The following is a 55,873-nucleotide window of genomic DNA, read 5'->3' as shown; positions in this document are numbered from 1 at the left end:
CGGCTCGTCGGCGAGCCCGAGCGCCATCACCGTCTGGTTGATGACGCCGCGCTCGCCGAGCAGCAGCCGCCAGGCGGCCACCCGCATGACGATGCTGACCCAGAAGGGCGCGATCACCGCCACCAGCAGCAGCCCGCGCCAGCGCCCGGCCTTCTTGGCGATGAAGTAGGCGACGGGATAGGCCAGCACGGCGCAGGCGACGGTGACGAACGCCGCCGTCTCCACCGAGAGCAGCAGTGCCCGCCAGATCGCCGGCCGCGCGAAGATCGCGGCGTAATTGTCGAAGGTGAAGTCGGGGATCAGCCGGTAGCTCTTGCTGCGCCAGAAGCTCAGCCCGACCATCAGCACCACCGGGACGACGAAGAAGACGATCTGCCACAGCACCAGCGGCAGCAATCCGGCGGTCGGCAGCAGCGTCGCGAGGGATATACGCCGCCGTTCGGCGCCGGGCATGGCCATCACGCGAAGGCATATTCGGCGCGGGCGAAGGCCGGCGTCGGATAAGCGAGCTTGGAGGGCTTCAACCCCGTCGCCACCATGGCGCGGGCGAAATGCAGCGCCACCTTGCCGGGGTCGATCACCGGGATCGACACGCCGAAATGGCGGTGCAGCGCCTCTTCGACCGCCTGCGCCATGTCGAAGCCGGTACCGGTGCAGCCCATGACGAAGGCCTCCGCGCCATCGCGCTCCACCGCCTCGATGCTCTCGGCGATGATATGGGGAAGGCGGCCCTCGTCCAGCGCCAGCACGCCGGCGCCCGCCGCCCGCACCGAGGCGAGGTTGCGCTCCAGCCCGTAGCGCGCCACGACGCGGCGGATCAGAGGGAACAGCGGCTTCTCGGTGATGAACACCGTGAAGCGGTTCGACAGCATCGCCGCCATGTGGAGCGCAGCCTCCCCCTCGCCGACGACGGGGATCGACACCAGCTCGCGCGCACCCGCCAGGCCGGGATCGGTGAAGCAGGCGATGGTGCAGGCATCCACCCCGTCCGCCTCGGCCTCGCGGGCGAGCCGCATGACCTCGGGCGCGGCCAGAGCCGAGTCGAACTCCGCCTCGATCGAGTGCGTGCCGCGCAGGAGCGGCACGGCGGAAATCTCGACGCCTTCGCCGGCGAAGGAGCGGTACTCGGCCTCGGCCTTGCCCACCAGCTCCTTGGAATCCAGCACCGGCACGATCACGCGTATATGCATGGCGATGCGCTCAGCCCATCTTGAAGGTCTGCCAGGCGTCCGCCCAGGCGTTCTCGTCCACCGGCGCCAAGCTCATCTGGCAATTGGCGACCCACTCCTCCATCTTGTCGAGGCCGAGCGCCTTCACCTGCTCGGCGGTGAGCAGGTCCTTCACCTTGGAATTGGTGACCGCGAACTTATCGGCGCCCCAGGCCATCTGCTTCATCGCCTTGGCGCTGGTCATGTAGTCGAGATAGGCCATGGCCGAGGCGAGATGCTCGGTGCCGCGCACGATCTGCAAGGTCTCCATCCACATGGCGCCGCCCTGCTTGGGGATGGACAATTCGACATCGGCGCCGGCGAGGCGGGCGGTGGTGCGGACATTGTCGCTGGAGGAGCCCCACACCATCCAAGCCTCGCGGTTGACGAGGTCGGATTTCACCGTGCCCATGTCGGCCTGCAGCGCGCGCATGTTCGGGCGGAAGGCGATCATCCGGTCGAGGATCTTCTGCAGCGCCTCGCCGGTGGCGTCTTCCGGCTTGTCCTGGCCGAGCCACCTGCCGGTCATCCAGAGATAGAGCTCGGGCCAGTCGATGATCTCGACCCGCCCCTTCAGCGCGGGGTCCCAGGCCAGCGAGGCGTCGGCGGCGGCCGCCGCCGAAATCCTGTCCGGCCAGTAGACGAAGCCGTTCACGCCGAAGCGGGTCGGGATGCTGTAGACCTTGCCGTCATAGATCGTCTCCGGCCGGTTGCGGAAGGCCGGTAACGTCTCGGCGAGCGAGGGCAGCTTGGCGGTATCGATCGGCAAGGTGAGGCCCGCGGCGGCGAATTTCGAGGTCCACACCGCGTCGGGATTGATGACGTCGAACTTGGTGGTTCCGGCCTGCACGAGGCTCAGCTGCGCGCCGTTGCTCTCGGCCTCCTTGATGTTGAGCTCGACGCCGGTCAGCTCGGTGAAGCCGCGCATCAACTCCGGGTCGTTGTAGCCGGCCCAGGCGAGCACGTTGAGCGGTCCGGTCAGCTTGGCCTCGCCGGCATAGGCGGGGCGGGTCAGGTCCACCTGGCTCGCAATGGTCGCGAACATCGCCGCCTGCGCCCCGAAGCGCAGGACGTCGCGGCGGGTGGGCGAAGGCGGAGTGAGCAGGCGAGACCCGGACATGCGACCATTCCTCTTCCAGCGGCGTGACTACCATCGCGGCTCATGGGCGATGTATAAGGCGTCGGGTCGCGGCCCCTCCATAGTGACCGCAGTCACCGCCCGCCGCCCCGCCCGGCGTTGGCATGGTTTCTGCCTTCGGACCAGGGGTGCGACAATGCGGAGTTGACCCTTATGGCACGCCATGAACGCGTCTACGATCTGCCGACCGGCTATGGTCGGGATCTCGCGCGCGTGCTCGCCCGCGTTGGCCGCGACGACTTCTATGAGAGCGTGATCGACGCCGTGGCCCCGCTGATCCCCTGCGATTTCTGGATCATGGCGCACTACGAGACGGCGGCGCAGCCCCGCATCCTCTCCGAATCGGGCATGGCCCCCCGCGCCAAGTCAGCCTACACCGACAAGCTCTGGCGGCTCGATCCACTCGCACGCGCGCCCTTCGCCGGCGAGGGCCACCGCGCCATTAGCCTCAGGACGCTGTGCGCGGACGGCCCGCTGGACCGCACCTATGCGCGCTATCTCGACGTCGATCTCGGCATTGTCGACGAGCTCGCTTTGCTGCTGCCGCTGGACGAGCGCAGCTTCCTCGCTTTGTGCCTCGACCGGCACAGGGAGGCCTTTGACGAAAGCGAACTCCGCCTCGCCTCCGAAATGCTCGACGTTCTCCTGGAAATGCACCGCCAGCACATCACCCGCATGGTGGAGCGGCAGGTGGCGCACAGTGCGGTGCTTTCCGGCGGAGCGCCGACGGAAATGCTCATCCTCACGGCGGGCGGCACCCGTCTCTTCCAGTCCGAGGGCTGGACGGAGGCAGCGCGACAGGCCTTCGACCTTGCCCTGCTGCCGGCGCATTTCGCTGCGACCGACCGGCACGTCGTCCCTGCCAATGGCGGATGGTGCCTGTTCCGGCCCACCTGCGAGGGCACGGATGCCCTGCTGCATGACGCGCGCATCTTCGTGCTGCGGAGAGAGGCTCAGGATTTCGGCAGCCGCCTCGACCGGCTGGCGCGGCTCTATGGACTTACCGAACGGCAGAAGCAGATCGTGCGGCTCTCCTTCGAGGGCCACCACAATGCGTCCATCGCCCGGGTGCTCAACATTTCCGTCGGCGGCGTGAAGAACCACAAGCTGCGCATCTACGACAAGCTCGACATCACCAGCGAACGCGAGTTGCTGCCAGCCTTCCTGATGAACCTGTGACGGGCGCGCAGGAGCCTCCTCGCGCGGGATCCGAACCGGGGCGCCGAAGGGGCCGCGCGACGCGCCCCGTCACCGTATCGCCGTTCCAGGAGTGTCCGGCACCGGTCCGTCATTTTCCGACGGCGAGATAGGTCAGGATGACCTTGCGCATCGCGCGAATACCCTGCGCATAGTTGTAATTCGGGAACATGGCGTTCCGGAACAGGGCGCCGTCCAGAAAGGTCGAGATCATCGCCGCCGTCTCCGTCGGATTCACCGGACGGAACATGCCCTCGACGATGCCGCGTTGGATCGTCGCCCCGAGCAGCTTGGCCTCCTTGTCGTAGAGGGCCTTGATCGCGCGGTCGGTCGCCGGCGTGTGGTTCTGCGTGTTGGCATAGTCGAGGCTCATCTTCGCAACCTTCTGCAGGGTCACGAACTGGCGGACATGCAGCTCCATCCACAGGCCGATCAGCTTGTCCGGCGCATCGGCGTTGCGACTGATGTCCTCATAATGCGCGAAGGCCTCTTCGACAGTGCGCTCGATGGCCTTCATGAAAAGGCCTTCCTTGTTGCCGAAGTAGTAATAAATTAGGGAGGCGTTCAGGCCGGAGGCGTCGGCGATGTCCTTGATGGTGACCGTGGAGAAATTCTGGCTCGCAAACAGGTCCAGCGCCACCTTGCAAAGGATGTCCGGGGCAGAGCCCGCCTCGTAGCTTTCCTTTCCACCCGATACGATGGAGTCTGCATCCACCAGAATCGACGATCTGCGCGGTCGGCCGGCGGGGTTCTTCTTTTTCTCGGCACCGACTGCGGTGTTCAGACGTCTCTCAATGCCCATCACGCCCTCTTTCGCGCACCGACTCGATTGAGTCGATGCCCTCCCCTCAACCGTTAATATACCACGTCGTCGTGCTCCCTCCGTCGACTACGAGGTTCTGTCCCGTGACATATCGCGCCGAAGCAAGATAGGCGACGGCCTGTGCCACTTCGAGCGGCGTGCCGGCGCGCTTCAACGGGATTCTGCCGACTTCCTCGGCCAAGGCCGGTTCCTTCGCCTGCCAGTCCACCTCGGCGGGGCGGATCGGCCCCGGCAGGACCGCATTGACCCGGATGTCGTGCGGCGCCCATTCGACGGCCATCTGCTGCACGCTCGACAGCACCGCGGCCTTCGACGGGCCATAGGCACCGTTGCCGGGATAGCAGCGCAGGGCGGAGGCGCCGGCGATCGCAATGATCACCCCGCCGCCGCCCTGCCGGATCATTTGCCGGGCGCCGGCTACGGCGAGATGGAAGAAGCCGAGCGTCTGCACCGCGAAGACGAAAGCCCAGTCCTCACTTGATAGATCGAGCAGCCGGCCGCGTCGCGACGCGCCGGCGTTGTTGACGACGATGTCCATGCGGCCGAGCGCAACGACGGCGCGCTCCATGGCCGCGTCGACGGACTGCCGGTCCGCCAGCTCCATCGGCAGGGCGAGGGCTTGGCCGCCGCCGGCCCGGATGTCGGCGGCGGTCGCCTCGGCCGCGGCCATGTCGCGCGCCCCTGTCAGGGCCACCGAAGCACCGAGCGCCGCCAGATTGAGGCAGATGGCGCGGCCGATACCCTTTCCGCCCCCGGACACGAAGGCGGCTTGCCCCGACAGCGGCAGGGCGATTGTGTCCTGGGATGTCTCACGCATCGGATGGTTCTCCTTCCAGCTCGGTGGTCTCGGCGAGTTCGCCGGTCAGGGCGCGGCCGCAGATCCAGCCCCAGGTCATGTTCGGGCCGATCGTGGTGCCCTGCCCGACCGCGCGGCTTCCGAACGGGTTCGCCATGGCGACGCCGGCGCAATGGAGCCCGCCGATCGCGGAGCCGTCCGGGCGGAGCACCTGCCCGCGGCTGTCGGTGCGCGGCCCGCCCTTGGTGGACAGAAAGCTCAGGTTGAACGGCATGGCGACGAAGGGCGGCTCCCGCAGCAGGGCGAGCCGCTCCGGCACGCGCCCGTTCGGCGCGAGCGGATCGAGATGCCGGCCGAAGTCGGGATCGGCTCCCGTGGCGGCGAAGCCGTTGAAGCGCTGCACGGTCGCCTTCAACGCATCGCCCGGCACGCCGATCTGTGTGGCAAGCCCGTCGAGGTCGCCGGCGCGGCGCATGAAGGCGGGGTCGGCGCGCAGGAAGTGGTTCATCACCGGCGAGGCCCGCAGCAGGGCGGCATCGGCCACCAGCCAGGCGGGAAGATGCGCGAAGGCTCCGGTTTCCGGATCCTTCTGCAACAACACCTCTCCAAGATTGAACAGGTATTCGTTCACGAAGCGCTTGCCGTCGCGATCGACCAGCAGTGCGGACGGCTCTCGGTGGTGGAAGGTACCGAGCGGCAGATCGAGGCCTCGCGCGCGTGCCGGAATGGCTGGAGCGATATTTGCCTGGTCCATCCGCGCCAGCACCGCTCCGACCGCCTCAGCCATGCGGTGGCCGTCGCCGAGATTGGACGGCGCGCTGGCGATGAAATCCACGGGTCCGGGGAAATGTGTCTTACGCCGTTCCTCGTCGCGCTCGAAGCCTCCGCAGGCGAGGACGACGCCGCGCCGGGCCTGCAGGCGGATCGTTTCGCCGCGCCGTTCCGCGCGCAGACCGTTCACCGCTCCTTCGCCGTCGGTGATCAGCTCGACGGCACGGGTGTCCGTCAGGATACGGCCGCCGGCCCGGATGAGACCGCCCACCAGACCGCGCACCAGTGCCGTGCCCTGCGCTCGCCGGCCGGTGGCCATGCGGGCGGCCACCGCCGGAAATGCGCCGAGTACGGCCCGCAGCGGGTAGTGCCAGGCGTCGTACCGCCGCATCTCCGCATAGGTGAGCATGTGCGGTACATGCGGCGCGCGGATGCGCCGCGGCCACCCGTATGCGGCAGCAGGCGGGAGTGGGCGCGGCGACAGCATCCGCCCGCGGCGGCAGGCCCCGGCATGGAGCGGATAGGGATCCGCCTCCTCCAGCAACTCGAAGACGAGCGGCGTCATGGCCTCGACGAAGGCCAGCATGGCGGGAGCCTCGACGACGAAGCGGCGCCAGAGCGCATCCTCGACCTCCTGCCAGCCCGGCGGCGCGCAGGCGCGAATATAGGCGAGCGCCTCCTGCGGCGAATCCGCGATGCCGGCGGCCCGTGCCCGATGATTGGCCGGAATCCACGTCCCCCCGCCGGACATCGCGGTCGTACCCCCGACGAGGCCGGAGCTTTCCAGCACCACGACATCAAGGCCCGCCGCGGCGGCGACCAGCCCGGCCGTCAGCCCGGCTCCACCCGAACCGACGACGAGGACGTCGTGGCTGCGGTCGAAGCCTGCCGATCCGACGCGGGCCGCTGCATGGGCGGTCATGGCGGGATCAGGTGAAGCCGGTGACGGCATGGGGCTCGTACAGCTCCTCCAGCGCCGCACGGGTCGCCGGATCGAGCGTCAGCTCGACCGCCTGGCTCAGATCCTCCAGATGCTCCAACCGCGTCGCGCCGATCACCGGGGCGACGACGGGCCCCTTGCCGAGCAGCCAGGCCAGCGCGACCTGGGCAGGCGAGCGCCCGAGCCCGGCGGCCACCGTGATGAGGCGCTCGACGACGAGCCGGTCGGATTCATAGGCCCGGCTGTAGAGCACCGGCGTGTAGCCGTCGCTCTTCTCGCGCGCGCTGCCGGCCTGCCAGGGTCGGGTGAGCCTTCCGCGCGCCAGCGGGCTCCACGGAATGACGCCGACGCCTTCCTCGGCGCAGAGCGGCAGCATCTCCCGCTCCTCCTCGCGGTAGAGCAGGTTGATGTGGTTCTGCATGGCGACGAAGCGGGACCAGCCATTGGCGCGCTGGATCTGGATCGCCTTGGAAAGTTGCCAGGCATGCATGGACGAGGCGCCGAGATAGCGGGCCTTGCCCGCCTTGACCACGTCGTTGAGCGCCTCCAGCGTCTCCTCGATCGGCGTCGCATAGTCCCAGCGATGGATCATATAGACATCGACATAGTCCATCTGCAGCCGCTTCAGGCTGGCGTCGATCTCCGCCATGATCGCCTTGCGCGAGAGGCCGGCGCCGTTCGGGCCGGGCCGCACCCGGTTGAACACCTTGGTCAGCACCACGACGTCCTCGCGGGGGGCGAAGCCCTTGAGCGTCGCGCCCAGCACCTCCTCGCTGGCGCCGCCGGCATAGGCATTCGCCGTGTCGAAGAAATTGATCCCGAGGTCGAGCGCCTTCCTCAGGAAGGGCCGGCTCTCCTCCTCGGTGAAGAGCCAGCCATGCGAGCCCGTCGGCCCTTTCGCATAGGGCATGCAGCCGAGGCACAGGCGCGACACGTCGAGTCCGGTTTTTCCGAGTTTGGCATAGATCATCGTCGCTACGCTTCCCTATCGATCCCGAGGCGCTCAGGCCGGCCGCGCCATTCGCTCGCGCACATAGTCGGCGAGCTGCCAGACCGGCTTTTCCAGATGGCTGAGACGCCCGGCCTTCGCATAGGAGGAATAGGCGCCGATCTGCTGGAGCGTGTTGACCTCGACATCCTCTTCCGCGATGACCGCGCCATTGGTCTTCATGGTCTGCATCAGCTCGTCGAAATTCGGCATGTCGCGGGCGTCCTTGCGCACCAGGAAATGCCGGATCCACCAGGTCCGGTTGGCCGAGAGCGGCAGGATCGTCGTCCACCGCACCGCATCGGCGCTGGTGCCGATCAGGTTGAGCGGGAAGACGTGATACAGGCTGCCGATGCGCTCCTGCTCCTCGGTCATCCCCTCGAAGGAGGGCAGCCCCGACTTGTGGACGAACTCGGTCGGCACGTCCTCGCGCAGCGGATGGCGCAGGCACACCCAGCCCTGATCGGGCTCGTGCATGTCCTCGCCCCAGCTCAGCTCACCGGGGCTGTGCGGCTGCAGCGTCTTCGCGTGCGCGCCGATGTGGTGGTAACACTCCATGAAGGTCTCGACGGCGATCTTCCAGTTGAACGGGCAGTTGAACTCCATCGAGAAGCCGACGATCAGGTCGTCAATGTCGATATGGGCGAACTCCTCGATCATGCCTTTGAGCCGGGGCGCCAGCGGGGGCGCGTCGCCGGAGAAGTTGATGTAGATCGTGCCGAGAACGATCTCGGAGCGGATCTCCGGCAGGCTGCACGCCTTGGGGTCGAAGCCCTCGGCCTTGTCCATGAAGGGGGCGACCTTCAGCTGGCCGTCGAGCCCATAGCCCCAGCGATGGAACGGGCAGGAGAACAGTTTGGTATTGCCGGAGCCGCTGGCGACCGGAGCCCAGCGATGCAGGCAGGTGCGCGACATGACGCGGATACGGTCCGGCCCGCGCACCGCCATCAGCGGCTCGCCGAGAATGTCGATGGTGAAGTAGTCGCCGGCCTTCTGGAGCTGCGCGATATGCCCGATGGCCAGCCACTCCCTGCGGAAGATGCGCTGTTTCTCCAGCTCGAAAAAGGCTTCCGACGTATAGGCAGCGGCCGGCAGCGTCTCGGCGACGGACAGGTCCTGCCCCGCGCCGGCCTGGACTTCGGCGAGCAGGCGATCGAGATCGCCGTCGAGCGCATTGCGAAGGGTGACGTTCGCGTTCATGGGATTCTCGCCTCCGTGTCCCTGTCCATCGTGATCAATGCAGTGCCGCGCCGGAGACGCCGCGCGGGGCAGGCTCCCCGGCAGCGTGTGCGGCGATCTCCCGCTTGACGATCGGGAGGACCTCCGCGCCGAAGCGCTCCAGCGACCGCCGCGCCATGGCGAACGGCATGTCGCCGAACTGGAAGAAGGTGCTGTAATGGGTGCAGCCGGTGGCGCGGATTTCGCCGATCATCCGTTCGGCCACCTCGTCCGGCGGGCCGATCAGCAGGTTGCTGCGGAAGGTGTCGAGCGGCGGCTCGTCCGGCAGCGGCGGCACGTCGATCATCGCGCCGGTGCTGGTGATGTCCGGGCTGCGCAGGCCGGTCGCCATGCGGCCGACGAAGCGGGCGCAGTCGGCGGCCGCCATCGCCTCGTCCCGGCTGTCGGTGACGTGGATATATTGCTGGAGGCCGATCGGCATCGGCCGGGGATCGAGCCCGGCCTCCGACCAGCTCCGGCGCATCTGCCGGGCGAGCCCGACCAGCGCGTCGGAGCCGCGCCAGCCGGCGGTGACGAAGGGCGTCGCGCCCAGCGGAGCGAAGCGCCGCAGCACGGTCGGGTTGGCCGAGGTGATGAACAGCGGCGGCAGCGGCTTCTGCACGGGGCGCAGCAGCACGGGGGTGTCGGGCAGGCCGAGCGCCTGCGCCGCCTGCGTCACTGTGCCGGTGGTGAGCGCCTCTTCGAGCACGTCCCAGTATTTCAGGAAGACATCGCCGCGCGTCTCGACATCGACCCCGTAGCGGGCGAATTCGAAGGGCTGATAGCCGGAACCGACCCCGAGCACCACGCGGCCGCCGCTCAGTTGGTCGACCAGGGCGATCTCCTGGGCGACGCGCATCGGCTGATAGAGCGGCAGCACGATCACCGCGCTGCCGAGCCGGATCCGCGTGGTGGCGCTGGCCATGTGGGCCATCATCAGCAGCGGCGAGACGCTGATCGAGTAGTTGGTGAAATGATGTTCGGCAAACCAGGCAATGTCGAGCCCGACCTCTTCCGCCAGCCGCACCATGTTGCGGGTGTCGTCGAGGATGCCGGCGACGCCGCCCGGATGGCTGCGGTAGGACATGAGATTGAAGAGGCCGAACTCCACTGGGAAGGCGCCATGGCTGGCGGAACGGCCGGCCGGCCGATGGTCGCTGATATCCATCATCGTGCTCCGTAGCCTTTCGAGTAATATTGCTCGATGCGGCGCTGGACCAGCGACAGCAGGGTCGTCGCGACGAGGTACCAGAAGCAGGCCACCAGCAGCAGGGGTATGGTCTGGAAGGTGCGCGAATAGATGATCTGCACCGAGTAAAGCAGGTCGTGCAGCGCCACCATCGACACGATCGAGGTGCCCTTGAGCATGCCGATGGTCTGGTTGCCGGTGGGCGGCACGATGAACCGCATCGCCTGCGGCAGCACGACGAGGCGCATGGTCTGCCAGCGGTTGAGCCCCAGCGCCTTGGTGGCGTCGCGCTGGCCGGCGGGAACCGATTCCAGGCCGGCCCGCACGATCTCCGCCATGTAGGCGCCCTCGTTGAGCCCCAGGCCGAGCAACGCCGCGGTATAGGGGGTGATCAGGTCGTTGAACGAGCCCTGGAGGAAGACCGTGTCGGTGAAGGGAATGCCGATGGAATAGCTCGGATAGAGCGCGGCGAGATTGTACCAGAAGATCAGTTGCACCAGCACCGGCGTGCCGCGGAAGAACCAGATATAGGTGGCGCTGAAGCTGCGCAGCGAGGTGTTTGCCGACAGGCCCATGAGAGCGAGCAGGATTCCGAGCAGGACGCCGACGGCCATGACGGCGGCGGTCAGCCAGAGTGTCGTCGCGAAACCCTGCAGCACGACCGGATCGAACAGATATTCGCCGACCACCGGCCACTGGAAGCGCGGATTGGTGGCGACGCTGTTGAGGGCCAGCAGGCCCAGGCCGAGGCCGGCTATGAGGAACAGCCGGTTGCGGATCGCTGCGGGCGAATAGTCCCGAGGGCCAAAGAATGCTCTGCCGGAAGGTCGGGCGCGGACATTTTCGGCTCCGGCTTTGGACATCGGGCAGGCTCCGGTCTTCCGAGGGGACGGGTGAAGGCGCACTGGCACCCGCCAGTGCGCCGGCGCGGGCTCGTCGTCAGTTGAGCGGCTTGGTCGTGGTCATGTTGATGCCGAACTCCTTGAGCGCGGCATGGTTGAGGTTCCATTTGGCGAAGATCTTGTCATAGGTGCCGCTGGCCTTGATGGCCTGAAGCGCGGCCTTGAGCGCCTCCGCCAGCTGGGTGTTCTCCCTGGCGACGATGATGCCGAGGTAGTTCTGCTTCTCGAGCGGGTTGGCGATGGTGACGATCTCCACCGGATTGTTGGCCTTCAGCTCCTCTACGGCGCTCGCCTCGCTGAGCGCGAAGTCGATGCGGCCGGCGAACAGCGCCAGAAGTACCGCCGACTGCTGCGGGAACTCGCTGATGGTCAGCGGCTTCAGCCCCTTGTCGGCACACCATTTGCTGAAGGTCTGAAGGTTGGTGATGAAGTCGGTGCCGGACTGGCCAGCGGTGCGCAACCCGCACAGGGTTTCCGGCTGGCCGGCCTTGATCGCGGGATTGGTGGCCACATAGTAGAAAGCATTGCCATAGGTCAGGGAGTGATTGACGAAGGTCACCTGTTTCTCGCGCTCGACGCGATCGGTGATGCACTCCATCGCCATGTCATAGCGCCCGCCCGCCACGCCGGGGATCAGGCCGGCAAAGTCGATCGACACCACGTTGAGCTTGACGCCGAGTACCTGAGCCAGCGCATCCCAGATGTCCACCTCGTAGCCGACCATCGTCTTGCCGTCCTTGAGGTACCACTGGCACGGCGGATAGTTGGCATCCGTCGCCAGGTTGATGACGCCCGCTGTCCTGATCTTCTCGGGCAGCATCGCGTTTAGTTCCGGCTTGGCGGTCTCCGGCGGGATCTTCACGGCACTCTGGGCAAAGGCGAGGCTCGGCGCCATCGCGAGGACGGCCAGGAGGACGGCGGCAACATGTCGGATCGGGAAGCGGCTCGACGGCATCGGGAATGTCCTTCTCTCACGGACGGTGGAACTGGCGCGACAAATGCGCAGCAACGCTCCTTGAGCGAGCCGGGGACTGCCCGGCCGGCTCAGTTTCGAGCTTGGACGCGTAGAAAATTGAATGTTTGATTAAACAAGCATGAGAATGATTTTCCTGTCAATCGGAACTGGACAGTAATTTTCCAACAAATATCAAGGCATTTGACAGCAAAATAAGCAACATATGCCGTAATAGCGGTCATATTGCGCAAATTGTGGGCTTCCAGTTATTTTTGGAGATTTCATTTGAACATTTGATTGAAATGAGGCTAGCGTCTGGACCTGCGATGCCGCCCGGCCCCGCGAGCGGCGTGCCTGAGATGATCCCGGGGAACTCGTCAAGCAGATGTGGAAGCGACCGCAGGCACCGCCGCGTCGCGAACCGAGGAGCCGACATGCAGGTGGATGAGGCGATCGCGCGCCTGGAGGCCGAGCGCGAGAGGATTTGGCTGACCGCCCCCGAGGAGGTCACCGCCCTGGGCAAGGGCATCGTGCCGCGCGGCACCGGAGCCCGAGGACAGTATCTGAGCACGATCATCTTCGCCGAGGGCGAGGCGCGCACCTTCGCCGACGAGATGCTGTGGGGCATCATCCGCGTCTGCGAGGACACCGATGCCGACCTCGCCACACTGAAGGCGGTGATCGAGCAGATCATCGGCTACAAGGCGTCGTTCTTCGATTTCGTCAGTCTCCCGGAGGCCGCGGGCTTCACGCGCGTCTATGTCGAGGCAGCCCTTGCCTGCGAAAGCACGGCCGATCTCGCGCGCCTCACCCATGCGGCGCTCGGCTACGCCAACCGGCTCCACATGTGGGTCGACTACATCCTCCCCTGGGGCCTCGGCGACGGCTTCCGCCGCCCGAAGTCCTGACCTTCCGGCCCCCGCAAGGACATGACGATGAAACTCATCCTGAGCATCGACAAGAAAGACGTCTGCACGATCGAGGTCTGGGAAGACAAGGTCCCCATGCTCGCCAAGCAGTTCCGCGAGAAGCTGCCGCTGGTCTCCATGCTCCAGCACGGCAAGCTGCTCGGCGACCTGATCTTCTTCACGCTTCCCATCGTCGCGCCGTGGGAGAACCGCTACCTCACCGAGGATGTCGGCCGCGAGCGCAAGGCGAAATACGGCTCGCCGGCCGGCGCCGTGTGCTTCTACAGCCCGCGCCAGCAGTTCTGCGTCGTCTATGGCGACGACGCGTCCGACGAGCCGTTGCCAATCTCCTATATCGGCGAGGTCGTCGAGGGCCAGCTCGAGCTCAAGGTCGCCGGGCTCGAAACCTGGTTCGACCAGAGCCGCCTCGTCGAACTGAAGCTCGCCGACGCCTGACAACAGCCGCCGCCAGACGACCGGGCCGCCGGCCGCGCGGCCGGCCCGGTCCGCCTCTTCCCACAAGGATCCCGCCATGAGCACTGACCAGAAGATCGGCCTGCTTCAGAAGGAACTCGCCGCGAAGGGCGTGGAATACTGCATCGGCGCTTATGTCGACATCCACGGCGTCCAGAAAGGCAAGGTCGTGCCCCTGCCCCATCTGGAGCATATGGCGCATGGCTCCGAACGCTATACCGGCTATGCGCTCGATGGCCTCGGCCAGGAGCCGAACGAGGACGAGCTCACCTCCATCCCCGATCTCGGCCACATCATCCAGTTGCCCTGGGAACCCAAGGTGGCCTGGATGCCGGCCGACAACCATTTCCGCGGCGAGCCCTATCCGCTCAGCACCCGCGTGGCGCTCAAGAACGTGCTGGCCGAGGCGGAACAGATGGGTTTCGGCTTCAATCTCGGCATCGAATGCGAGATCTTCCTGCTGCGGAAGGAGGACGACGGACGCCTGTCGGTGCCGACGCCGAACGACACGCTCGGCAAGCCCTGCTACGACATCACCAGCTTCATGGACAATTTCTCCTGGCTCGACCGAATGGCTGCCACCATCAACGGCCTGGGCTGGGACCTGTATTCCTTCGACCATGAGGACGCCAACGGCCAGTTCGAATTCGACTTCCAATATGCCGATGCCTTGACGATGTGTGACCGCCTGATCTTCTTCCGGATGATGGCCAAGCACTATGCGGCGCAGGAGGGATTGCTGGCGACGATGATGCCGAAGCCCTTCGCCGACCGCACCGGCAACGGCGCGCACTTCAACATGTCGCTGTTCGACCGCGAGACGGGGGCGAACATTTTTGCCCGCGCGCCGGAGAACGATCCGCGCGGGCTCGGCCTCACTGAAACCGGCTATCACTTCATCGGCGGCATACTGAAACACGGCCGCGCCCTGTGCGCCGCGCTCGCTCCCACCGTGAACAGCTACAAGCGGCTGGTGCGGCGCGGCGCCATGTCCACCTTCAGCTGGGCGCCGGTGTTCAATTCCTACGGCTCGAACAACCGCACCAATTCGGTGCGCGTGCCCGCCGGCGGCGGCCGCTGCGAATCCCGCAACGCCGACGGCTCGGTCAATCCCTATCTGGCGGCCGCGCTGGTGCTGGCGGCCGGGCTCGAGGGCGTTCGCGAAAAGATCGATCCCGGCACGCCCAATGACGACAACCTGTACAACATCTCGGAAGGCGACCGGCTCGCGCGCGGCATCGAGTTCCTGCCGCAGAACCTTCTGGAGGCGGTGGAGGCCTTCGCGGCCGATCCGCTGGTCGAGAAAACACTGGGAACCGCGCTCAGGAACGAGTTCATCACCTATAAGCGCGCCGAATGGGACGAGTACCACCTGGGCATCAGCCCCTGGGAGACCGCGCGCTACGCGCAGATGTTCTGAGGCACGCAACCGCCGGGACGCGCCGCGTCGAACCGGGATGGACGCATGATAGCTCCCCCCTTGCAGACATTTCCGCTCGGCGATCTCCGGCTGGTATCGGGCGGCGTGCTGGCCGATGCGCGCCTTACCTACCGGTGCTGGGGAGCCCTCAACGCGGCCGCCGACAATGTGGTGCTGCTGCCTTCCTACTATACCGGGACAAGCGCCTCCCATCTCCCGATGATCGGCGTCGGCCGGGCGTTCGATCCCACCCGCTATTTCATCGTCGCCATCGATCTGTTCGGAAACGGCAACGCCACCTCGCCCAGCCAGCTGGACACGCCCGGTAGGCGTGCCGCATTTCCGCGTATCGACGTCGTCGACAATGTGGCGGCGCAGCACCGGCTGGTCGCCGCGCTCGGTATCCGCCGGATAAGGCTGGTCTATGGATGGTCGCTGGCGGCGATCCAGGCCTATTTCTGGGCGGCGATGTACCCGGACGCGGTTGATGCGATCCTGCCGGTGTGCGGCGCCTCGCGCTGCTGGCCGCAGAACCGCGTCTTTCTCGAGGGCCTGAGATCGATTCTGGCAGCGGATCCGGCCTTCGCCGGCGGCGCATGCGAGAGCGTGCCGGAGATGGGGCTGCGGGCCTTCGGACGAAGCTATGCCGGCTGGGCGTTTTCCCCGGCCTTCTATAGGGACGAGCTCTACAAGGTGGCAGGTTTCGCCACGCTGGAGGATTTCCTCGCCTTCTGGGAAGAGGATCACCTGAGCTGGCACGCCGCCGATCTAAACGCGACGCTCGTCACCTGGATGACCGCTGACATCGCGACCTTGCCCGGCCATGGCGGCGACCTTGCAGGCGCGCTTGGCGCCGTGCGGGCCCGCTGCATCGCGATGCCCTGCGACGAGGATCGCTACTTCACGCTGGAGGAGAACCGCATCGAAGCGGGTCTTCTCGCCAGAGCCGAGCTCCGGCCGATCCGCTCGCCCTATGGCCATTGCGCCGGCGGGCCGGGGCGTTTCCCAAAGGAAATGGAACAGATAGCGGACGCGGTAAGAGACCTGCTCGAGGATTCCTAGCTGTCCAATCCCGAGGGCGAGTGGTCGGGATTGAGCCCGAAGCGTTCGGGTTCGGCTGCCCATGCCTTGCAGATGGCCTCGTCGGGCGTGAGGCCGTGTAGGGTGTTCGGATGTTATAGGCATCAAGGAAAGCGGCGAGACGATCCGTAAATTGCCGGTGGCTGCCGGGATGGTAGCGCCGGACGAAATGATGAAAGGCCCTTCGAGCCTCGCCACAGAACTGGTTCGGCGTTTCAGAGACGGATCCGATGCGATAGAATCGACCCGATCGGTGAAAACGTCTCTGACTTTCTAAAGAACCAGGCGAGTCATGCCGACCATGGAAATCGCCGCAGCGACGATCGCCTCGCGAGGCTCGCGCGGCGTCCAGCCGAGCACTCGCCGCGCCTTGTCGTTCGAGGTCTTCTTGGCGTAGCCGAGGTCGGGAACGAAGGGACGCATCTCGGCATTGAAACGCGCGGCGATGCGTACCACGAAGTCGGGGAGTGCGCGCATCGGGACCCGCTTGGCCGCATCCCCAAGCGCGGCCCTGATGATGGCGCCGATCTCCTTAAGGCTGAGCGCTCGGCCGTTGGAGAGTAGGAATCGCTCACCGGCCGCATGCGGGTTGGTCATCGCCATGACATGCGCGCTGGCCACGTCGCGGACATCGACCACAGGGATGAACAGGTTCGGCACCACCGGCATCGCGCCGTCGAGCATGCGCTGGACGATGTGGTTTGCGCCGGATACGTCCTTGCCCATCACCGGCCCCATGACCGCGACCGGCAACATCGTGGTCAGTTCCAGGCCACCGCCCTCAGCGGCGATGAAATCCCAGGCCGCACGTTCGGCCAGGGTCTTGCTCTTGCCGTAGGCATCGACGCCGGGTCCATCGAGAATCGTCCAGTCGGCTTCGGTGAACACATGATCGCTATGCGGATGCCCCCAGCTCACGGCGTGGAAGGCGGAGGTGAGAACGACACGCTTTACCCCCGCGTTGCGTGCCGCGCGCAAGACGCGCAGCGTGCCTTCGCGCGCGGGGACGATCACCTCGTCCTCGTTCGCGACCCTCCCGGGCTGGACCGGCGAGGCGACATGAAGGACGAAATCCACGCCGGCGACGGCCTCCGCCCAGCCGTCGTCACGCAGCAGATCGGCCGCGACGAAACTCAGCCCGTTGGAGTGAACCATACCCGCGTCCTGGAGGACGCCGCGCGCCGCCGCTTCCTTGCCCAGCGACCTGATGGTGGAGCGCACGAGATGGCCTTGCTCCAGAAGCTGGAGGATACAATGCCCGGCAATGAAACCGGAACCGCCGGTTACGAGAACGCGCTGCGGAATCATGACGGGTTGCCTTTGTGAACGCGATGATCGTCTGCCAGCCGGTTGCGCCAGCGCGCCGGGGTTGTCCGCTCCCAGCGGCGGAAGGCCCGAACAAATGAATTGGGTTCGACGAAGCCGACCAGCATGGAAATCGCGACCGCATCGAGGTCGGTGGCGACCAGCAAACGACTGGCGGTGGTCCGCCTCACCTCCGCGAGCTGTTCTTGAAAGCTGGTCCCGAGTTCGTGGAGCCGGCGTTGAAGCGTGCGCGAGCTTAAATTGAGGCGCCCCGCCACCGCTGTGACGCTCAGCCGGCGCCCGTCGCTCAATTGCCGCGCGATGGCGACGCGTACCTCGCCCACAAAAGCGTGAAAGCCCTCTCCTTGGCGGATGCGCCGCTCCAGGCCGTCCAGGACCTGAGCAAAGGCGGTACCGTCCGCGGTGAGAAACGGAACGTCGAGCGCCGCGCGATCGAACACCATCGCGTCACTCGCGGCGCCGAAGACGATCGGGCATCCGAAGTGGCTTCTCAGAAGCTCCTCGTCGATCGGGCGCCGCGTCAGTTCGAGCCGTATCGGCGTGACCTTTCCGCCGCTGCCTCGCCTGGCGAGCTGATGCAGCGAGGCCATCGTCATGTCGACGAGCAGGCGTGGGACCGGTCCGGTCGCCTGGAGCCAGCGGTAACGAACGGCGGCTTCGCCGCCCTTGACCTCTACCTCCACAAATTCGGGGCAGGTCAGGCTCTTGTACCGGGAGAGCGCAGCGAGCGCGCTGCGAAAGTCGGGCGCGTGCAAGGCGACGATCGCCGCCACTCCGTAGCCACGCGCTATCCCTTCGTCACCAAAGCGAAGGCCTGCGCCGGGGTCATGAAATTCCTCCTCGGCCGCCGCCCAGATGCGGAAGAAATCGCTCGTCACCCACGCCTTCGACGTCGCCACGCCCGCCCGCAAGCACAAGCGTTCGATGGGCATGGCGAGCTTCGACAGGACACCGGTCGACAGCGAAAAGGTAGATGGGCTTCGCATCGTCGAAACATAAGCAGGTCGGACATTCGCAACAAATCCGATCGCGCCAATCGATCACGCGCCCGGCGCCTTCCGCATTTGCAGTCCGCCAGCCTATGGCTCCAAATTGCCGGCTTCGTCGCAGGAGCTTTCAAGCCGGCGTTGCGGGCTGGGCAACGCCACGGGCCTGCGTCAGGGCGGCGCTTAGCGCCGATCGCCTTGCCTCCTCACCTCGCCCGATCCCTTCGGCAATGATGAACTCGGGTTTCGCACCGAGGAAGGTGAAAATTGAGCGCATCAAGGTCTCGGCATGCTCAAACGACTGGAACGGCGAGGCCTCGCCGTAGACGTTGCCGCGCGCCAAACCGATGATGACCCGCTTATTGGCGGCCAATCCTACGACGCCGTTCTCGTCATAGCTAAAGGTCTTTCCACGGACGGCGACCCTGTCGATCCACGCCTTCAACTGGGTTGGGATTGTGAAGTTGTAGAAGCCGGCGCCGATCACCACGACGTCCGAATCCAGAAACTGGCGCACGTCGGGGCCTTGATCGAGTGTCGACCAAGTGTCCAAGGTAAGGTGGGCGGGCGGCTCTGCAGCGAGATCACGATAGGTAATCTCAGCGTGCGGCTCCCTGGCGAGGAACTGATCGACGATCGCCGCCGATATCGCCCGGCTGACAGAGTTGTCGCCCAGGATGCTGGAATCGAGATGTAGGATTTTCAACTGCGGTCTCCGGTCTGGATTTGTGACCACATCCAGTTATGTGACTATCAGGCCTTCGCCAAGAACGCAGATTTGTAGGACCAGGTCACATGCATATGCCCGCCACCGCCGGAATGAGTTCGCACTGCCGCAAGCTGAGTGAAGTTCTGACAATCGTTGGCGACAAGTGGACTGTGATGATCGTCATGGTGCTTATCGACCACCCGCGCCGATTCAACGACATCAAACGCACCATCGGGGGCATCTCGCAGCAGATGCTCACCCGGACGCTCAAGGCTCTTGAGCGCGACGGCACGGTCAGCCGGACTGTCCACCCCACTGTCCCGCCTCAGGTCGAGTATGCTCTTACCGATCTCGGCCAATCTCTGGCTAAACCGCTCCGCGCGCTGGGCATCTGGGCGAGCGAGCATTTGGAGGAGATCGAGGGCAATCGGCAACGATATGATCGTCATCGAACATCATGAGCTTGCGGGGACTGAAACCTGAAGTTCGCCCTGCGGCATCATAGAGCCCTTCGCCTTCGCGGGGTCATCGGTTACCGTCCCACTGCTTCAACACGCCGATGAAGGCACGGAGCGGCGACGGTACATGCCGGCTGCGCGGGTAGTAGAGCGCCAGGCCGGGCGTCGGTGGACACCAGTCGTCGAGAACGGTCACAAGTCGGCCCGATCCTAGAAAAGTTCGGGCGAAGGGCTCGGGGACATAGGCGATGCCGCGCCCGTCCGCCGCCGCCTGCACGAGAAGATCATTGTCGTCGAGGGTGAGATTGCCCGGGACGTCGACCGCGATCTCGGCGCCGCGCCTGGCAAACTCCCAGCGATAGCGCTTTCCGCTGGGCAAACGTTGACGGATACAGCGATGCGCCTGCAGGTCGTCGGGCGTCTTCGGAGACACGATGCCCTCAAGATAGGACGGCGCGGCCACGGCGATGAAACGCACGTCGCCCCCGAACTTCACCGCGACCATGTCGCGCGGGACGGCCTCCAGCAGGCGCACGCCGGCATCGAAACCCTGTTCCACGATGTCGACGAGCTTCCCCTCAGACACCAGATCGAGTTCGACATCGGGATAGAGATCGAGAAATCGCGGCACGACGCCTGCGAGCAGGATGCGAGCACCGCTCTTATTCGCATTGATACGTAGCGTGCCGCTGGGATTTCCGCGCTCTTCCGACAGGATGTCGAGCGCCCGATCAAGATCCTGAAGAACCGGGTCGAGGCGCGCGAGCAGGCTTGCACCGGCCTGGGTGAGTGACACACTGCGCGTCGTTCGGTTGAACAGCCGGACGCCAAGCTTGCCCTCCAGAGCGATGATTGCGTGGCTGAGCGCGGATCGCGAGACGCCCATGACATCGGCCGCCCGGCGGAAACTCCTGTGGTTGGCCACCGCTGCGAAAGCGCCCAGATCGTTCAGGCTCGGACGGATCATTCGTGATTGATCTTCACCATACGATCCCGACTTGAGGACCTTACATCACCAATATCCGCGACATACACGCTCCGCATCGTGAAAGCAGCCAAAACGGACGATGGAAACGGACACATCGCAGCTGTTGGGCTGGATCAGGTTCATTGAGAAGCTGAACTAATCAAGCCGATCATAATTGCGCATCTTATCGATTGAATAGCCCTATGTCATGGTTGCCGCAAGGGTAACTGCCGCGCACCGCTTGCTTCACTCGCCGGCTCTCCTACGGCGCCGACGCCGGAACGAGCGGCGTGCCCCAAGCAAAAGGGAAGATCGATGAATGCCTTCACCCTCAACCGCCGCGCCATCATGCTGTCCGCCGTCGCAGGCGCATCAAGCCTGGTCGTCCCGGCCATTAGCGGGTCCGGTGGCGCGAAGGCCCAGGCCCCATCGTCGCCGAGCGGCAATTCCGGCTGCTACCGCTTCCGTGTCGGCGACATCCGGGCGACGGTCCTGAGCGACGGCGTCATTGGCGGCCCCCCGCGCGTCTATGCGAGCGATGCGCCCGAGGCGGAGCTCCAGGCCGTGCTGCGGCGCGCCTTTCTTCCCACCGGCCACATGACGCTCAACCTCAACACGCTGCTGATCGAAACCGGCGGGCGACGGATCCTGATCGAGGCCGGTGCGGGCAAGACGATGGGACCGAATGGCGGCCGTCTCTTTGAAAACCTGGCGGCGATCGGGCTTGGTCCTGCCGATATTGACGCGATCGTCATCTCGCACACTCATCCCGATCACGTGGGCAATCTCCGAACCGCCGACGGCGGCAAAGCCTTCCCACGCGCCACGGTCTTCGTGCCGAAGGCGGACTGGGATTTCTTTGTCCGCACCGACCCGGATCTCTCCTACATGCCGGTCCCGCAGGATTTCCGCGTGCGCTTCGCGGCTGCCATCAAGGACAGCCTTGAGCCGGTGCAGAAGGATCTCACCCTCTACCAAGCCGGCGGAGAGATCGTGCCCGGCCTCACGACGATTGCCGCGTCCGGCCACACGCCGGGCATGGCGACGTTTCTCGTCCATTCCGGCAACGATCAGCTGCTGTTGACGGCAGACCTCGCCTATCATCCGGTCGTCAACGTGGACAGGCCCTGGGTTCCGGGCCCAGACCGCGACAAGGAGTCGGCCCTCGCCTCCCGGCGGCGGATCTTCGACAGGGCCGCCGCCGACCGCATTCCGGTGCTCGGCTTCCATTTTCCTTTCCCTGGCCTCGGCCGACTGCTCGAGACCGATGGCGCCTACGCCTGGGTGCCCGCCAATTGGCAGTTCTGACGCTCAGGATGAAGGAGGATCTCATGGACCGGACGAAGATCAACCGACGCGGCTTCCTCGGCACGCTGGGCGCCGCAGCGACGGGGTTCGGCCTCGCCACCCAAACGGCGGCTCAGGCCCAGGGGACAGGAACGGCCTCGCCCACCTCCGCATCCAGCCCGGATGTGCTGACCCGCGCCTTGCCGCGTACCGGCGAGCGGCTCACGGCTCTCGGACTCGGCACCTTTCTGACCTTCGATCTAAAGCCCGGCGCGCGCCGCGACGGTCTCCGGCAGGTCTTCGAGCGATATGTCGCCGCGGGCGGCCGTGTCGTCGACACCTCGCCGCTCTACGGCTCGGCCGAGGTCAGCGTCGGTCAGTTCATGGGCGAATATGCGGGATCGGACGGGATGTTCCTCGCCAACAAGGTCTGGGCCACCGGAGAATATCTCGGTGATGAAAGCCACGCCGAGGAGAGCTTTCGGCAGTCGCGGCTGCGCACCTGGCGTGACACGATCAATCTCATGCAATGCCACAGCATCACCAATGCGCCTGTCATCATCCCGCTGATGAAGGCGTGGAAGCAGGAAGGCCTCATACGCCATGTGGGCGTGACCCACCACGAATCGGCAGCGCAGGACCAGTTGACAACCATCGTGGAGCGCGACGATGTGGATTTCGTCCAGACCAATTATTCGATCTTCAACCGCGACGCCGAGCGCCGCCTGCTCCCGGCGGCTGCCGACAAGGGCGTCGGCGTGCTCATCAACCTGCCGCTCGAGAAGGCTCGCCTGATGAAGGTGGTCGAGGGACAGCCATTGCCGGGCTTCGCGCAGGAGTTCGGCGCGACCAGCTGGGCGCAGTTCTTCCTGAAATGGGTCATGGCGCACCCGGCCGTCACGACCGTGCTGTGCGGCACCTCCAACCCCGACCACATGAGCGACAATGTCCAGGCGATGACCGGCCCGCTTCCCGACACGCGCATGCGCGCCCGCATGGTTTCGCATATGGAGACAATCCCTAGCTTTGGCTCCATCGGCACCATGCCTTGGTACCCCGGCAAGGAGAATATGTATGCCGGCCTGATCCGCGCGGCGCAGGCCAATGCCGTACGACGCCTGCAATGATCCTTCGCGTCCCTTCAGCGCCGCGGCGATCAAGAGCTGGAGACTGATCTTGCCCTCAAGCCGACGCTCCTTCCTGACCACATTTCTGACGTTGCCACTGATCCAAGCCGCCGACACCAGGGCATTCGCGCAGGCGGGTTCCGAGCTCCCTTTGACTCCGGAGTGCCATGATGCAGATGACGTCACGCTGGAGCGGGAGGCCGGTCCGTTCTTCAGGCCGAACTCGCCGCGAAACCGGGAACTCCATACAGACGCCCCCGACGGCGAACGAATAACGGTTGTCGGATTTGTCCTCGACAGGCACTGCCGGCCGCTCGCCGGAAGCCTTGTAGAGATCTGGCATGCCGACGAAAACGGCGACTATGACAGCGTCGGTTTCCGTCTGCGCGGGCACCAGTTCACCGATGTGCAAGGACGCTGGTGGTTCAGCACTATCGTGCCCGCGCTTTATCCCGGCCGAACGCGCCACTTCCATTTCAAGGTCCAACGTCCGGGCGGCCGCATCCTCACAACCCAGCTCTACTTTCCCGAAGAGCCGCGAAACGTCGGAGATGGACTCTTTCACGAGACACTGCTCCTCGACATAAAGCAAACCGGTGACGGACGGTTCGGCCGTTTCGACTTCGTGGTGTGGCCGAAGGTAATGGGGCCAGTCGCCGAGCCTACGCCCGCGTCACCGCAGCGTGCCCAATGACCAGCCCGTGATGCAGTGCTGGCGTCAGGCGCTGAAGCCGGCGTCCACATTGAGAACCGCCCCGGTAATCAGGCTGGCTGCGGGACCGGCAAGAAAGGCTACGGCGCTGGCGATCTCACGGGGCTCCGCAAATCGGCCGAGCGAGGTGAGGCTCCGCTGATGGTCGGCATTCTCGCCATCGGCCGGGTTCATGTCCGTGTCGGTCGATCCGGGCAGAACAAGATTCACGGTAATGCCCTGAGGGCCGAGTTCACGCGAAAGGCCCCGCGTGAACGACAGCAGGGCCGACTTCGACATGGCGTAAGCCGTCACTCCCGGGAAAGGCACACGCTCGGCAAGCGCGGAGCCAATGGATACGATGCGCCCGCCTGACGTCAGGTGCGGGATCGCCGCCTGGGCGAAGAGGACTGGGGCGCGAACATTGACATCAAGCATGGCTTGTAAGTCGGCCAATGCCAGGTCCGTTGTCATTCCAGCCGTTGCGATGCCCGCGCTATTCACCAGAATGTCGAGCCCTCCAAGGGTATCGACCGTCTCGGTGACGGCGCGGCGGATGGCTTCCGGGTCGGCGCTGTCGGCTTGGATGGCAAGCCCGCGCCGGCCTTTCTCCTCGACCGACCGGACCACCGCCGCCGCCCGATCCGCCGAGCGGTGATAGGTGAAGGCGACATCAGCGCCGTTATTTGCGAGCGCAACAGCGATCGCGGCTCCAATACCCCGCGAGCCGCCATTCACGAGCGCGCGCTTCCCAAGCAATTCCACAACCGTTTCCTTTATGCAGTGATCGATGCATAAATCGGTAGATCTATTGCTGCGCGCGGTCAACTGATTTATGCAGTGTTCGATGCACAATAAGGCTGCAACACCGCCAGCTTGTTCGACGTCGGCTCCCCGCACGCGCGGTCGGCCGCGGGAATTTGATCGCGTGGCCGCCCTCGCGGCCGCGACAAGGCTGTTCTGGATCAGGGGATACGAGGCGACCTCGATCGCCGATCTGACGTATGCCATGGCGATCGGGACAAAGAGCCTCTATGCAGCCTTCGGCTCGAAGGACGCGCTCTACGCAGAAGCGCTCAAATACTATTACACGACCTATGAGGGATTGGTTTGGACCCGTTTCCGCAAGGCTGCGACCGCGCGGGAGGCGGCTCTCGCATTTCTCCAGGATTCCGCCGTGGCCATGACAGGCGGAGATTGCGATCTGCCGCATGGGTGCATGGCGACGCTCGCCACGGTGGGCAGCGAAGGACATTCCGACCTCGCTGAGTTCATGCGAGCCACCCGCGCGGGTGGCTTCGATCTCCTCAAGGCTCGCTTCGACAAAGCAAAAGGCGACGGGGACCTCCTGGCCACTGCAGACACAACCAAGCTGGCGAGGTTCGTGCAGACCCTACAAAGCGGCATGGCGATACGCGCCCGTGACGGGGCGGATCGCGCCGAACTCGCGGCCGTCGCGGAAATCGCTCTGGCCGGCTGGGACCAAATCACGGCCACGATTGATCAAGGGGCACAGGACAAGGCCTGATCCTCCCTGCAGCGCGGGCTTATTACGTCAGGGACTGTCCGCGGTCGTGTCATGGAGCCAGCGGACCTTGCGACACTGAATGCGATAGACGGCAGACAGAGGCACATTTGCGAAGGTACCGCCCCAAATAGGTCGCCTTGAGGCTCAACCGGTCGAGCAAAGGACGCGATACCGGCTTCGGGGGTGCGCCAAGCGCCCACGGCGATACGGCTCATGCCGCTTCGTCCCGCGGGGAAGAGCGCCGCGTGCCAGCCGAACAGCCGCTCCGCGGTCAATGGCTGCTTATAGTTTTGCGTGGCATCGAGCATCATTTCCACGACGCCTTCGACATGGCGATCGGCGGAGACCAGGCCGGCAATATCCATGCCGAGGCGGCGGGCGATCGAGGAACGGACCTGTTCCCGGTCAAGCACCTCGCCTTCGATCTCGCTGGACTTCAGAACGTCTTCGGTCAGCACATGGACGACTTCCTCGCGAAGCGGGAAGCCAAGTGCCTCCATGCGGCCGATCAGCCGCCCCTGTCGATGTCGCACGGACGCGAGGCGCTGGACGAGCTTCTCATCGCTCCAGTACAGATCCGCCCAGTCAGTCAAACTATGGATACTTCATAATCACCGCGCCTTTCGCGGCGAAGGTGGCCGCCATCCGCCGCAAAGAGCAAGCATCATCACCGCACGATATCCGGCGATTAGCCCCCCCTAATCACCGCACCCTTACGCGCCGATTGGCTGGGGTGCCGTGCGCGAGTGAACGCGAATGCGGCACGCTAGCGGCGGCCAATCATTCGCCATGGTTCGTCAGACGCCGGGAACGCAGCCAAGTCGCTGACCCGGTCACATTAAAGGAGGTCTGGCATGAACACATGGAACGGCGGGATCGCAGACGGTAAGGCTGGACGATGAGCCAGACACCGGCCAGAGCCCCCTAAAGTACCGTCAGGCCAAAATCGGCCAACCCAAACGGTGAATTTTCCTTTATTCTCAAGGGAATAAGGTAAAAAAATACCGTCACAAGCTCTCTAAGCCCTGACGGCATATGCAATTCCGCGATGTCACAAAACACCCCATATCGTCAGTTCCGCCGTCGATCGCGAGGCTTGCCCGGCGATTGACGGCGAAAGACCGAGGATAGAATCTCTTTTTTTCAGTGTGTTACGGAGAGTGATCGGCGGCAATCGGCGGCGTCTGGCTAGCTAGAATCACTCCCACTCGATTGTTCGCATTATTGCTAACACGTTGAAATTGCTCACGTAAAAAATATCACTCTCAAAGACTACCGTCAGCTGTACCGTCTCGAAAGGCTGGCTGTTGATTTCATTGGGAAATTTCGGCGTTTTCGAGAAACGTACCCTTCGCCATCTATCGAGAGCGCCAGCTGTTTTGATCCTGCATCACGGTTGAGAAGGGCATCTGCCGTATGCGGCCTTCCCAATGGCCTGGGCAAGCCAGGTTGGCAACTGCGGCGCGGCTGACACGAGTTCGCTGAAGTCGGGCGGCGAGAGCGTGCGCTTCAATGTTCTCGAGGCAGTATCCGCGCTCTCCGGTCCCAGCCAGGCCAACGCCCTGATCGCGGTGCCAGCCGGTCGGTCCGCAAGGGCGAGTTGCCAGCGTGGGGCGTGTCGAAGCTCGACCACCTGCCTGCCGAAACTCATGGATCGCGAACGCCCCGAGGTAAGATAGACCGACCGGACTGGCACCTGCGTAGAAAGGCCGAGGATGTTGGCTGCGGCAGCGCCATTCGGAACAATGATTTCGCCTCGTTGCCTTGCAAATGCGTGGACTGCCTGCTCGATCGAAGGAGCCCTCGTGCCGTACCGACCGGTGACGGAGCTAACATACACACCCCGGCCCGCTCGGATCAGCCGGCCTCTCTCGGCAAGACGCGCCAGCGCCTGGTCCACAGCTGCACGTTTGCCGAGATGGAGCAGGCCTTTGGCGGAGACAGGAGTGCCCTCGGGCAATCCTCCCGCATGTGTCATGATCTGTTCTGTCAATCTCGGCATCGCCACTCTCTGTCAGAAATATATGCAGGTTTCTGACACTTCTCAACAGTGCGGCGACCGCCATGCGCGATCGATGTCTAACGTCATCCGACCACCTGCCGTCGCACTTTCTGCCAGACCTCGACACTGAACAACCGGCTCTTCCGTCATGTCATCTCCCCCAAGAATGGAGATGGATCATGACTAAAACTACAGATCGCCTACCCATCCTGATGGCGCCCTGTGACGATGGCAAACCGGTCGAAATGACAGAGCATGCTGGTCCGCCAACGGTTCTGACCGGACTGCCCAGGACGATCCGCCGACACGAGCTGCGTTTGGTCGTTCCGCTGTCCGACACCACGATTTACGACATGGAGGTCAGAGGCGAATTCCCGCGCCGGTTCTATCTTACACCGCGAAGCGTGGTGTGGGATCTCAGCGAGGTCGAGGCTTGGCTGAGACAGCGTCGTGCCGACAGCGATGCGGGACGCATCAGGAAGGCGCCTTCGCCCAATGTCCATCTTCGCAAGACTCGACCGGTGAAGGACCACTGAGCCCCCGATCGGGAAAGCTATCGCGCCAGATGGCGCGATAGCTTCACATTTGACTGTCGCTGAGCTCCCTCCCCCCGATGAAGCCACCGCTGGAATTCTTGGGCACGAGACGCTATATGACCATCTACATAGTCAGGAGCGTGACATGGACGCAATCAATCTGGCGGATGCCAAAGCCCATCTCAGCGAACTGGTCGACCGGGTCGAGGCGGGCGCTTCGATCGATATCACCCGCCGCGGCAAGCCGGTTGCGCGGCTCACTGCCGTGCCCAAGCCGCGCAAGGCGATCGATGCCGCCCTGCTCCAGTCGCTGACAGCAGCGATGCCGCCGCAGTCCCAGAGCGCCGCCGATCTCGTGCGCTCGATGCGGGATGGCGATCGCTACTGATGCTCTATCTCGACACGTCGCTGATCGTCGCGGCGCTCTCCAATGAAGCGATGACGCCGCGTGTTCAGGCCTGGCTGGTCGAGCAGGATCCGGCGCAGCTTCTGGTCAGCGACTGGACTGTCACCGAGATGTCGTCGGCCATGGCGATCAAGCTGCGGACTGGACAGATCAGCTTGGAGCAGCGAGCAGCGGCGCTCGCCATGTTCAACAAGCTGGTCGCAGAGAGCTTCACCGTGCTGCCCGTGACGGGCGGGCAGTTTCGGGCAGCGGCGCGGTTCGTCGATCAGCACAGCTTGGGGCTTCGCGCCGGTGACGCGCTGCATCTTGCCGTCGCGTCGGAGCATGGCGCCACAGTGCGTACGTTGGACCAGCGGCTTGCCGATGCCGGACCGGCGCTCGGTGTGCCGGCACAATTGCTGGCATGACCCGGGCCTCTTCCAGCATGGCCGCCCCACTTGCGAGCTGCCATGGCCGGTGACTGGTCCGACGAGTAGAACGACGCGATCGTGGCGGATTATTTCGCGATGCTCGCGGACGATATCGCCGGGCGGCCCTACAGCAATACCGAACATAACCGCCTGCTGCAGGTAGTGATCGATCGCCCGCGCGGTTCGATCGAACACGAGTACAAGAACGTCAGTGCGGTAAGTCTCAAGTTGACTCGGCAACGGATCCGAGCGCATCAAGAGCATCTCCCGCTGGCCGTCGGTGGGGGGCAGCGGCGAGCCTCATAGTGCCGCAAGATGCATGCGCGACCTCGGCTGTGCGCGCATCCCGCAGGTTCGATTCTCTCACCTCTAAAGTGAGCGTCCACTTTCTGCGCGTCCGCCGATGGTCGGCTCCTGCCGCATGAGTTCCGCGGTGTGAGGTAGATGTTCTAATTCGTGCTCAGTGTTGCAGCGGTCGGATTGTGGCAGGTCTATTCTACGGCAGGAGGGTGCCGAATCTCTCGAAGTCGTCGCTCGTCACGACGGTAGTTGGGCTCGATGAGACCGGGCTTGATGTACTCTCGTCAGATGGACATCAGCAGATTATGACTCTCGCCGTTGAGCGGAATACGAGTCGATCTGTCCGGGGATGGGGTGCGAACACCGTCGAGCACCGAATATAATTCCTCACGCTCGCCGATGGCGCGAACCTCGATCCTGCAGGCTGCCCCGCCAAGCGTCACGGTCGCCTCAAACCCGGGCCATGCCGAGGGGATGCAGGGGGCGACGACGAGGAAATCACCCTCCCGGCGTATGCCGAGGATGCCCTCGACGCCGGCCCGATGCATCCAGCCGGCGGAGCCGGTGTACCAGGTCCAGCCGCCGCGCCCGACATGCGGCGCTACGGAATAGATGTCGGCGGCGACGACATAGGGCTCGACCTTGTAGCGCTCCGCCTCATCGGGCGTGCGGGCATGGTTGATCGGGTTGAGCAGGGTGAAGAGATCGTGCGCCTTGTCGCCCGCACACTGCTTGGCGAAGGCGAGGATCGCCCACATGGCGGCGTGGCTGTACTGCCCGCCATTCTCGCGCAGCCCGGGCGGGTAGCCCTTGATGTAGCCTGGATCGAGCGGCGTCTTATCGAAGGGCGGAGTGAACAGTAGCGCGAGTTTGTCGCCCGACCGGATCAGGTAGCGCTCGAGCGAGGCCATGGCGGTGGCCGCGCGCAGGCTGTCGGCGGCGCCCGACAGCACCGCCCAGGACTGCGCGATGGAATCGATGCGGCACTCGCCGCTGTCCTTCGAACCGAGCCAAGTGCCGTCGTCGAAAGTGGCGCGGCGATACCACTCGCCGTCCCAGGCCGAGCGCTCAAGCGCCCGACGCACCGACGCCGCGTGCGCTCGCCAGCGCCGGGCGCGTTCGGGATCGCGCGCCTCCGCCAGCGGGGCGAACAGTTCGATGGTGCGGATCAGCAGCCAGCCGAGCCAGACGCTTTCCCCTCTGCCAGCCTCGCCGACGCGGTTCATGCCGTCGTTCCAGTCGCCGGTGCCCATCAGCGGCAGGCCGAGCTCGCCGGTGAGGGAAAGCGCATGGTCGAGGCCGCGCGCGCAGTGTTCGAACAGCAAGGCGGTCTCGTCCGCCGGCATCGGTTGGAAGAAGTGCTCGTGTTCCTCCGGCCGCAGTTGCGGTCCATCGAGATAGGGCACGCGCTCCTCCAAGATGGCGGTGTCACCCGAGCTGCCGATATAGGTTGCGGTGGCGAAGGCGAGCCATACATGATCGTCGGAGATACGGGTGCGCACCCCCTGGCCCGATTGCGGCAGCCACCAATGCTGGACGTCGCCCTCGACGAATTGCCGCCCGGCGGCGCGCAGCAGATGACCGCGTGTCTCCGCCGGCAGCGCCAGCGTCAGCGCCATGCCGTCCTGCAACTGATCGCGGAAGCCATAGGCGCCGCTGGCCTGATAGAAGGCGGAGCGCGCGGTGATGCGGCAGGCGAGCGTCTGGTAGAGCAGCCAGCCGTTCAGCATGATGTCCATCGCCCGGTCCGGCGTCTTCACCTGGACGGTGCCGAGCACCGCGTTCCAATGGGCTGTCACCGCGGCGAGTACAGCGTCGAGGTCAGCCTGGCGATAGCGCGCGAGCAGTGCCCGCGCTTCCTCCACCGACCCGCACTGGCCGATGAACGAGACGACCTCGATCGTCTCGCCGGCGCCGAGTTCGACCACCGTCTGCAGGGCGGCGCACGGATCGAGGCCAGCGCCGGTCGCGCCGGACAGAGGCACCCTGCTTGCAAGGCCGAGAGGCGACGCGGGCCCGCCATCGCGGCCGATGAATTCGGTGCGGTCCGCGGTCCAGGCGGTCTGCCGCCCGGCGAGGTCGGCGAAGGCGACGCGGGAGCCGAATGTGGAACTCCAGCGATTGCGTGCCAGCATCGCACCGCTCTGCTCGTCGATTTCCGTGGTGATGAACGGAGCGGAGGCTCCCCGCGAGGTGCCAAGCACCCATTCCGCATAGACGGTTACGGAGAGCCGGCGCGGCCGACCGGAAAAATTGGCGAGTTTCAGCCGCGAGATCTTGATCGGATCGTCGGGCGGCACGTAGTGGAGCAGGTCGAGGGCTATGCCGTTCGCCTCATGCTCGAAGCGGCTGTAGCCGAAGCCGTGCCGCGCAACATAGGTGCCGTCGCCTCGGATCGGCTGCGCGGTCGGACTCCACAGATCGCCGCTCTCCTCGTCCCGGACATAGATCGCCTCGCCCGCAGGATCGACGACGGCGTCGTTCGACCATTGGGTAAGCTGATTCTCGCGGCTGTTCTGCGCCCAGCTATAGCCGCTGCCGTCGGCGGATATCTGGAAGCCGAAGCCGGCATTGGCGACGACATTGATCCAGGGTGCCGGCGTCGTCCGATCCTGCGCGAGGATAGTTACATATTCGCGCCCGTCCTTGTCGAAGCCGCCCAGGCCGTTGAAGAATTCGAGCGGGGGCGGCTCGCGCGGCGGCACGGGAACGTGCATCGAGGTCAAGGCCCGCGCCCGGCGCTGGACGGACGGAGGATTCGACGGCCGGGGCAGAAGACGGGCGAGATGGTCGGCGATGGTGCCGCGACGTGCCGCAAGGACGATGCGGGCGACCGAGCGCAGAAGGGCACGTGACTCGACGCTCATGAGATCGGAACGCAGCACATAGACGGAACCCTGCGCCGGTTCCGTGCCGAGCAGCGGGCGCGACGCGTTGGTCCGCACCGCTGCCTCGATGGCGATCTGCAGGTCCTGCACATAGGAGGAGGCGCGCTCGTTGACGATGACGAGGTCGACGGCGAGGCGCTTCATGCGCCAATATTCATGGGCGCGCAGCAATTGGCGCACTTGGGCGATGTCCTCGATATCGTCGATCCGCAGCAGCACGATCGGCAGGTCGCCGGAGATGGAATGCTGCCAGAGGCCTGATTGCGGCCCGGCTCCGCGAAGGATCGTCTCCGAGGGCGACCTGAAACGTCCATCGGCATAGAGTAGGGGAGCGGCGAGCCGCTGGAAGTCGGCCGCTTCCTCCACATTGACGTCAAGATGCCGAAGCTGGACCTGCGCCTGTGTCCACGCCAGGGTCTTGGCGCGGTCGAACGCACTGCGATCATGATGCGTGTCGATGAGGTCGAGGAGTTCCGCCCGCGACGAGGCCACCACGGTCCAGAAGGCGACGCGTGCGACCTTGCCCGGCGCGATGCGCACGCTCTGGCGCAGCGAGAAGATCGGGTCCAGCACCGTCCCCACGGTGTTCGACAGCGACAGGCCGCCCGACATGGCGGCCGCCGTTCCCACGTCGCGCCCGCGGCCGATGAAACGGGCACGGTCGGTCTCGTATTGCGGGGCGGCCGCGACCTCGCCTTCCACCACTGCGAAATGTGCCGCCCATATCTGCGGCTCGCCCGGCGTCCGCAGCCGTCGCGTAGCGAGGAGGGCGCCGAATTCCGGTAGATGCTCGGTCTCGACGAACATCTTGGCAAAGGCCGGGTGGGCATCATCGGTGGCCGGCGTGGTCAGGACGAGCTCGGCATAGGAGGTCAGCTCGATCTTCCGGGTCAGCCGCCCGCTATTGGTCAGTGAAACCCGCCGGACCTCGCCATTGTGCTCGCCGGAAACGATGACATCCATCGTCGTGGTCAGGCCGACATCGTGGCAGATGAACTCGGCATGGTCCTCGCCGAACACGACGTCGCTTTCGCTGGCGCCGCCCGCCATCGGCTGGGTGGTAGCGGACCAGACGCTGCCGTCCCTCATGTCGCGAAGGAAAACGAATGAACCCCAGTCGTCGCGGGTGGCGTCCTCGCGCCAGCGCGTCACCGCGATATCGCGCCAGCGGCTGTAGCCGCCGCCGGATGCCGTCATCATGACGGCGTAGCCGCCATTGGAGAGCAGATGCGTGACTGGAGCGCCGGCCGTGGGGGCGATCAGGCGGCGCACCGTCGCTGCTTCGCTGCGGGCGTCGACGGCAGCGGCCCGGACCTCCTCGGCGCGCGGGCGGGCCACGACGACGTCGCGGGGCGAGCGCTCCTGCAGCAGCAGCTCGCTTGCCCGGATCATCGGCTCGCGATGGAATCGGTCGCGCATCTCGCCGCCCAGCAGCGTGTTGGCGATGGCGACGATGGTCATGCCCTGGTGATGGGCCATGAAGCTGCGGACGATGGCGACGTTTTCGTCTTCCGGCAGCCGCGAACGGGTGAAGTCGAGCGCCTCATAGAAGCCGTAGCGGCCCTGCGCCCCCAACTCGGCGAGGCGAGCATAATTCTGCCGCGCGCGCTTGGGATCCGCCATGCTGGCGAGGCCGGTCGCATAGGGCGCGACCACCACACTCTCCGAGAGCCCACGCTTGAGGCCGAGGCCGGGCACGCCGAAATTGGCGTACTGATAGGTAAACTCGATGTCGCGCGCATTATAGGCGGATTCCGACATGCCCCACGGAACGCCCAGCGACCGGGCATAGGATTGCTGCCGCTCGACCACCAGGCGGTTGGTCTGTTCGAGCACGCTGCCGGCCGGTGCGCGCATCACCAATGAGGGCATGAGATATTCGAACATCGATCCCGACCAGGAGATCAACGCCGAGCCGTTGCCGAGCGGCGTCGCCAGCCGACCGAGCCGGAACCAGTGGCGGGTCGGCGCGTCGCCCTTGGCGATGGCGAACAAACTGGCGAGCCGCGCTTCGGAGGCCAGCAAGTCGTAGCAGCTCGGGTCGAGACCGTTGTCTGCCAGCGAATAGCCGATGGAAAGCAGCTTCCGCTCGGGATCGAGCAGAAATGCAAAGTCCATCTCCATCGCCATGGTTCGGGCCGTGTCCGCAAGCGCGGTCAGCCGCGCCTTCGTGGCGGCCGGTGCCGGGAACTGGAGGCGGTCACGCTGGTGTTCGCTCACCGCCCTGCCGATCGCCTCGATCCAGTAGGCGATGTCTGTCGAGCCATCCTCCGCTGTCGCCGGGACGATCTCCTGCGCAATCCTGTGGGCCCTGTCCGCGAGCCGCTTCAGAACGGGTGCCGTCGCCTCCAAGGTCTGCACGCCGTTCAGCTGCGCGTCGATCTCGTCCAGACACCCAGCCAGCGCCTGTCCCCGCGGACTGCCCGCCGTAGGCAGGGCCGTCATCGCCTCGCGCGCCAGTGCCAGCGCGTCGGCTATGCCCGCGCGGGCGTTCACGCCGACAGGGGCATCCGTCCACTCCTCGCAGGCATTGGCCAGCGTGATGAGATGGCCGGCGAGATTGCCGCTGTCGACGGACGAGACATAGGCCGGCGGCAGCGTGGCGAGGTCTTGCGTCCCGTACCAGTTGAAGAAGTGCCCGCGATAGCGGGGCAACTGCTTCAAGCTGGCGAACGTTGCTTCAACCCGCTCGATGGTCTCGATGGTGCCGGTCCAGCCGAAGTCGCGGGCGGCGACTGCCGAGAGCAAATAGAGGCCGATATTGGTCGGCGAGGTCCGATGGGCGACGATCGGTTTCGGCTCTTCCTGGAAATTGTCCGGCGGCAGCATGTTCTCGGCCGGCGTAACGAAGGTCTCGAAATAGCGCCATGTGCGCCGGGCGATTAGGCGCAGGGCGCGGGCGTCGGCATCCGCGAGATTGAGGCGTTGCGGCACCTTGGGTGAACGGCTCGCCCATTGCGCCATGAGCGGCGCGCCGAGCCAGAGCAGGGCAAATGGTAGGATGAGCGGCCAGGAGGTGGGCGCCAGGACAAGCGCGCCTGCGGTCATCACAAGGGCCAGCAAGGTGCCGCTGGCCATCTGCCGATAAAAGCCGAGGACGTCCAGCCGCGGGACTGCGGAGGACTTCGCGGCCGTCGTCCACTCCAGCAGGTGGCGTCGCGTCACCAGCAGCCGCACCAACGTGCGCATCACGGCGTCGCCCGCCCGCCATGCCTGATCGGCGAGAAAGACGAGCGACAGCGATGTCTGGGCGGCGGCGAGCCGCAATTCGGCTGCCAATCTGGCGAGGTGGCTGCGCACCCGTATGTCGGGATGGCGAGGCAACACCGAGGACGCGATCGGCAGGACGGCGGGAACCATGATCGTCATGATCATCAGCAAGGTGCCGACGAGCGCCGCCGGCATGGGAAACAGCCAGCACAGGCTCAGCCCCAGCAGGCTCAGCGGGGCCAGCGTGGCGCGGCGCAGATTGTCGAACATCTTCCAGCGGCCGACCGGCGTCAGCGCGCGCCGTCCCGCCCCCACGCCGCAAATCCACGGAAGCAGCTGCCAGTCGCCGCGCATCCATCGATGCTGCCGCTTGGCGACGACGTCGTAGCGCGAGGGGAACTCCTCCACGACCTCGACATCCGAGGCGAGGCCGGCGCGGGCGAACACGCCTTCGAAGAGATCGTGGCTGAGCAGCGTGTTCTCCGGGATACGGCCGGCGAGAGACGCCTCGAAGGCATCGATGTCGTAAATTCCCTTGCCGGTGTAGGAGCCTTCGCCGAACAGGTCCTGATAGACGTCGGAGACCGCCGCGGCATAAGGGTCCATGCCACCGCCGCCGGAGATGACCCGCTGATAGAACGAGCCCTCGCTGCCGATAGGAAGCGAGGGAGTAACGCGCGGCTGGAGTATGCCGTGGCCGCCGACCACCCGTTGCCCGACGGCATCGAATTTCGGGCGGTTCAGCGGATGCGCCATCTTGCCGACCAGCCGGAGCGCGGCGTCGCGCGGCAGCCGGGTGTCGGCATCGAGCGTGATGACGTAGCGCACATCCTGCGGGACATGCGGGATCCGGCCACCGACGGGCAGGAAGGAGGTGTCGTCCGCGCCGCGCAGCAGGCGGTTGAGTTCATGCAGCTTGCCGCGCTTGCGTTCCCATCCCATCCATTTGCCTTCGCCTCGGTCGAACCGGCGACGGCGGTGCAGCAGGAGAAAGCGGTCACCCGTAGGGCCTGGGCCATAGCGCAGATTTAACTGCTCGATGCCCTGCTCTGCGAGCTCCAACAGCGCCGCATCGCCCGGCAAGATCTCGGAATCGGCGTCTATACCGTCCGACAGTAGGACGAAGGTAAGATCGCCGCCGACCCCGGAGAGAAAGTGGACCTCAAGCCTGTCGATCTGCTCCTGCAGGTCGGCTTCGCTGGTAAGCAGTGTCGGCACGGCGACGAGGGTGCGAAGGGACCCTGGAACGCCATCCGCCAGCTCGAGGCCGGGCAGGATGGCGGCGCCGAACATCCATGCCACGCTCCGGTTCACCAGCGCGGTCGCCACCTCGCTCGTCGGGACGAAGCCGACGAGGGCGAAGACGGCCAGCCAGCTCCCGGAGAGACCGGCCGCGGAGAGAGCCCAAAGTGCCACCCCGATCAGACTGAGCGTGACGGCGAGGATGGCGCCGACATATCCGCCAATGCCGAGGCGAATGCTGACGCGGCTCAAGCGCAGCCGAGGTGGCGGGCGGAAGTGAATGGCCTGTTCGAACGCGCGCCGCCCTTCGGCGATGAGATGGTAGCCGGGATCCTCTGTGGGGTCGGCGTCCACATGCTCCTGTGCCGGAGACGCCGCCAGTGCCGCGACCTCCAGCGCGCGCTTGGCGATGTCAAGCTCTGACAGCTCGGAGCCGCGGGCGAGTTGCTCGATCGCGCTGCGGTAGAGATTGCGGGTGGGGAAATCCATCGAAGCGAAGGCACTGCCGGCTCGCAGTCGGTCGTCGACCAGGCTAACGCTCTCGAACAGGTCGGCCCAATCGATGTCGGAAATCAGCCGCATGCTGGTGATGACGTTTCGCACGCTTACATTGGAGGCGCCGAGCCGCTGTTGAGCATGCTGCACAACGCCGTCGACCGAAGCGCCCTGGGCTGCCAGCCGTGCCTCCAGCCATCCCAGTGCCGGCGTCGTTCGCGGGTCCTGGTCCCGGAGCCGCTTGACCAACTGAGCGGCGAAGACCTCATCCAGCGGCCCCGGCGAGCGGGTCAGGATGTCCGCTTCGAGCGCTGAACGCGCTTCGCCCGAGATGAAAAGCCGGTCGGCCAGCAGGTCGGCTTCCCGGCGTGATCGGCGCCCGGTGGTGATCTGATCGGCGAGCCGGCGCAGGTTCTCGATGAGCACGATGCGCAGCGTGATCGCCACCGCCCACAGCTCGCCGATCGTCAGCGGCTGGACCTGCTGGTACGCCCCGATGAAGCGGCGCAGCGCCTCGGGATCGAAATGGCTGTCCGTGTGCGCGACATAGGCCCAGGCGAGGCCCAGCACTCGCGGGTAACCGGCGAACGGCCCTTCGGCGAGCTTCGGCAATTGTCGGTAATAGCCGGACGGCAGGTCGTCTCGAATCTCGCGTATCTGCTCTTCGACGAGATGATAATTGTCGAGCAGCCATTCGGCGGCGGGCACTACGCTCCGCCCGGCTTCGGCATCGGCCGCCGTCGTACGATAGGCGGCGAGCAGGACGCCGGCATTGTCTTTCAGCCGGGCATGCAGGGAAGCGACGGAAGGCGGGCGCAGGGTGATCGGCTGCGCTGCGGCGAGGCTTCGTGCGTGCTGCTCCAGCCGCTCGGCGCCGAACAGTTCCTCGCGGATCGGAGCCGGATCGTTCCAGACGGAGCCCTGCCAGGCGCGGCTGCGCAGTTGCAGGGCATAGCGGCGAAGATCAGCGATCGGATTCATCTATGCCTTCCGGTGCGGAGTGGCGCGAGAGGCATGGCCGACGGCCGAGGGGCGGACCTTCGCTCAGGTGGGTCCGAGGCCGGGCTACGGCGCGAGGCGGGCGGCATCCCGGTCGGCGCGCCATTCGGCGGCGGCGGGCAGATCGCCGGCGACATCGACATGGGCGGCGCCGTCGCAGCACGAGGGAAGGCGCTTTTCGGAGAAGCGCAGCTGCAGCAGCCGGCCATCGACGGTGCGCAGCCGCAGGTCGGCGCGGCCAAACACTTCCCGCAGCACGACGGTGGGCAGGCGGATCTCGCCGCAGCTCGTCACCTGTCCGCCGCTGGAGAGATAGCCGTCGAAATCATACTGCGTCGGGGCAACCAAGGTGTTCCCGCAAAGGAGACGGCCGGTGCCGCTTAGTCCGCCGAGATAGTCCATGGCCGATGTCTCCCTGAGATTTGACCCACGATCACGTCTTGAGGTCAGCTTCCAGTGCCCTCGCCAGTTCCTCGGAATTGATCGTGAAGACCTGGATGGAGCCGGCAACGGCAATGGCGGGCGTGTGCAGCATCGTCGCTGAGCGCCGATAGGCCAGAAAGGTGAGGTCGGGGATCTCTTCCTCGTCGATCACCAGCCGATAGGTCCCCGCAGGCTGCCTGCTTTCGAGCGCGCTGAGCTTGAACGGATGCCTGAAGGTGACCGTGGTCTCCCGGGTTCGGCTGTGCATGGCGCGGCCTCAGCCCTTCTTCTTCGGCAGCGCCACAGAGGTCGGCATTCCCTTAGAAAGGGCGGGCGCTGCCACGGGCTCCTTGATCTTCTTCGGCTTCTTGGCTTCCCGATTGCCGCGTACCTGACCCTTGGCCATGAGCACTTCCTCCCTATCGCGTTGACATATGTCTTCAGAAAGCGAAGGCCCCGCGACCTTGGGAAGGCGCGGGGCCGAAGAGCGCGGAGCGCCTCAGTCGCTGCGGCATCGCTCAACCGGCCGCCAGTACATCCGTGGTCGGCCGGGAAGGCGACGCGCTACCGGCGACGTCCGAAGTCAGGCTTCGGACAGTCGGCGATCAGCTAAGTGAGTGAAGCTTGTCCGCGGACATCTTCCCGCTGCGCTGATCAGAGACGAGCTCGAAGCCCACCTTCTGACCTTCACGCAGGTCGCTCATGCCGGCACGCTCAACAGCGCTAATGTGAACGAAGGCGTCGCTGCCACCGTCATCCGGCGCGATGAATCCAAAACCCTTCTGGGAATTGAACCATTTTACGGTTCCCGTGGTCATGGGAAACCCTTTCATAATTGTATTTTGGCTTGCCCGCACGGATGCGCGCCGTCGAAATCGCATTTTCAGGAAAATAGAACCTGTGGCGCGGAAGCATTTTCCGCGCGGAGAGCGTTCTTATCGCCGTGTATCGACTAGACTAATATGCGCTTCGACGAAAATATTACAAGGGTAGACGGATTTTTAAATACCGAAGCTCAGGATTTGACGGCGGCTCATCCGTAGATTTCGTTCATTTCACGGAAGGAAATGAGCCGTCCCTGGCGCTGGTCCCACAGCGTCAGCCGCACGCAGCCGAAGCTCTCCCACAGCGTCAGGCGGCCAATGTCGCGCAAGTCCGGGTGGTCGCGCAGCACTTCCGGCAAGCGGTAATAGGGAATGCGGCTGCACAGATGATGTACATGGTGCATGCCGATATTCGCGGTGAACCAGCGCAGCACGCCGGGCAGGTCGTAATGCGAGCTGCCATGCAGCGCCGCCTCGTGGAATTTCCAGTTCTCGTTGGCGGCCCAGTGCGTGCCTTCGAACTGATGCTGCACGTAGAACAGCCAGACGCCGGCGGCCGCCCCCAGGATGACGATCGGCAGGTGGACCAGCAGGAACGGCCCGATGCCGAAGGCCCACATCAGCAGGCCGGCGGCGACGGCGATGCCCAGATTGGTCGTCATGGTGCTGATCCACGGCTCCCAGCCCTCGCCGACAACCCCGAGCGGCAGGCGGCTCTGCAGCAGGAAGACGTAGATCGGGCCCACGCCGAACATCACCAGCGGGTTGCGGTAGAGCCGGTAGCGCAGCCGCCCCCAGCGCGAGCGCGCCCGATATTCCTCCACCGTCAGGGTATCGACGTCGCCGATGCCGCGCCGGTCGAGATTGCCGGAGCTGGCGTGATGGCTGGCATGGCTGCGCTTCCAGTAATCATAGGGCGTCATGGTCAGCACGCCGATCACCCGGCCGGTCCAGTCATTGCCGCTCCGGTTACGGAAGAAGGAGCCGTGGCCGCAATCGTGCTGGATCATGAACAGGCGGACGAGAAGCCCGGCCGCGGGAACGATGAGTAGCGCGTAGAGCCAGAACTGCTCCAGCTTCAACGCCGTCAGCATGGCGCTCCAGGCGAGCGCGAAGGGAAGCGTCGTGATTGCCAGTTCAATTATGCTTCGGCGCGTGCTCGACTGCCGATAGGCTTGCAGCTTCCTGAGCCAGGTAAGCGCTTCCGGTTCAGGTGATCTCACTTCAGCAGCGGTGGACATCGGGCTCTCGATCTTGTGCCTGGGCACCAGCGAAACGCTTGGTCTCCTGGAGCGTTGTTAAAGGTAACGAATGGGATCAACCACTATGCCACTTTATCGGTTTAGGCTTACGGGGCAGGATCAAGAAAACCCAGTCGAACTGCCTGACGATGACGCCGCTTGGGCGCAGGTCTGGGCTTTATGTGGCGAAATTCTAACAGGCGTGAACGCAAATCTTCCAAGCGGCGCGGATTGGCAGATTACCGCGACAGACCATCACGGGCAGGACGTGGGATCAATTCGGATCGTGGCTTCACGGCGCCAGCGACCATCGTCGTAAATGTGCTCAGCCGAGCGAACGTGAATGAGCCACCGCACCACCCTCGTCTTCCCAGCGAGCAACAGCGGAGCGGTCGGAGCCGGCAATCGAATGATTGGGTTCCATCGGTTGCGCGCCGTTTTTGTACCTGTGCAGGAAGCGCGCTATCTGCCCCCGCAAGGCGGCCGTGTTGCGCAACTCGCCCACAGTGCCCGCGCTGTCAAACAGCTGCCGCTGTATCGTCGAAGGGATGTCATTCCATTGCAAGACAAGCGCTGCTCCCAGGCAACGAAGTACATGCTCGTCCTCGGAGACAGGCGCCACGCCAGCGGATGGGTCAACATCTGCGTGCAGTGCCTTATCGTAGTTATTCTTGAGCCACGCCTCGTTATCGGCAAGGTCGGCGGCGCTCTTTTGAAGGAGACGAAGCCTGACAATCTCGTTCGAATTGTCCGTAAGATTGGCGAGACTCTCGCATTCATCCGCCACATTCAGATATTCTTTTGTAATAAACATTGAACTATTCCTTGTGTTATTCGTATCAATGCGCGATGTTAGCCTTGACCGTGCAATGAAAGGTGAGTCGCGCTACCCTCCACAGTGCCAGGCCGGCAATCACTCGGCTGCATTCGCCCGAATTCGTCGGTCGTTGTAAGTACATTGGACGACGCGAAAGCATCGCAGCGCATCTCGTACGCCAGCACGCCTTGTTGTTCATTTCCGATGCAAATCTCGGCGAAAGCCGGGGCTCGAGATTTACGGATCGGGGATATGGCGGCGATCCGAATAATTCTCGGCACATTCTATAGAGGTGATAAATCACACTATAGATTATTTTCCGGATTGTAATCACACATGTGCGTGTATCGCGAGAGAGGTAAATCTGGCCCTTCCCGCGAGGGCGCGCGGAGCCATTGTTGATGCGGGAAATCGCGGTGCAAACGGACATATGCCGCGATTCATCCGTCATCCGCAAAATTGGCTTCGTTGATCGGGCGGTGTGGGACTGCAGGCTTCTTCCTGTCGATTGGTGCAGCTGTATGAGCGTCGGGTTAGGAATCGCGCCGATGACTGATTGTCACCGCAGTACCTGGGGCTGCATCGCTCAGTTGGATTTCACCTCGCAGATTCCTGGCGAGCGCCTCGATGATCCCGGTGCCTAGGCCCGCCTTGGCGGCAACGCTTCCTGTCGGCATGCCGATGCCGTTGTCGCGCACGGAAAGAGTCCACTCGCTGCCTGTCGAGCGATAGCCGATCTCAATCCTGCCCATCGGCTGATCCGGGAAGGCATGCTTGAGCGCGTTGATGACGAGTTCGGTCACGATCAGCCCCAAGCTGATAGAAACGTCCGCTTCCACCGCGCTGTCATCCACCGTCACCTCTATCGAAAGTCGGTCTGGGTCCGAGATCATCGAAGCGCCGAGGCTTTGGCAGAGTTGCGTCAGATAGGTGCGCAGCTCGACATTTCCTCCCGCGGATGTCGAGAGATGCCTCTGCACGGTGGCGATCGACATGACCCGGTGATGGGCATTGTGCAGGTGTCCGCGCGCTTCCTCGGACTGAACCCGACGCGCGCTCTGCATCAGGACGCTCGCAATGATCTGCAGACTATTCGCGACCCGGTGCTGGACCTCTTTCATGAGAATGGCTTTTTCTCTAATGAGGTCGTCTTTCAGCCGGGCTTCGGCGCGCATGGCCGTGACGTCGGTCACCGCCATCAGCAGTCGAACACGATCCGTATCGCCGTCATCAATGGTCCGCGCGTTGATAACCAGTTGCCGTGTGTTCCGGTTTGGGCGCCTGAGGTCAATTTCATAGGCTTCGATCTGCGCGCTTCCCGACGCGGTCGCCCGCAGCAGCGAGGCGAGCTGGGGCATTGCCCACTCGCCGTCTCCAAGCTCGCGGAGCCGTTTGCCGGGGATCGTCGCGGGATCTATTTCGAAGGTCCGGCAGAACGATGTGCTCGCGGCGATGACCGTCTGGTCCTCCGACAGGAAGAGCAGAGGCTCGTTTGATGAGACCACGACGGCAAGCGTGCTCGCCGCTTCGAAATGGACGATAGGTGCTTTGGACATGAAAAGGCCCTCAAGGGCCGGAGACTCGCGAGGCAAGCCATTGCTCGGCAGGAACGCCATCAAACGTAGCCCTTAAGCCTGGCGCTCTATACAAATCCTACCACGTCGGATCTGTATTGGTGCGACAATTATTCGGCATATCTCCGCTGCTCCCAAAGAGGCAGCAGACGTTCTTCGGGTTCATCCTCCCCCTGGGCTAGATAAGCTCGCCGACGGCGATCCTAACACCCGCGGGATGCCGCCCTTCGAGACTGTTCCAATCTTCTCGTCGTCGCGTCCGCAGATCGTGGCGCCGTCGAGCTTATCGCCGATCAGGCGCATATTCGCCGCGCTCCGGTTTGGCCATCCTTGGTAATCGAACGACAGGGCGCCACATGCGGTGGATACTGGCCCGATCTACCTTCCATCCGAGGCTCGGAAGCGGTCTCGGCTCACATGTCATCAAGCGGTTCTGCAAACGTCCGGCTGACGCGAGGGAGATGCAGTGAGTGTCCTGAAGATTCATCATAGAACAACGTATTGCTACAACAGGCCCGTGAGCTTGCGGCCGCATCAGATGATGCTGCGTCCCCGCGAGAGCCGGGAGCTTCGTCTGCGTTCGATCGACCTGACGATCACCCCCGGTGCGGTCGTGACGTGGGCCCATGACGTCGCCGGCAATATGGTGGCAACGGCGACCTTCCACGAGATGACTGACAATCTGGTTATCGAAAGCTTCGCCGAGATCGAGCTCGATGCCGTCGCATGGCCGGTGTTCGACGTCGCCGTGTCGGCCATCTCCTATCCCTTCCAATATAGCGCGGACGAATGGACGGACCTGGGAGCCCTGACAACGCCTCAATATCCCGATCCGGCGGGACGGCTGCGAACATGGAGCCTGGCCTTCGTCCGCGGCGAGCCGACGGACACGCTTGCGCTGCTGAAGGACATCAACGCAGGCGTACTGCCATGGATCTCCTATCAGGGACGCGACGACGAGGGTACGCAGTCACCGGTCCACACGCTGGAGCGCGGCTGGGGATCGTGCCGCGACATGGCCGTGCTCTTCGTCGAGGCCATGCGGACCCTGGGCTTCGGCGCGCGGATCGTCTCCGGCTATCTGCATAATCCATCCCAGGAGCTTGTGGGAACGATGGGCTCGGGATCAACTCACGCCTGGGCGGAGGTCTATGTTCCCGGAGCGGGCTGGATCACTTTCGATCCGACGAACCGCAGTGTGGGCGGCGCCAACCTCATTCCGGTTGCCGTTGGCCGCGATATTCGGCAGGTGATGCCCGTGACCGGTGAATTCTTCGGGATGAGCGATGCGTTCGACGCGATGTCGGTCGAGGTTTCCGTCCGGGCGTAGACGCAATGGAGCACCACCCTGTGGTCAGCTGCCGCGCATAGGGCGCTATGGCGTTCTGCGAGACGTCAGCAAGCTCAACGCCAGGAATCCCGCTGCTGCCGAGATGATGGAGGCGCCGAGAATGCCGAGCTTGACCGAGTCCAGAAGCGTGGGCTCGAAGGCAAGTTCGGCGATGAAAAGCGCCATGGTGAATCCGATCCCGGTCAGCAGGCTTCCAGCCGCCAGCAGGCCCCACGACAGCTCGTCTGGACGAACCCCCAAGCGGAGCTTCACGGCAAGAATGCTGAAGAGCACAACTCCGGCGGGCTTGCCGACCACGAAGGCCGCGACGATCGCGGTCGTAAGAGGGACATCGAAGGTCGCCGCGGCCATCGGCACGCCGGCATTGGCGAGGGCAAAGAGCGGCATCACGGCGAACGCCACCCAGGGATGGAGAGCGATCTCCAGCCGCTCGATTGGCGACAGCGCTTCGCGCGTGGCGACGCCCGCTCGATGGAGGTCGCTGCGCGCCGCCGCATCCCCGCTCCAGTGATCGCCGGGAGGATAGGCGACCACGCGGTCAAGGATCGCGTGCAAACGCGTGTCACTCACCCAGCTCCGCGCCGGAGTCATCAGTCCAAGGATCACGCCGGTAATGGTCGCATGGATTCCCGAGGCATCGAACGCCAGCCAGATGCCGCCGCCTACCGCGAAATAGACGAGAATATTGCGCACTCCCAGGCGCGAAATTCCAGCCACCACGGCAAGTCCGATCCCGGCGGCACCGAGAGCAGCCCAGTTCAAGGTATCGCCATAGCCAATCGCCACGACCAGGATGGCACCCACATCGTCAAAGATCGCGAGCGAGAGCAGGAACAGCCGTAAGCTCTCCGGAATGCGCGAGCCGAGCATCGCCAGGCTACCGATGACGAAGGCCGTGTCGGTGGACATGACGGTGCCCCAGCCGCTCGCGCCCGGCCCGCTGCCAACCACGAGCAGGAATACCCCGGCCGGTATCAGCATCCCGCCGAAAGCAGCTGCCAAAGGCAGGACGGCGACACGCGGATTGCGCAGTTCGCCAAGCACCAGCTCGCGTTTCAGCTCGAGCGCGATGACGAAGAAAAACAGAGTCATCAGCCCGTCGTTGATCCAGTGCTGCAACGAACGGGAGAGCTCGACCTCGCCGAGCCGGACCCCCGCCGGCATATCCCACAAGGCGAGAAACGAGGCCGACCACGCCGTGTTGGCGAGAAGCAGTGCGAGAAGCGTGCTCAGCAGCAGAACCAAGCCCGCCATCGCCTCGATGCGCAGGAAGCGCATGAAAGGCCGCGTGAGCCGGTCGGCCGGTTCTCTGGGAAGCCGCGCAAGGCTCTCGTTCATTCGACAAGCCTCCTCTAGCTTCTGATCGCCTCCGGGCCGGGTCCTTTACATCTATGCCGGCCCCTGCACCTCGTAGGTCCAAACCCGGAACGACTTCAGAATATGAGGGCCGAAGGAGTTGATCAGCGGGATGTCGGCGGCATCGCGCCCCCGGGAGATCACGATCCTGCCGATGCGCGGCAGGTTGTTGCGAGGATCGAAGGTGTGCCAGGCACCGTCGAGAAAGACCTCGATCCACGCACTGAAATCCATCGGGTCGACGACCGGCACGCCGATATCCCCCAGATGCCCGTTCACATAGCGCGCGGGGATGTTGAGACAGCGACAGAAGGCGACGGCGAGATGGGCAAAGTCGCGGCACACGCCGACCCGCTCGTGGAAGGTCTCGAAAGCCGACCGCGTGGAGCGGGCCTGCATGTAATCGAAGCGGATGTGATTGTGCACGAAGTCGCAGATCGCCTGCACACGGCCCCATCCGGGTGGCAGCGTACCGAACATGTCCCATGCCGTTTGGCTGAGGCGGTCGGTCTCGCAGTAGCGGCTGCCCAGCAGATAGACGAGGGTATCGTCCGGCAGTTCCGGCACCGGCATCTCCCGGGCGGCCGGCAGCACTGGGTCCGGCCTGCCGTCATCCTCGATCGTGGCATCGCCCCAGATCATCAGGTCGCCGGCCGGCGCGACGAGCCGCCGGCATCGGTTGCCGAACAGATCGCGGTAGGTCGATGTCGGGACATCGGGCGTGGTGAAAAATGTCTCCGCCGCACGGATATCGTCGGCGCGGTCCTCATGGACGGACAGCAGGCAGACGAGCGCGGTCGGCTGCTGGCAGGTCAGCGTTATCTCATAGCCGTAGCGGATCAGCATGAAGGATTCCTGGGAGCCTCGATCCGTCTAACGGATATCGGCGGCGGTGAGAATGTAAGGGGCGCGGTGTCCGTTCGAATAGGCCTTGGACGCGGCTGCATAGATTGAGCTTCGCCGAGCGTCGAAAGCGGAAAGGCAGGCCGTTTCCGATGCCTCCGACACGAACAATTGGGTTGCTGGATTTACCAGCGCGCCGACATCGACCAGGAACGCAACCTCGAACATGCCGTCATAGCCGGTGAACCGGACGGCGTTCCGCGCCTTGTCGAGGCTGCGGCTTGGGTTGGGGAAAGCCAGTGTCATGGCGGCCCTGCCATGGTTGCAGATGCGTCGCTCCGTAAGAACGGGCCCGGGAGCTGGTTCACGGCGAAGGCCTTTTCTCTTGCCCCAGTGCAGCGTCGAAGGCGCAGGAATGAAGCGTGCGGCCGTCCTCGTCGACGATCGCCAAGGCATCGGGTCGCTGCGGCATGTCGAGCGACTGGGCCAGCGACCGCGCCATCCCGATCGCAGTGTCGAGATCGGCTGCGTCAACGGTTTCGCGGCCGACGACCGCATGAGCGTCGTCCCGTTCGCGGGTGCGATAGAATTCGATCACGAACTTCATCATGTCCGGTTCCGCAGAGGCCGGCGCTCAGCGCTGGAACGTCCTGTCGACGAGCGCCGCGTTCTCGCTCGGCTCATCTGCGCGGACCATTTCCAGACTGTCTTCCGTTGCCACCCGTTCGTGCTGCTCGCGCTCGTTGCGGATGCGGTACTGCAGCGAATTCCCGCTGGGCGGCAGCTTGCCGGTGACACGATAGATATCGCCGAACCGCGAGGTGAAGACAGTGTATCCGCCCCTGAGCCGGACGCTCTGCCCGACCGTGAAGAGGTGCGTGGTCGGCTCGCTGTGGATTGCACGGGCACTTCGTTGCGGAATGCTTTGAGCAGCCATGATAGTTTGTGATCCTTTTCAAGCATTTATGGCGGTTCGCCGCCGGACCCGGATAACAGTCGACGGGGCCGGTCAGGTCACGACGCATGCGGCGTGTGCGGATATGAAGTCCGCTCCATCCGAACCCGGACGACCAGGCGACATATGCCCCGGATCTGCGCCATGCATCGGTATCGAAACTTGGTGGCAATGGCGGGTCGACGTCTCCGACACCGCTGTGGCCGACTCAACCAAATTAGCAGGTAAAGATAAACCCTGATTGTGTTCCAAGCAAGGTAGATCACGCCTCGCAAAATATTACTGTTCACCATCCGATGGCTTGGAAAAATAAAACCTCACACCATCATATCGGATGGAGCCGATTTTCCTCGGCGCTCGCCCGTCTTTATACACGAATATCTTAGCATCCATTTCGATATTTTGGCCAGCAGCAGTGCGAGCGATGGGTGGATCCCGTTGCATTTCGTGCTCAGCCGTGCCGCCCGACGCCACAAAACTTTCTCGCAATCAAGCGCAGGATTGCCCGAAGCTATTCATCGCCGAATAGGTCGTGGATCGATCTCGCGACGTCCGGCGCCTTGTAGGGCTTGGGGACAAACACGCTTCCATTGGGAAGCTCGGACCGGTCGACGAACTGATGTCCTGATCTCACGGTTATGTGCACGGGAGGCCATCGATGGCGCACTGCCGCCGAGAGCTTTAGCCCGTTCATGCTGCCTGGCATGTCGACGCCAGTAAAAAGCAGCCTGAATTCGCGACCAACTCGGCCAAATATGGATCGCTGTCAGTCCCCGACGGGCGGGCGGATGTCCGCTGCGAGGACCTCGGAGCGACATTTGTCCTCACGTGGGAGGAGCACGGCGGTCCCCGGCTCGATCACGAGCCGCAAGGCGACGGATTCGGAAGCCTACTCGCGCGCTCCACGGTGCGCGGGCAACTGGGCGGCGAGATCACGCGCGAATGGAGGGCTGGGGGTCTGTCGATCCGGCTGACCATCGCGACGGATCGGCTTGCGGGTTAGGGCTGCACGCTCGGCAGGCGTCGGTCGTTTTTGGAACGCCGCCAGCCGAGAATGTCATCGCCCGCGCGGGCTTCGTTGCCATCACGCCGACGTGCGCCTGTCAGGCCCACCCGCGTGGTGAGGTAATCAATGGACAATTCCATCGACTTCGCAATCGGGTCTGCTCCGCTTCCCGCTTCCTTCCTGCAATCAGTCGTCCCCGGCATTCCGTCGCTCGAAACGTCATGAGTAACGGATTGCTTCCCAGCAAGGCTGGTTGTGGCGTTGATCAGCCGAGTGACGTAGCCGGGAGCAACTAGCATGGTGACCTATCGTTTCCGACGAACCGGCGAGGACAAAGACGCTCCCCTCGAACTCGCCAATGACGATGCTGCCTAGGCGACTTTTGGTACGTTTGTGCTTCGATGAGCTCGGCCGGACAAATACCAATCTGCCCAGCGGTTCCGACATCGAACTGTCGGTTAGCGATCACCTGGGGCATGATGTAGCGGTCATTCGCGTCAGCGCGAGCCGTCGGCGCCAAGAGTGAGGATGGCGGCAGAACCCGCCGCGACGTCATCTTTAAGATTGGCCTGCGTCATTTGCGGCTTGATCCTCCAGCTGTCGTCTCGTCTTACCCGCATCGGTGCCGAGCACGGCGTCCCGGCAGTCGCCGCTTTAGGGCCCCAAAGCAGGAGCCGGGGTGGCCTCACTGCGCACTCCGGAGCGACTTCGCAACAGGCGCCTCGGCGCGGCTTTGAGTGGCACCGGAGGCGTATCCTGAAGGCCGGCCACCACCGCGTCGGCTATGCTGGACACGATGAAATCGGCGTTGATCTCAGCCCACGCGATTGCGGAGCCAGCCGCGGCCTCCGCATCGATTTGAGGAATCAGGATACCGACACGCAAGCCGCGCCGCAGGCGTTTGAGGCGGCGCACGGCATGGCGCGCATGCGCCGAGGATTGCCCGTTCAGGTATAAGACCACCGCCGCGTCGACGTCCTTGAGAGCAAGCTCCCGGATTCGCGCTGCTTCGAGCATTGGATGGCCTGCCACGGAGGCGGCGGCTCCCTGTACCTCGAACACCTGGGCGAGCATGGCGGCAGCCGCGTCGTCGATCTCACCCCGCCCCCCGATGCATATGAGCGATCGGCCTTCGCCGTCGGGCAGGTCACCTTGCTGCTTGTCGGGCCGGCTTGGGTTGTCAGCGTCGTCCTTCTCGGCAGCCTGCTCTTCATTCTCTTCTTCTTCCGCGATCTCCCTGAGATTGGCGACGAGCGCCTGCGTGCTTTCCGCGAACCTTACGCGTTGTTCATCGAGCATAACGCCGCGCTGGCGGTCCCGCTCGCCGATCAACAAGGCAGGAATCCCGATTTTGTCATAGAAATCTATGAGATAACCTTGTTTGAGGAACTCTTCGGCGTGATCTGTCGCTTCGTCCGGATCACCGGCCAGCAGACGCTGATAAAGCCGCGCCTGCGGTTCCAGCACGGGCTCGTTGCCGAGCAGCACGTTCAGGAATTCGAACTGGGGACATGTCGCCCTAGAACGACGAGGCAAACCGTCAGCGGAGTCGAGAGCACCAGACCGAGCGGCCCCCACAGCCAGGCCCAGAAGATCGCCGCCACGATGATCGCGAGAGACGAAAGCCCGGTGCGCGATCCGTACAGCCACGGTTCGAGCACGTTGTTGCTGATCAGCTCCATGGCGAGGAAAAGCGCCCCGGTCCACAATAACAACGTCCATCCCGGAGAGACGGCGAGTGCCAGGAACAGCGGCAGCACCATGCCGATCGCCGGCCCGATATAGGGAACGAAGCGCAGGATCAGTGCTAGAACGCCCCAGAGTAGTGCGTTGGGAATTCCGAGAACCCACAGGCCGATCGTGATCGGAACCGCGTAGAGCGTGTTGATCACCAGTTGCATGAGCAGGTAGCGCGCGACCCGCTTCCCGGCATCCTGAAGGGCCTCGGTGGTGCGGTGAAGATCGCTCGACCCGACAAGGCGAATGAATCGGTCGCGCAGGTTTTCGCGTTCGAGCAGCATGAAGATGACGACGATGACGATCAGTCCGGCGGTAGCAAAAGGGCTAATCAGCGGAACGATGACATCCTTCAGCGTATCGACGGGACTTTGGCGCGAGACGATCTCGACCGGCAGCGGGTCCCTGGCGGAAGGCTGCGGTGGCGCGTTCGCGTCTTGCATGCCCTTTTCCAGTTCGGCGCCGACCTGCTCGACCGCGCCGCTGAGCCGATCAATGATGCCGCCACCGGCTCCCAGCTCCCTTAGCGAGCGTATCTTCTCGAGAACGTTGTTCTGATAGGTCGGTATGTTCTGCGCCAGACTGCTGACTTGCGTCGCGACGACGAAGCTGACCAGAGCGATGACGGCGAAGGCGACGCCAACCGTGAGGATCACGGCAAGAATCTTCGGCAGGGACAACTTGCGCAGAAATGAGACGATCGGCGCTAAAGTAAATGTTAGCAAAAGTGCCACCGCAAGAGGCAAGAACACGTCACACCCCAAATAAAAGATTGCCGTCATGCCTACTAGAGTCACGATGGTAGGAATGGAGGTCGGCACGGGCGCCGCTTTCTTCACCGCCATGGAGGCGGCGCCTCTTCCGTTCTCGCCCTGCGTATCCATGGACGTTCTTCCTGTGATGCCTGCGACGATCAATTGCGGCAGGGAATAGTCCAGGTCGACTCGGCTGTTTCAGCCCGAAACCATTCGACTACCGACGCGAAGACCTCCGCCGCCGCGACGCTTTAGATCATCTCAACGGCCCCGCGTCCCGCTCGTTCCGAACGTCAAGAATGCGGGGTCGGGGGCGAAAAATGGGGCGGAGACTTCCGTCGATCTGGCATCTCGGGAACCTTCTCGAGACGGTCTGGTTAATATTGAGACTTCCTCACAATCCAGTGGGCGGCGCTTTAATTGCGCAGTAAAGGACAATTTCCATGACCAAGGAAAAGACGCTGGAAGATCTCTTCCACGACACGCTTAAGGATATCTATTACGCCGAGAAAAAGATCCTGAAGACGCTTCCTAAGATGGCCCGCGCCGCCGCCTCGCCGGAGCTGAAGGCGGCGTTCGAGAAGCACAAGGACGAGACCGAAGGCCATGTCGAGCGCCTGCAGCAGGTGTTCGAGCTGATGGGCAAGCGTCCCCAGGCGAAGACCTGCGACGCCATTGAGGGCATCGTCGCTGAAGGCGAGGAGATCATCGAGAGCTTCAAGGGCACGCCCGCGATCGATGCCGGCCTCATCTCGTCGGCACAGGCGGTCGAACACTATGAGATCACCCGCTACGGCACGCTGAAGCGCTGGGCGCAGGTGCTGGGTTTGAAGGACGCGGTGGCGCTACTCGACACCACGCTGAAGGAAGAGTCCATGACCGACAAGGCGCTGACATCCCTGGCGGACGCATCCGCCAATGCAATGGCAAAAGCCGCCTGATTGCAAGAGCGCCAGCGTCACTACCTTTGCCGTGTCCACCGCCATCTGACTCGTGGTCGTCCAATGGCTTTCATCGGGTCTCGGCGGCTACTTAACCGGGCGACTCCGCACCAAATGGGTCGGCATCGCCACCGACGAGACTTTTTTCCGCGACACCGCGCACGGGTTCCTGGCCTGGGCGGTGAGCCTTGGCGGTGGCGACGATCCTCATGGTCTCGCTGCTCGGCTCGGCGCTATCCGGGGGGATCGATACTGGCGTCCACGCGGCTTCGACCGTCGCCTCCGGTGCGGCCCTAGGGGCTTCGGCCGGCGCGACCGCCAATGCCGGATCCTATAACGGCTCGGATGCGACGTCCTATTTCGTCGACGAGCTGTTCCGGCCGACCGTCCCCGCTCAGCTGGCAACACCTGGGGCGGAAGGCAATGCCGGGGCTGCGGCGCAGGCCTCCCGTATCCTCATTGCCAGCGCGACCGCCGGCGAAGTTTCGCCTGCGGACAAGACCTATCTTGGCCAACTCGTCGCCGCCCGCACCGGCCTCTCGCAGGCGGATGCGACGGCGCCGGTCAATGCCGTGCTTGGTCAGGTCGAAGCTGCCAGGGTCAAGGCGCAGCAGGCGGCCGATGCGGCGCGCAAGGCCGGCGCCACCTTCGCGCTCCTCGGCACCCTCTCGCTGATGATCGGAGCCTTCATCTCCTGCGTCGCCGCTCTTGGCGGCCGGCAGCGCGACGACGAGGAAACCGTCTATCTCGGCCAACGCCGCTGAAACTAAGGGTTCGGCCGGCTGAGAGGCCGGCCGTCCTCACATTCCCGCAGCTCGCCCCTTGTTATTGTGCAGCGCAGCAACGATCTCGTTGCGAGCGCGTTAGTACATGCCGTCCACCCCCGGGCGTCACAACAAGGATGCCTCCATTGCGGATAATGTCTGATACCATCGCCCGGCTTGCTGCGTTTCGCGGGCGGCAGGCTGGCCATTTTCCCGGCTCAACCTCACCCGATCGACTTTCCACGCTTTCTGATTTCGGATCGAATCCGGGTGGATTGAAGTCTCGGTTTTATGTTCCGGCAGGCTTGTCCAAGGGAGCGCCGCTCGTCGTCGTCCTGCACGGGTGCACCCAGAACGCGGCCGGCTATGACCATCATGCCGGCTGGTCTCAGCTCGCCGATCATGCTGGCTTCGCACTGCTCTATCCGGAGCAGCATCACGGCAACAATCCCAATCTCTGTTTCAACTGGTTTCGCCCTGGGGACACCCGGCGCAATGCCGGCGAAGCGCTCTCCATCCGCCAAATGATCGAGGCGATGGTCGTCGCCCACGGTCTCGACCGCGACAGGATCTTCGTCACCGGCCTGTCGGCTGGCGGCGCGATGGCGTCCGTCATGCTCGCGACCTATCCGGAGGTCTTCGCGGGCGGTGCCGTCATCGCCGGCCTGGCCTATGGCCGTGCGACCACCGTCCCGGAAGCGTTCGACTGTATGCGTGGCCAGGGTGCGGCCTCGGACGAGGAGCTCTGGGGACTGCTGCGCAACGCGTCGAGGCATCCGGGTCCGTGGCCGCGGGTGACGATCTGGCAGGGATCGGCCGATCACACGGTGGCGCCCTCCAACGCCGAGGATATCGCTGCGCAATGGCGCAGCGTCCACCAGCTCGACGAAATGCCGACGCGCTCGGAGGTTCTCGGCGTCCGCACCAAACGCACCTGGTGCAATGACGCGGGCGAGGCGATGATCGAATTGAACACGGTGGCCGCGATGGGCCATGGCACGCCGCTGGGCGATGACCTCGGCGCCGCCGGTCCGTACATGCTGGACGTCGGTATATCCTCCACCCGCGAGATCGCGCAGTTCTGGGGCATCTCGGAGGCGCGGGAGGCTGCATTCGCGAGTACCGTCCCGGCCACCGTGAATGACAGGCAAGCAACTCTGCCGGCGCCCGTGGCCCCCACGCCGGAGGCGAGGGAGGCAGAGCCCGAGGCCTATGCGTTGGGTGCGCGCTGGAAATCGCCGGTATCCGACCCATCCGGCGTGAAGAGGATCATTGAGGACGCCCTTCGCGCCGCGGGACTGATGCGCTAGCAGCGGACGAGATCGACCCCCCGCCTCGCGTCGGTCGGGCCGTCTCTGAAAGCTCGATCCAGACCGGCGCGTGATCGCTTGCCCTACCCCAGCCGCGAACGGCGCGATCGACGTCGGCGGCGATCAGCCGCTCCGCCACGGCCGGACTGAGCAGGAAATGGTCGAGGCGCAGGCCGACGTTGCGGCCCCATGCGTTCCGGAAATAATCCCAAAAGGTATAGATGCGCTCGCCGGGATGCAGCGTCCGCAGCGCGTCCGTCTAGCCCTGGCCGGCAGGGACGCGAAATGCGTCTTTCACCTCGGGCCGGAACAACGCATCGTCGATCCAGCGTTCGGGCTTGTAGACGTCGAGCTCGGTCGGCGTGACGTTGTAGTCGCCGGCAATCACGACCGGCACGTCGAGCGCCAGCAACTCCGCCGCGTAATCCGTCAGCCGGCGGACCAGCGCAGCTTGTAGTCGAACTTCGGTCCCGGCGCGGGATTGCCGTTCGGCGAATAGAGGCAGGCAACGACCCATCCCGGCGACCGCCGCTTCGATATAGCGGCGCTGGCCGTCGTCAGGGTCGCCGGGCAGGCCACGGCGGGTGGCGATCGGCTCGTGGCTGCGCGCGAGGATGGCCACGCCGTTCCAGCTCTTCTGGCCTTGCCAGATCGCGCCATAGCCAGCCTTCTCGATCTCGCGATTGGGAAACCGGTCGTCCGGCGCCTTCAGTGCCTGCAAGCACACGACGTCCGGCTGCGCACTCTCCAGCCAGCGGAGGAGCACCTGCAAGCGTCCGTTGACGCCGTTGACGTTGAAGCTGGCGATCTTCACCGTCCGGCCTCAGGCGATGCCCTCGCCACCCGTGACGCCATAGACCTCGCCGTTGATGAAGCTCGCCTCCTGCGAAGCAAGCAGCACGTAGATCGGAGCAAGTTCGACCGGCTGGCCGGGACGCTTGAAGTCGGTGTTCTGGCCGAATTTCTGGACCTTCTCGCTCGGCTGACCGCCGCTGGGCTGCAGAACGGTCCAGAAGGGCTCGGCGCAACCGCGTTGGCACGGATGCCCTTTTCGATCAACTGCTTGGCCGGCGCCTTGGTGTGGCCGACACGACCATCTACGACATGGAGCAGCGCGGCGAGTTTCCGCCGCGCTTCTACCTGACCTCTCGAACCGTCGTGTGGGACCTCGGCGAAGTCGAGGCCTGGCTTGAAGAACGCCGCCGAGCCTCCAAGGCGAAGACGGCCAAGCGTGCGCCGGCGCTCGCCATATTCAACAAGCTCGTCGCCGAGAGCTTCACCGTGCTGCCCGTGACGGGCGGGCAGTTCCGGGCGGCGGCGAGGTTTGCCGATCAGCACGCCCTTGGGCTCCGTGCCGGCGACGCGCTGCATCTTGCCGTCGCGTCGGAGCATGGCGCCACGGTGCATACGCTCGACCGGCGGCTCGCCGATGCCGGACCGGCGCTCGGTGTGCCGGCGCAGTTGCTGGCATGATCCGTGGCTTCTCCAGCTTGGCCGGCCCGCTCTGGACCTGCCATGGCCGGTGACTGGTCTGATGAGCAGAATGACGCGATCGTGGCGGATTATTTCGCGATGCTCGCGGACGACATCGTCGGGCTGCCTTACAGCAAGGCCGAACATAACCGCCTGCTGCAGGCCGTGATCGATCGGCCCCGCGGGCTCGATCGAATACAAGCATCAGAACATCAGTGCGGTTCTCAAGGGTCTCGGTGAGGACTGGATCCCAGGCTACAAGCCGGCCTTCAATTTCCAGGCCTCGCTCGTCGATGCGGTGGCGCGCTGGCTCCAGCGTCATCCGATTGGCTCGCACCAGCCGCGCGGATGGCGATGGGACCGTCACCCTCAGCGCTTCGGGAGGAAGCGATGCTGTGGATCGGCCCACCACCGACACACAGCAATGCGCCGCCGCCCGACGAACTTGAGCAGATGACCGCCATCGCCCGGAAGTACGACGTAGCCGAGCGTGATGCCCGTAATCGAGCGTTGGGTCGCGCTGGCGAGGAGCGCGTCCTCGCGCATGAGCGCACTAACCTGCTCGCCGCTGGCCGGACCGATCTCGCTGAGCACATCCGCTGGGTGTCGCATGTCGACGGCGATGGTGCCGGCTATGACATCCTGAGCTTCGACACCGACGGCCGCGATCGGCTGATCGAGGTGAAGACCACCAATGGCTGGGAGCGCACGCCGTTTCACATCACGCGCAATGAGCTGGCAGTTGCGGAGGAGCGGCGCAGCGATTGGCGGCTAGTGCGATTGTGGAATTTTGCGCGGGAGCCAAAGGCGTTCGAGTTGCGGCCGCCGCTGGAGGTGGCCTGCTCCCTGGAAAGTGGTCCTCCGTGAAGTAGGCTTTCGGGCCTTTGGAGGATGGCGCCATGGCGCAGAAGAAGCATAAGCCTGAAGAG

53 protein-coding genes and 4 pseudogenes (1 of these 57 cut by a window edge) are annotated in these 55,873 nt (G+C 64.5%); 22 read left to right on the top strand and 35 right to left on the bottom strand.

Translation table 11 applies throughout. The features are described 5' to 3' along the window. The 3 genes in view from J2X65_RS20690 to J2X65_RS20680 are tightly spaced (at most 10 nt apart) and all read right to left on the bottom strand, a layout consistent with a single transcriptional unit that may run on beyond the window. On the bottom strand, positions 1-453 hold the 5' portion of the coding sequence (locus J2X65_RS20690) for an ABC transporter permease (RefSeq protein ID WP_310205099.1). The gene continues 429 nt to the left of window position 1, outside the view; 453 of the gene's 882 nt are visible here — the first part of the coding sequence; it begins with the start codon at positions 451-453; its stop codon lies beyond the left edge, outside the window. A gap of 5 nt (positions 454-458) precedes the next feature. Continuing rightward, positions 459-1,190 (bottom strand): aspartate/glutamate racemase family protein, encoded by a 732-nt coding sequence (locus tag J2X65_RS20685; RefSeq protein WP_310205097.1) that lies wholly within the window; start codon positions 1,188-1,190, stop codon positions 459-461. A gap of 10 nt (positions 1,191-1,200) precedes the next feature. Further along, positions 1,201-2,328, bottom strand: coding sequence for an extracellular solute-binding protein (locus J2X65_RS20680; RefSeq protein ID WP_310205094.1), 1,128 nt, complete (start codon positions 2,326-2,328; stop codon positions 1,201-1,203). A gap of 171 nt (positions 2,329-2,499) precedes the next feature. Between J2X65_RS20680 and J2X65_RS20675 the strand changes: the two genes are divergently transcribed. Continuing rightward, positions 2,500-3,525 carry a helix-turn-helix transcriptional regulator gene (locus J2X65_RS20675; RefSeq protein ID WP_310205091.1) on the top strand — a complete coding sequence of 342 codons (1,026 nt, stop codon included), beginning with the start codon at positions 2,500-2,502 and terminating at the stop codon, positions 3,523-3,525. Between the two features lie 109 nt (positions 3,526-3,634). On the opposite strand, the gene J2X65_RS20670 is transcribed toward J2X65_RS20675, so the two are convergent. The 8 genes from J2X65_RS20670 to J2X65_RS20635 all read right to left on the bottom strand — a co-directional run bounded on the left by J2X65_RS20670 (position 3,635) and on the right by J2X65_RS20635 (position 12,125). After that, positions 3,635-4,345, bottom strand: coding sequence for a TetR/AcrR family transcriptional regulator (locus tag J2X65_RS20670; RefSeq protein ID WP_310205342.1), 711 nt, complete (start codon positions 4,343-4,345; stop codon positions 3,635-3,637). Positions 4,346-4,391: 46 nt separating this feature from the next. Beyond that, a complete protein-coding gene (locus J2X65_RS20665; protein WP_310205088.1) occupies positions 4,392-5,183 on the bottom strand; it encodes an SDR family oxidoreductase in 792 nt (263 codons plus the stop codon). Then, complete coding sequence (locus tag J2X65_RS20660; RefSeq protein ID WP_310205084.1) at positions 5,176-6,855, bottom strand: FAD-dependent oxidoreductase; 1,680 nt, start codon at positions 6,853-6,855, stop codon at positions 5,176-5,178. Before J2X65_RS20660 ends, J2X65_RS20665 begins: the two co-directional genes overlap by 8 nt. A 7-nt stretch (positions 6,856-6,862) precedes the next feature. Further along, positions 6,863-7,843, bottom strand: coding sequence for an aldo/keto reductase (locus J2X65_RS20655; protein WP_310205081.1), 981 nt, complete (start codon positions 7,841-7,843; stop codon positions 6,863-6,865). 33 nt (positions 7,844-7,876) lie between these two features. Continuing rightward, positions 7,877-9,061, bottom strand: coding sequence for an aromatic ring-hydroxylating dioxygenase subunit alpha (locus J2X65_RS20650; protein ID WP_310205079.1), 1,185 nt, complete (start codon positions 9,059-9,061; stop codon positions 7,877-7,879). 34 nt (positions 9,062-9,095) lie between these two features. Then, a complete protein-coding gene (locus J2X65_RS20645; RefSeq protein ID WP_310205076.1) occupies positions 9,096-10,247 on the bottom strand; it encodes an LLM class flavin-dependent oxidoreductase in 1,152 nt (383 codons plus the stop codon). Then, positions 10,247-11,131: an amino acid ABC transporter permease gene (locus J2X65_RS20640; RefSeq protein ID WP_310205073.1), complete on the bottom strand. Its 885-nt coding sequence runs from the start codon at positions 11,129-11,131 to the stop codon at positions 10,247-10,249. The genes J2X65_RS20645 and J2X65_RS20640 overlap by 1 nt, the downstream gene beginning before the upstream one ends. Positions 11,132-11,207: 76 nt before the next feature. Further along, positions 11,208-12,125, bottom strand: a complete 918-nt coding sequence (locus J2X65_RS20635; protein WP_310205070.1) for an ABC transporter substrate-binding protein — start codon at positions 12,123-12,125, stop codon at positions 11,208-11,210. Between the two features lie 434 nt (positions 12,126-12,559). Here J2X65_RS20635 and J2X65_RS20630 point away from each other — a divergent pair, with 434 nt between their 5' ends. The 4 genes from J2X65_RS20630 to J2X65_RS20615 all read left to right on the top strand — a co-directional run bounded on the left by J2X65_RS20630 (position 12,560) and on the right by J2X65_RS20615 (position 15,989). Further along, on the top strand, positions 12,560-13,033 hold the full coding sequence (locus J2X65_RS20630; protein ID WP_310205066.1) for a hypothetical protein: 474 nt from the start codon (positions 12,560-12,562) through the stop codon (positions 13,031-13,033). 27 nt (positions 13,034-13,060) lie between these two features. Further along, positions 13,061-13,489, top strand: coding sequence for a hypothetical protein (locus J2X65_RS20625; protein WP_310205063.1), 429 nt, complete (start codon positions 13,061-13,063; stop codon positions 13,487-13,489). Positions 13,490-13,565: 76 nt separating this feature from the next. Further along, positions 13,566-14,927: a type III glutamate--ammonia ligase gene (gene glnT / locus J2X65_RS20620; RefSeq protein WP_310205060.1), complete on the top strand. Its 1,362-nt coding sequence runs from the start codon at positions 13,566-13,568 to the stop codon at positions 14,925-14,927. A gap of 45 nt (positions 14,928-14,972) precedes the next feature. Continuing rightward, positions 14,973-15,989, top strand: coding sequence for an alpha/beta fold hydrolase (locus tag J2X65_RS20615; protein ID WP_310205057.1), 1,017 nt, complete (start codon positions 14,973-14,975; stop codon positions 15,987-15,989). Between the two features lie 291 nt (positions 15,990-16,280). On the opposite strand, the gene J2X65_RS20610 is transcribed toward J2X65_RS20615, so the two are convergent. From J2X65_RS20610 to J2X65_RS20600, 3 genes are all read right to left on the bottom strand, one after another. Continuing rightward, complete coding sequence (locus J2X65_RS20610; RefSeq protein WP_310205054.1) at positions 16,281-17,315, bottom strand: aldehyde reductase; 1,035 nt, start codon at positions 17,313-17,315, stop codon at positions 16,281-16,283. Next, the gene (locus J2X65_RS20605) at positions 17,312-18,265 is read right to left on the bottom strand and encodes an AraC family transcriptional regulator ligand-binding domain-containing protein (protein ID WP_310205052.1); all 954 of its coding nucleotides are present in this window, start codon (positions 18,263-18,265) and stop codon (positions 17,312-17,314) included. Before J2X65_RS20605 ends, J2X65_RS20610 begins: the two co-directional genes overlap by 4 nt. Before the next feature lie 184 nt (positions 18,266-18,449). After that, entirely contained in the window at positions 18,450-19,025 is a 576-nt protein-coding gene (locus J2X65_RS20600; RefSeq protein WP_310205049.1) for an NAD(P)H-dependent oxidoreductase, read from the bottom strand. A gap of 89 nt (positions 19,026-19,114) precedes the next feature. On the opposite strand from J2X65_RS20600, the gene J2X65_RS20595 reads away from it, so the two are divergent. Then, positions 19,115-19,489 (top strand): helix-turn-helix domain-containing protein, encoded by a 375-nt coding sequence (locus tag J2X65_RS20595; RefSeq protein WP_310205045.1) that lies wholly within the window; start codon positions 19,115-19,117, stop codon positions 19,487-19,489. A 64-nt stretch (positions 19,490-19,553) separates the two neighbouring features. Here J2X65_RS20595 and J2X65_RS20590 read toward each other — a convergent pair whose 3' ends face one another. Beyond that, the gene (locus J2X65_RS20590) at positions 19,554-20,453 is read right to left on the bottom strand and encodes a LysR family transcriptional regulator (RefSeq protein WP_310205041.1); all 900 of its coding nucleotides are present in this window, start codon (positions 20,451-20,453) and stop codon (positions 19,554-19,556) included. A 315-nt stretch (positions 20,454-20,768) separates the two neighbouring features. Between J2X65_RS20590 and J2X65_RS20585 the strand changes: the two genes are divergently transcribed. Genes J2X65_RS20585 through J2X65_RS20575 form a run of 3 tightly spaced genes read left to right on the top strand, consistent with a single transcriptional unit; the run spans position 20,769 to position 23,561 of the window. After that, a complete protein-coding gene (locus J2X65_RS20585; RefSeq protein ID WP_310205038.1) occupies positions 20,769-21,761 on the top strand; it encodes an MBL fold metallo-hydrolase in 993 nt (330 codons plus the stop codon). Between the two features lie 23 nt (positions 21,762-21,784). Next, complete coding sequence (locus J2X65_RS20580) at positions 21,785-22,867, top strand: aldo/keto reductase (RefSeq protein WP_310205036.1); 1,083 nt, start codon at positions 21,785-21,787, stop codon at positions 22,865-22,867. 49 nt (positions 22,868-22,916) lie between these two features. Then, positions 22,917-23,561, top strand: coding sequence for an intradiol ring-cleavage dioxygenase (locus tag J2X65_RS20575; protein WP_310205339.1), 645 nt, complete (start codon positions 22,917-22,919; stop codon positions 23,559-23,561). 24 nt (positions 23,562-23,585) lie between these two features. Here the strand turns inward: J2X65_RS20575 and J2X65_RS20570 are convergent, their stop codons facing one another. Then, complete coding sequence (locus tag J2X65_RS20570; RefSeq protein WP_404977770.1) at positions 23,586-24,323, bottom strand: SDR family NAD(P)-dependent oxidoreductase; 738 nt, start codon at positions 24,321-24,323, stop codon at positions 23,586-23,588. A gap of 70 nt (positions 24,324-24,393) precedes the next feature. On the opposite strand from J2X65_RS20570, the gene J2X65_RS20565 reads away from it, so the two are divergent. Further along, complete coding sequence (locus J2X65_RS20565; RefSeq protein WP_310205033.1) at positions 24,394-25,086, top strand: TetR/AcrR family transcriptional regulator; 693 nt, start codon at positions 24,394-24,396, stop codon at positions 25,084-25,086. Here the strand turns inward: J2X65_RS20565 and J2X65_RS20560 are convergent. Then, on the bottom strand, positions 25,062-25,679 hold the full coding sequence (locus tag J2X65_RS20560; RefSeq protein WP_310205030.1) for a DUF4172 domain-containing protein: 618 nt from the start codon (positions 25,677-25,679) through the stop codon (positions 25,062-25,064). The two genes, J2X65_RS20565 and J2X65_RS20560, sit on opposite strands and share 25 nt — an antisense overlap. 797 nt (positions 25,680-26,476) lie before the next feature. Beyond that, on the bottom strand, positions 26,477-27,088 hold the full coding sequence (locus J2X65_RS20555; RefSeq protein ID WP_310205027.1) for a DUF6088 family protein: 612 nt from the start codon (positions 27,086-27,088) through the stop codon (positions 26,477-26,479). 245 nt (positions 27,089-27,333) lie between these two features. On the opposite strand from J2X65_RS20555, the gene J2X65_RS20550 reads away from it, so the two are divergent. From J2X65_RS20550 to J2X65_RS20535, 4 genes are all read left to right on the top strand, one after another. Then, positions 27,334-27,624 carry an AlpA family transcriptional regulator gene (locus tag J2X65_RS20550; protein WP_081852765.1) on the top strand — a complete coding sequence of 97 codons (291 nt, stop codon included), beginning with the start codon at positions 27,334-27,336 and terminating at the stop codon, positions 27,622-27,624. Positions 27,625-27,769: 145 nt separating this feature from the next. After that, positions 27,770-28,012: a type II toxin-antitoxin system prevent-host-death family antitoxin gene (locus J2X65_RS20545; protein WP_310205024.1), complete on the top strand. Its 243-nt coding sequence runs from the start codon at positions 27,770-27,772 to the stop codon at positions 28,010-28,012. After that, positions 28,012-28,437 carry a type II toxin-antitoxin system VapC family toxin gene (locus J2X65_RS20540; RefSeq protein WP_310205021.1) on the top strand — a complete coding sequence of 142 codons (426 nt, stop codon included), beginning with the start codon at positions 28,012-28,014 and terminating at the stop codon, positions 28,435-28,437. The genes J2X65_RS20545 and J2X65_RS20540 overlap by 1 nt, the downstream gene beginning before the upstream one ends. Before the next feature lie 81 nt (positions 28,438-28,518). Next, on the top strand, positions 28,519-28,746 hold the full coding sequence (locus J2X65_RS20535) for a hypothetical protein (protein ID WP_310205018.1): 228 nt from the start codon (positions 28,519-28,521) through the stop codon (positions 28,744-28,746). Between the two features lie 278 nt (positions 28,747-29,024). Here the strand turns inward: J2X65_RS20535 and J2X65_RS20530 are convergent, their stop codons facing one another. The 6 genes from J2X65_RS20530 to J2X65_RS20505 form a co-directional block, all read right to left on the bottom strand. Beyond that, a complete protein-coding gene (locus tag J2X65_RS20530; RefSeq protein WP_310205015.1) occupies positions 29,025-37,556 on the bottom strand; it encodes a GH36-type glycosyl hydrolase domain-containing protein in 8,532 nt (2,843 codons plus the stop codon). An 84-nt stretch (positions 37,557-37,640) separates the two neighbouring features. Beyond that, entirely contained in the window at positions 37,641-37,976 is a 336-nt protein-coding gene (locus J2X65_RS20525) for a hypothetical protein (RefSeq protein WP_029349201.1), read from the bottom strand. A gap of 31 nt (positions 37,977-38,007) precedes the next feature. Beyond that, positions 38,008-38,265: a hypothetical protein gene (locus tag J2X65_RS20520; protein ID WP_029349204.1), complete on the bottom strand. Its 258-nt coding sequence runs from the start codon at positions 38,263-38,265 to the stop codon at positions 38,008-38,010. Positions 38,266-38,274: 9 nt separating this feature from the next. Then, on the bottom strand, positions 38,275-38,403 hold the full coding sequence (locus J2X65_RS20515; protein ID WP_310205009.1) for a hypothetical protein: 129 nt from the start codon (positions 38,401-38,403) through the stop codon (positions 38,275-38,277). 199 nt (positions 38,404-38,602) lie between these two features. Continuing rightward, on the bottom strand, positions 38,603-38,815 hold the full coding sequence (locus tag J2X65_RS20510) for a cold-shock protein (RefSeq protein ID WP_310205006.1): 213 nt from the start codon (positions 38,813-38,815) through the stop codon (positions 38,603-38,605). A gap of 215 nt (positions 38,816-39,030) precedes the next feature. After that, positions 39,031-40,062, bottom strand: coding sequence for a fatty acid desaturase (locus J2X65_RS20505; protein ID WP_310205003.1), 1,032 nt, complete (start codon positions 40,060-40,062; stop codon positions 39,031-39,033). A 70-nt stretch (positions 40,063-40,132) separates the two neighbouring features. On the opposite strand from J2X65_RS20505, the gene J2X65_RS27020 reads away from it, so the two are divergent. Continuing rightward, the gene (locus J2X65_RS27020; RefSeq protein ID WP_404977767.1) at positions 40,133-40,381 is read left to right on the top strand and encodes a DUF6894 family protein; all 249 of its coding nucleotides are present in this window, start codon (positions 40,133-40,135) and stop codon (positions 40,379-40,381) included. A gap of 6 nt (positions 40,382-40,387) precedes the next feature. On the opposite strand, the gene J2X65_RS20500 is transcribed toward J2X65_RS27020, so the two are convergent. Both J2X65_RS20500 and J2X65_RS20495 read right to left on the bottom strand, forming a co-directional pair. Further along, positions 40,388-40,876 carry a hypothetical protein gene (locus J2X65_RS20500; RefSeq protein ID WP_310205000.1) on the bottom strand — a complete coding sequence of 163 codons (489 nt, stop codon included), beginning with the start codon at positions 40,874-40,876 and terminating at the stop codon, positions 40,388-40,390. A gap of 536 nt (positions 40,877-41,412) precedes the next feature. After that, complete coding sequence (locus tag J2X65_RS20495) at positions 41,413-42,435, bottom strand: histidine kinase dimerization/phosphoacceptor domain -containing protein (protein WP_310205329.1); 1,023 nt, start codon at positions 42,433-42,435, stop codon at positions 41,413-41,415. Between the two features lie 484 nt (positions 42,436-42,919). Between J2X65_RS20495 and J2X65_RS20490 the strand changes: the two genes are divergently transcribed. After that, positions 42,920-43,783 (top strand): transglutaminase family protein, encoded by an 864-nt coding sequence (locus J2X65_RS20490; RefSeq protein ID WP_310204997.1) that lies wholly within the window; start codon positions 42,920-42,922, stop codon positions 43,781-43,783. 45 nt (positions 43,784-43,828) lie between these two features. Here the strand turns inward: J2X65_RS20490 and nhaA are convergent, their stop codons facing one another. The 7 genes and pseudogenes from nhaA to J2X65_RS20455 all read right to left on the bottom strand — a co-directional run bounded on the left by nhaA (position 43,829) and on the right by J2X65_RS20455 (position 50,546). Next, positions 43,829-45,142, bottom strand: a complete 1,314-nt coding sequence (gene nhaA, locus J2X65_RS20485; RefSeq protein ID WP_310204994.1) for a Na+/H+ antiporter NhaA — start codon at positions 45,140-45,142, stop codon at positions 43,829-43,831. Positions 45,143-45,193: 51 nt separating this feature from the next. Further along, a complete protein-coding gene (locus J2X65_RS20480) occupies positions 45,194-46,006 on the bottom strand; it encodes a transglutaminase family protein (protein WP_310204991.1) in 813 nt (270 codons plus the stop codon). Positions 46,007-46,033: 27 nt separating this feature from the next. Next, positions 46,034-46,309, bottom strand: coding sequence for a DUF1488 family protein (locus tag J2X65_RS20475; protein ID WP_310204987.1), 276 nt, complete (start codon positions 46,307-46,309; stop codon positions 46,034-46,036). Positions 46,310-46,367: 58 nt separating this feature from the next. Then, positions 46,368-46,610, bottom strand: coding sequence for a hypothetical protein (locus tag J2X65_RS20470; RefSeq protein ID WP_310205326.1), 243 nt, complete (start codon positions 46,608-46,610; stop codon positions 46,368-46,370). A gap of 27 nt (positions 46,611-46,637) precedes the next feature. After that, positions 46,638-46,940, bottom strand: a complete 303-nt coding sequence (locus J2X65_RS20465; RefSeq protein WP_310204984.1) for a hypothetical protein — start codon at positions 46,938-46,940, stop codon at positions 46,638-46,640. 1,017 nt (positions 46,941-47,957) lie between these two features. Beyond that, a complete protein-coding gene (locus J2X65_RS20460) occupies positions 47,958-48,263 on the bottom strand; it encodes a hypothetical protein (RefSeq protein WP_310204982.1) in 306 nt (101 codons plus the stop codon). Between the two features lie 355 nt (positions 48,264-48,618). Continuing rightward, positions 48,619-50,546, bottom strand: a pseudogene (locus tag J2X65_RS20455) (AI-2E family transporter). A 353-nt stretch (positions 50,547-50,899) separates the two neighbouring features. Between J2X65_RS20455 and J2X65_RS20450 the strand changes: the two are divergent. The 3 genes and pseudogenes from J2X65_RS20450 (at position 50,900) to J2X65_RS20440 (ending at position 53,471) form a co-directional block, all read left to right on the top strand. Beyond that, complete coding sequence (locus J2X65_RS20450; protein ID WP_310204979.1) at positions 50,900-51,397, top strand: ferritin-like domain-containing protein; 498 nt, start codon at positions 50,900-50,902, stop codon at positions 51,395-51,397. A 10-nt stretch (positions 51,398-51,407) separates the two neighbouring features. Continuing rightward, positions 51,408-52,161: pseudogene (locus J2X65_RS20445) on the top strand (hypothetical protein); the annotation flags it as partial. Between the two features lie 146 nt (positions 52,162-52,307). After that, positions 52,308-53,471 carry a PHB depolymerase family esterase gene (locus J2X65_RS20440; protein WP_310204976.1) on the top strand — a complete coding sequence of 388 codons (1,164 nt, stop codon included), beginning with the start codon at positions 52,308-52,310 and terminating at the stop codon, positions 53,469-53,471. Here J2X65_RS20440 and xth read toward each other — a convergent pair. Next, a pseudogene (gene xth, locus J2X65_RS27015) lies at positions 53,431-54,285 on the bottom strand (exodeoxyribonuclease III). The gene J2X65_RS20440 and the pseudogene xth sit on opposite strands and share 41 nt — an antisense overlap. A gap of 9 nt (positions 54,286-54,294) precedes the next feature. Further along, positions 54,295-54,566, bottom strand: a pseudogene (locus J2X65_RS20430) (SDR family oxidoreductase); the annotation flags it as partial. Here J2X65_RS20430 and J2X65_RS20425 point away from each other — a divergent pair. The 3 genes from J2X65_RS20425 to J2X65_RS20415 all read left to right on the top strand — a co-directional run bounded on the left by J2X65_RS20425 (position 54,552) and on the right by J2X65_RS20415 (position 55,811). Continuing rightward, positions 54,552-54,944, top strand: coding sequence for a PIN domain-containing protein (locus J2X65_RS20425; RefSeq protein ID WP_310205323.1), 393 nt, complete (start codon positions 54,552-54,554; stop codon positions 54,942-54,944). The pseudogene J2X65_RS20430 and the gene J2X65_RS20425 sit on opposite strands and share 15 nt — an antisense overlap. A gap of 42 nt (positions 54,945-54,986) precedes the next feature. Continuing rightward, positions 54,987-55,184: a hypothetical protein gene (locus J2X65_RS20420; protein ID WP_310205356.1), complete on the top strand. Its 198-nt coding sequence runs from the start codon at positions 54,987-54,989 to the stop codon at positions 55,182-55,184. 150 nt (positions 55,185-55,334) lie between these two features. After that, positions 55,335-55,811 (top strand): DUF3883 domain-containing protein, encoded by a 477-nt coding sequence (locus J2X65_RS20415; RefSeq protein WP_310204970.1) that lies wholly within the window; start codon positions 55,335-55,337, stop codon positions 55,809-55,811. Positions 55,812-55,873 lie beyond the last annotated feature (62 nt).

The organism is Ancylobacter sp. 3268, assembly GCF_031456575.1.
GTDB lineage: Bacteria > Pseudomonadota > Alphaproteobacteria > Rhizobiales > Xanthobacteraceae > Ancylobacter.
The sequence above is the reverse complement of the archived record's forward strand: the minus strand, read 5'-3'. Positions and strand labels throughout refer to the sequence as shown.

Bases quoted from the DNA above. Each gene is read 5' to 3' on its own strand.
- J2X65_RS20605 (WP_310205052.1), bottom strand. From the start codon at position 18,265: ATGCCCATCGAACGCTTGTGCTTGCGGGCGGGCGTGGCGACGTCGAAG.
- J2X65_RS20470 (WP_310205326.1), bottom strand. From the start codon at position 46,610: ATGAAGTTCGTGATCGAATTCTATCGCACCCGCGAACGGGACGACGCT.
- J2X65_RS20685 (WP_310205097.1), bottom strand. From the start codon at position 1,190: ATGCATATACGCGTGATCGTGCCGGTGCTGGATTCCAAGGAGCTGGTG.
- J2X65_RS20495 (WP_310205329.1), bottom strand. From the start codon at position 42,435: ATGTCCAAAGCACCTATCGTCCATTTCGAAGCGGCGAGCACGCTTGCC.
- J2X65_RS20645 (WP_310205076.1), bottom strand. From the start codon at position 10,247: ATGGATATCAGCGACCATCGGCCGGCCGGCCGTTCCGCCAGCCATGGC.
- J2X65_RS20515 (WP_310205009.1), bottom strand. From the start codon at position 38,403: ATGGCCAAGGGTCAGGTACGCGGCAATCGGGAAGCCAAGAAGCCGAAG.
- J2X65_RS20680 (WP_310205094.1), bottom strand. From the start codon at position 2,328: ATGTCCGGGTCTCGCCTGCTCACTCCGCCTTCGCCCACCCGCCGCGAC.
- J2X65_RS20665 (WP_310205088.1), bottom strand. From the start codon at position 5,183: ATGCGTGAGACATCCCAGGACACAATCGCCCTGCCGCTGTCGGGGCAA.
- J2X65_RS20510 (WP_310205006.1), bottom strand. From the start codon at position 38,815: ATGACCACGGGAACCGTAAAATGGTTCAATTCCCAGAAGGGTTTTGGA.
- J2X65_RS20660 (WP_310205084.1), bottom strand. From the start codon at position 6,855: ATGACCGCCCATGCAGCGGCCCGCGTCGGATCGGCAGGCTTCGACCGC.
- J2X65_RS20480 (WP_310204991.1), bottom strand. From the start codon at position 46,006: ATGCTGATCCGCTACGGCTATGAGATAACGCTGACCTGCCAGCAGCCG.
- J2X65_RS20675 (WP_310205091.1), top strand. From the start codon at position 2,500: ATGGCACGCCATGAACGCGTCTACGATCTGCCGACCGGCTATGGTCGG.
- J2X65_RS20555 (WP_310205027.1), bottom strand. From the start codon at position 27,088: ATGCCGAGATTGACAGAACAGATCATGACACATGCGGGAGGATTGCCC.
- J2X65_RS20595 (WP_310205045.1), top strand. From the start codon at position 19,115: ATGCATATGCCCGCCACCGCCGGAATGAGTTCGCACTGCCGCAAGCTG.
- J2X65_RS20530 (WP_310205015.1), bottom strand. From the start codon at position 37,556: ATGAATCCGATCGCTGATCTTCGCCGCTATGCCCTGCAACTGCGCAGC.
- J2X65_RS20520 (WP_029349204.1), bottom strand. From the start codon at position 38,265: ATGCACAGCCGAACCCGGGAGACCACGGTCACCTTCAGGCATCCGTTC.
- J2X65_RS20670 (WP_310205342.1), bottom strand. From the start codon at position 4,345: ATGGGCATTGAGAGACGTCTGAACACCGCAGTCGGTGCCGAGAAAAAG.
- J2X65_RS20500 (WP_310205000.1), bottom strand. From the start codon at position 40,876: ATGTTTATTACAAAAGAATATCTGAATGTGGCGGATGAATGCGAGAGT.
- J2X65_RS20635 (WP_310205070.1), bottom strand. From the start codon at position 12,125: ATGCCGTCGAGCCGCTTCCCGATCCGACATGTTGCCGCCGTCCTCCTG.
- nhaA (WP_310204994.1), bottom strand. From the start codon at position 45,142: ATGAACGAGAGCCTTGCGCGGCTTCCCAGAGAACCGGCCGACCGGCTC.
- J2X65_RS20615 (WP_310205057.1), top strand. From the start codon at position 14,973: ATGATAGCTCCCCCCTTGCAGACATTTCCGCTCGGCGATCTCCGGCTG.
- J2X65_RS20590 (WP_310205041.1), bottom strand. From the start codon at position 20,453: ATGATCCGTCCGAGCCTGAACGATCTGGGCGCTTTCGCAGCGGTGGCC.
- J2X65_RS20625 (WP_310205063.1), top strand. From the start codon at position 13,061: ATGAAACTCATCCTGAGCATCGACAAGAAAGACGTCTGCACGATCGAG.
- J2X65_RS20465 (WP_310204984.1), bottom strand. From the start codon at position 46,940: ATGGCTGCTCAAAGCATTCCGCAACGAAGTGCCCGTGCAATCCACAGC.
- J2X65_RS20655 (WP_310205081.1), bottom strand. From the start codon at position 7,843: ATGATCTATGCCAAACTCGGAAAAACCGGACTCGACGTGTCGCGCCTG.
- J2X65_RS20610 (WP_310205054.1), bottom strand. From the start codon at position 17,315: ATGATTCCGCAGCGCGTTCTCGTAACCGGCGGTTCCGGTTTCATTGCC.
- J2X65_RS20585 (WP_310205038.1), top strand. From the start codon at position 20,769: ATGAATGCCTTCACCCTCAACCGCCGCGCCATCATGCTGTCCGCCGTC.
- J2X65_RS20540 (WP_310205021.1), top strand. From the start codon at position 28,012: ATGCTCTATCTCGACACGTCGCTGATCGTCGCGGCGCTCTCCAATGAA.
- J2X65_RS20640 (WP_310205073.1), bottom strand. From the start codon at position 11,131: ATGTCCAAAGCCGGAGCCGAAAATGTCCGCGCCCGACCTTCCGGCAGA.
- J2X65_RS20525 (WP_029349201.1), bottom strand. From the start codon at position 37,976: ATGGACTATCTCGGCGGACTAAGCGGCACCGGCCGTCTCCTTTGCGGG.
- J2X65_RS20415 (WP_310204970.1), top strand. From the start codon at position 55,335: ATGCTGTGGATCGGCCCACCACCGACACACAGCAATGCGCCGCCGCCC.
- glnT (WP_310205060.1), top strand. From the start codon at position 13,566: ATGAGCACTGACCAGAAGATCGGCCTGCTTCAGAAGGAACTCGCCGCG.
- J2X65_RS20420 (WP_310205356.1), top strand. From the start codon at position 54,987: ATGGCCGGTGACTGGTCTGATGAGCAGAATGACGCGATCGTGGCGGAT.
- J2X65_RS20550 (WP_081852765.1), top strand. From the start codon at position 27,334: ATGACAGAGCATGCTGGTCCGCCAACGGTTCTGACCGGACTGCCCAGG.
- J2X65_RS27020 (WP_404977767.1), top strand. From the start codon at position 40,133: ATGGGATCAACCACTATGCCACTTTATCGGTTTAGGCTTACGGGGCAG.
- J2X65_RS20630 (WP_310205066.1), top strand. From the start codon at position 12,560: ATGCAGGTGGATGAGGCGATCGCGCGCCTGGAGGCCGAGCGCGAGAGG.
- J2X65_RS20450 (WP_310204979.1), top strand. From the start codon at position 50,900: ATGACCAAGGAAAAGACGCTGGAAGATCTCTTCCACGACACGCTTAAG.
- J2X65_RS20460 (WP_310204982.1), bottom strand. From the start codon at position 48,263: ATGCTAGTTGCTCCCGGCTACGTCACTCGGCTGATCAACGCCACAACC.
- J2X65_RS20650 (WP_310205079.1), bottom strand. From the start codon at position 9,061: ATGAACGCGAACGTCACCCTTCGCAATGCGCTCGACGGCGATCTCGAT.
- J2X65_RS20545 (WP_310205024.1), top strand. From the start codon at position 27,770: ATGGACGCAATCAATCTGGCGGATGCCAAAGCCCATCTCAGCGAACTG.
- J2X65_RS20565 (WP_310205033.1), top strand. From the start codon at position 24,394: ATGCAGTGTTCGATGCACAATAAGGCTGCAACACCGCCAGCTTGTTCG.
- J2X65_RS20475 (WP_310204987.1), bottom strand. From the start codon at position 46,309: ATGACACTGGCTTTCCCCAACCCAAGCCGCAGCCTCGACAAGGCGCGG.
- J2X65_RS20505 (WP_310205003.1), bottom strand. From the start codon at position 40,062: ATGTCCACCGCTGCTGAAGTGAGATCACCTGAACCGGAAGCGCTTACC.
- J2X65_RS20580 (WP_310205036.1), top strand. From the start codon at position 21,785: ATGGACCGGACGAAGATCAACCGACGCGGCTTCCTCGGCACGCTGGGC.